The sequence below is a fragment of the Pseudomonas petroselini genome (assembly GCF_045037875.1).
Lineage (GTDB): Bacteria > Pseudomonadota > Gammaproteobacteria > Pseudomonadales > Pseudomonadaceae > Aquipseudomonas > Aquipseudomonas petroselini.
Genome location: NZ_CP173614.1, coordinates 4312112 through 4369102 on the forward strand (window position 1 = coordinate 4312112; position 56991 = coordinate 4369102).

The following is a 56991-nucleotide window of genomic DNA, read 5'->3' on the forward strand; positions in this document are numbered from 1 at the left end:
GGTACCGGCAGGTGTTCGCCAGACAATTGCGAACGCTGCTCGAGAGGCAGCCAGTCCAATTCGGCAAACGGCACGTCCGGCTGCTCCATGGCCGCCATGACCAGGGCAAGGAACTGCGCCTGAAAACGCTCGACGCTCTCGCGCCGATACAGCGCCTTGCTGTAACGCCAGCGCCCGACGAACTCGGGCAGGTCATCGATGATCACCAGGTTCAATTCGTGGGCCGCACCACGCTGCTCGCCAATCATGCGCTCGATGTAGCGCTCGAACGGCACGTCACGCTCCTTGTTCAGCGTGAACATGTGCTGGAACACCGGTGCCCGGCCCTTCTGCCGCGGCAGATCCAGACGCTTGGCCAGGCGCGCGAAGGGATAGTGACGATGGCGCAATGTCTGCCGGACAGTGGCAGCCACTTGCTTGGCCCACTCAGCGCTGGACAGGTCACGACGCAAACGGCAGCGCACCGGCAACGGGTTGACCAGATAGCCCGGCAGTTCAGCCTGCTCGCGCTTCAGGCGCCAGCCACTGGGCGTACCGAGCACGAAATCTTCCTGCCCGGACAGCACCCCGAGAAATTGCTGGAACAGTGAGAACCAATAGACGTAGGGCGTCACTCCCAGGCTTTTAGCGACCGCAAGCAGCCGCTCGCTGTTTTCCGCGCCAAAATGGAACGACAGCTCTCCGCCCTCGAAGCCCTGGGTGCTGCCATGGGCGAAGTCGGTGGGCAGCTCCAGCGTCGGCGCATTGGCCAGTTGCGCCTGCCACCAGGTCAGTTCCTCGGCCTCGATCGCCTCGCTGCGCAGGTACAACGCGCTGGACCAGTTGCGATAGGCCTCGGGATCGACATCGGCAAGCACGTCGCCATCGACCAGGGCGAACAGCTCACTGAACAGCACGTCGAAGGTGGTCAGGTCGGAGGCGATATGGTGGATGCCCAGCAGCACCGTGTGCTCGACACGGTCGCCCAACTGGTTGCTCAACAGCACCAGCCGGCTGATCTCACCGGCAGCCAGGTCGAAGGGTTTGTCGGCCAGCTCGATGACACGTTGCTGCACACTGGCCGCATCCGCGCCCTGCCAGATTTCGCATTGCAGTGAGGTGGGATGCGGGCGGCTGTCCCACTGCAGCAACTCACCATCACGCTCGACATAGGCACTGCACAGGTGCGGATAACGCTGCTGCACTACCTGCCAGGCCCGCTCCAAACGATGCGGCAGATCCGCCCAAAGGTACTGCGGCCTGATACGCCCGGCCAGGGCGATGTTGTAGGCGCAACTGCCGGGCTCCATACGCTGCAGGAACCACAGGGCCTGCTCGTTATCGTTGAGGGGGCGCGCCTGGAAGTAGTCGGGGTGGCGCGCCAACCAGGGCAGAATTTCAGCACTGCGCGCTTGCAACTCACGCTCCAGCTCGGTACTCAGGGCCTCAGGCAAGCCAGTGGAAATCATCAGGCGGCCTTCGCTCGCGGACATGCGGATACCGCGCAGCCAGCAGTCATGCATCAAGCGATCGAGCATGTGTCGTCCTTCATCGTGCGGATTCAAGGTCAGCCACCCTGGTAGTGGCTTTGAGGATTATTCAGCGTCAGACGGCCGAAGCGGGCTCGGCCATGGCCACCACCACCTTGCGTGCCCCCTGAAAGGTGGAGCGACCATGGGCTACCAGCATGTTGTCGAGCATCAGCGCATCGCCCGCCTGCCAGGAGAAGCTGATCTGGGTGCGCTGCAGGACATCGCGCACATGCTCCAGCGCCTCCAGCTCGATGGGCGAGCCATCACCGTAGAAGACGTTACGCGGCACGCCCTCCTCGCCGACAATCGACACCAGCGTTTCGCGTAGCGCTGCCGGGAGGTTGGAGATGTGGAACAGATGCGCCTGGTTGAACCAGACCCACTCCCCGGTGACCGGGTGCTGCGCGACGGCCTGGCAGACCTGGCGCGTACGCAGCTCGCCGTCGTCCTTCCACTCGAAGTCGATGTGGCTGAGCCGACAGAAGCGCTCGACCTCGCTGCGGTCCTCGGTGCTGAACGCCTGCTGCCAGGAGAGATCCAAACCATTGCCGTAGTTGCGCACGTACATCAGGCGCTTGTCGGTGAAACGCTGGCGGATGGCGGGATCGATGCGCTGATAGACCAGGCGACTGTCGGCGATGGGCGTCTCACCGCCGACCGGCGCGGCCTGGATGCAGTGAAACCAGATTTTCATTGGCCAGTTCAACGAGTAGGACTGCTCGTTGTGCAGCGGAATGACCTGGTGAGCGGGGTATTCGGTCGAGGTATAGACGCGGCTGTTGAGCTTGGTGCGTGGCGTGGAGGCGTAGTCGTAGGTCAGCAGCTCGTGACCGAAACTGCGGGCGAAATCCTCGAAGTCGTTGGCGTCACCAAAGGCAAAATCGCGAAAGAGGATGCCACCGGTGGTCTGCAGCTCGCTGTCGGCGGCACGCCGGATGAGCTCTGCGTGATCACGCCAGGAGTCGCCTGGCACAGGGGCGCGTAACACGAAGGGCAGCGGTCCCTCGACACCCGCCTGAACCTCATCGAGTGAATGGTTTGCACGGTTGAGCAAATCGGTAAGCATCTGCGTTCCTTGGTGCTACTGACGAGGCGCACAAAATTATCGCAAAACCGACTCATTATCAAACAGGAATTAATATTACTTGAGCTTGACGCTCCGGGCACTTACTGCTGCACACAAGCCGCGAAGCAGCAGAGCCCGAGGCATTATTTAGCCATCACCTGGGCGGCTGTAGCCGCTTACCCAGGCTAGCTGGCTCACTTGTCCTGCAGGTTGTAATCGCGTTCGCCGATATGCGACAGCAGCAGGTAGGCCGAGCCGATCATGCCTTGCATGGTGTCGGCAAAACGACTGCGGTTGAAATATAGGAACTGGTGGTTCTTCACCGCGAACAGGTTCTGCCACTGCGGCGAACGGCGGAAGGCCTCGGTGCCAGCCTCCGAACCGAGCATTTCCTCATAGGTATCGATGATGAAATCACTGTCGAAGTCGCCAATGCGCTCCAGGCTGTAAGGCACGTTCTGACGCGCCTCCTTGAAGGCCGACACGCGCCCCAGGCCGAAGTCGGCGATTACGTCATCCATGCCGGAACGGCCGATCAGCTGGAAACCGTCCGGATAGACCTCCAGGGTGGTTACCGTGATACGCCCTGGCTCCTTAACCCGCTTGGCGAATTCGCCGACGATCCATTCGTATTCGTTCAGCAGCTTCTGATAGCGCTGCTGCTTGCCTACCAGTTCGGCCAGCTCCTTGGCGTAAGTCTTGATGTCGGCCTCGCGCGCCGGCAGCAGCACTACCGGGGCGATGCGGCTGAGGCGCTCTTTCAGGTCTTGGTGATAGGACAGCCCGATGATCAGGTCAGGCTTGAGCGCCGCGATGGCCTCGAGATCGGGCGACTGGTGCGAACCGACATAGCGAATGCCGGAAACATCGAAGCGCTGCTGAGCGCCACGGAACAACACGTCCGAGAACAGCTTCTTGCGCCCCGTGGACCCGCAAGGGGTTATGCCCAGCTCGAGCAGTTGGGTGGTCAGGCTGAGGTCATGCAGGGATACCACGCAACGCGGTGCGACTGGCACTTCGACACGGCCGAAACGGTTCTCGAACACACGGGTGTCCGCGGCGACAGCCTGCATCGAACTCAGGCCCAGCAGTACACAGGCCAGCAGGGAAAGAGCTTTGAACTTCACCATCATCTTCGTCATGTCCTTCAGTGACGACGCGTCAACGGTTACGTTGCCGCGCCAGCAAAATCAACAGATAAGGCGCACCGATAATCGCCACCACCAGACCGGCCGGCAATTGCAACGGCGGCAGCAAGGCGCGCCCCAGAGTGTCACCCAGCAGAACCAGTACGGCCCCGAAGAGGGCCGACAGCGGCAACAACGCGCCATGCCGGTCACCGCACAACTGCCGCGCCAGGTGCGGCGCGACCAGCCCAACGAAGGTCATCACGCCGATATTGGCCACCGTTGCCGCAGTCAACGTGACGCTGCACAGCAACAGCAGGAGCATTATCACCGGTGCATTCAGGCCGCGACTGAGCGCCACGCTCTCGCCCAACTGCAGGAGATTGAGCTGGCGATGACAGAACAACAGGGGCATACCCGCCACCAGCAGCCAGATCAGCAGGCTCCGCACCTGCGGCCAACCACTGCGATGCAGGCTGCCGCCAAGCCACATCAGCGCCGATTCGACCCGATCGATATTGCCGTAGGTGATCAACAGATCGGCGACGGCACCGAGCATGGCCGTCAGCCCCACGCCCACCAGAATCAGGCGCAGCGGGGCAATGCCACCGCGCCAGGATAGCGCGACGATAAACAGCGCCACCGCCAGACCGCCGAGCAACGCTGCCAGAGGATAGAGCGGCACCGGCAAGGCCTCCGGCCACAGCACCAGGATCAGCAACATGGTGACGCTCGCGCCCGCCTCCACCCCGACCAATCCGGGCGCAGCCAGTGGGTTGCGCGTCAGTGACTGCATCAACACGCCCGCCAGAGCCATCGCCGCGCCCCCGAGTATCGCCAGCAGGATGCGCGGCAGACGCAACTCCCACAGCACGCTGGCCGCCAGCGCCGTCTCATCGGCGAACAGGCTCTGCCAGAGCTGAGCCATGCCCGTCGTGTAGCTGCCTACGCTCGCCGCGTACAGCGTCAGGCCCATCAGCAACAAGAGCAACACGGACGCCGCCAACACATCGATGGGTCGACCGACCCAGGGCAACCCGGGGCAACGCCTTGGCGTGGTCAGCCAGCGACTCACTTGAGCTTCCTCAGTACCAGCGCGACGAAGACCGGGCCGCCGATCAGCGCGGTGACGATGCCGGTGTTGAGTTCGTAAGGGCTCACCAGGGTGCGCGCCACTACATCGGCCAGCACCAGCAGCAAGCCGCCCAGCAGCGGCGCGGCCAGCAGCAGCTGTCGCAGGTCGTGGCCGACCAGCAGCCGCGCCGCATGCGGTACTACCAGCCCGACAAAGCCTATGGGGCCCGCCAACGCCACCGCGCAACCGGACAGCAGCACCACGGCCGCCAAACTCAACAGCCGCATACGCAACAGGTTGACGCCCATGCTGGAGGCCACCTGCGCGCCTAGCCGATAGGCATTCAACGCCCGCACATTGATCAGGCACAGCAACATGCCGACGATCAGGTAGGGCCATAGCCAGCTTGGCAGGTTTGCCCCGCTGATACCCAGCGAGCCGGTCAGCCAGCGACGCAGGCTGTCCAGCCCCTGCTGATCGAGCAGCAGCAGAATCGCGGTGATGGCGCCGAACAGCGCGGCCATCATCGCTCCGGAAAGCGTCAGGCGCACCGGATTGGGCGTGCGCCCGGCCAGCAGCATGACGCCGATGGCGGCCACCAGAGCGCCGCTGAAGGCAAACAGGGGAATCATGGTCATGTCATTGCCGGGTAGCACCAGCAAGCCAATGACCACGAACAAGGCCGCACCACTGTTGATGCCGAGGATGCCCGGGTCGGCCAACGGATTGTCGCCCACCGCCTGCATCACCGTGCCGGCCAGCCCCAGGCAGGCGCCCACAGTCATCGCCACCCACAGGCGCGGCAGGCGCGAACCGCGGATGACGCTGTGATCAGAATTACTCGGGTCATACGCCAGCAACGCCTGCCAGACATCGCTCCAGGGGATCGACTTGGCCCCCACTGCCAGGTGCAGCGTCGACGCCAGGCCGATGCCGATGAAGATCGATAACCAGATCGGCCAACGCCACCCAGCCGTCATCGGGCTACCTGGCTGTTGAGCGCGCGCAGGCGAGCAGGCGAAGCCGGCACGCACAGAGGATCACCGGAATGGGGGTCGATGAGAATATGCGCATCCAGATCGAACACAGCCTTAAGGTTAGCTGGAGTGAAGACCTCGGCAGGCGTGCCCTGGGCGTGCACCTTGCCCTGACGCAACATCACCAGTTGATCGGCATAGCGCGCAGCCTGGTTGAGGTCATGCAGAACCGCGACGACAGTGCGCCCCTGGTCACGCAGGTCGGCGAGCAATTCGAGCAAGGCGATCTGATGAGCGATGTCGAGAAAGGTGGTGGGCTCGTCGAGCAGGATGACCGGGGTCTCCTGCGCCAGAGTCATGGCAATCCAGCAACGCTGTAACTGCCCCCCGGACAGGCTGGTCAGGGTGCGGTCCAGCAGCATGCCGACGTCGGCCAGTGACACGGCGCGGTCGATCGCCTGCTGATCGGCGTCAGTCCACTGCTGCCACCAGCTTTGCCAGGGGTAGCGCCCCTGCATGACCAGCTCGCGCACGGTTATCCCGGCAGGCGAAGCGGTGCGTTGCGGCAACAGCGCTATTTGCCTGGCCAGATCACGTCGCGAGAGCTGAACGTGGGGCTTACCCTGCAGCAGTACGTCGCCGCTGGCCGGGCGTAGCATGCGCGCCAGCACATTCAGCAACGTGGTCTTGCCACAGCCATTGGCCCCGATCAATGCGGTAAAGCAGCCCTCGGGAATGGTCAGACTGATGTCATCCAGCACCTTCAATCCGTCGAATTGAAGCTGAAGCCCCATCGCTTTCAACATGCATACACACTCGAATTCGAACCACCGCGCCAGCGCCCTCTTGGCTCAGAGCCAGCGCAGATTGCCGGGCATGCGGGTTCACCGCGAATTTCATCCAGCCCAGGGCGGACATTGCCTATCAGGCAGCGTCCAGGCCTTGAACATTTATGCGCATTAGCTTGCAGTAATATCTTGGTGATGACAATAACGCGTGAGCTAGTACAAATATTTCTCATTTAGATGTAGAGTTCGCCCGCTATTGCTGACTGCCACGGCGCATTGGCGTGAAGGATCACAGAAAGTCCTCCGCATTGCGCACACATACCAGAAGACCAGAGGATGTTCCTTCGCCATGCGCCAGGTTACGCACCTAAGCCCCGAACGTTTCGCCCGACGCCCAGCCTTCAGCCTTACCGCACTAGCACTGGCCATGGCCAGCCTGGGCTCGGGCAGCCTGCATGCCGCTGAGACTAACCAGGCCCCCACGGCTGCGCCCTTGGAGATTGATGCCATCAACGTCACCGGGCAAAGCGTTGAACAGCCCACCGAGCATGTGGTCGGCTATGTAGCCAAACGCAATATGAGCGCTACCAAGACCGACACGCCGATCACCGAGACGCCGCAGTCGCTGTCGGTGGTGACGAGCGACGAGATCCGCGACCGCCAGGCGGAAACGTTGGCCCAGGCGCTGAGCTACACGCCAGGGTTCACCGCCAGCGCGACCTCTTTCAACCGCACTGCGGACCGTTTCCGCATCCGCGGCTTCTCCGTCGAATCCGCCACCGGCGGCTCGCTGCGAGACGGCCTGCGCCTGCAGAACAACTCCTACGACGGCATTCAGGAACCTTATGGCCTGGAGCGCGTCGAGGTCATTCGCGGCGCAGCCTCGGTGCTCTACGGCCAGCTCTCGCCCGGCGGCATGGTAAATGGCGTCAGCAAGCGCCCAACCGAAACGCCGCTTCATGAGCTGCAACTGCAGGCGGGCTCCAATGACCGCAAGCAGCTCGCCGCCGATTTCAGCGGCGCACTGCCCGGTAGCGACACCCTGAGCTATCGCCTGACCCTGCTCAGCCGCAACAGCGACACCCAGCAGGATCATCTCAACGACGACAAGATCTACATCGCCCCGGCGCTGACCTGGCGCCCTGACGAAGACACATCGCTGACCCTGCTGTCCTTCTACCAGAAGACCGATACGCGTTTCCCCGCGCCCCTGCCCTATCAGTTGGTCAAAGGTGTGGGTGACGGCGCCTTCAAGATCGGCCGCCACGACTTTATCGGCGAGCCGGGCTACGACGACATGAATGGCGAGATGTCGGCCCTGGGGTACGAATTCACCCACCACTTCAACGAGCACTTCACGCTTAATCACAAGCTGCGTTACTCCGAGTCCGATGTGAAGTGGAATTACCTGCAAGCGCAGACGTCCGCAGCGGCTATCCGCAATGCCGCCAATACCGGCATCCTTGCACGGCAATACAGTGATCGCCGTGAGCGTGCTCGAACCCTGGGCAGCGATACCAATATCGAATCGAAATGGCAGCTCGGCAGCGTCGAGCACACCGTTCTGGTCGGTTTCGACGGCTATGACACTTCCTACGACTCCCATAACTTCCGAGGCGCAGCCCCCAGCCTGGACCTGAGTCGCTACAACTATGGTCAGCCCGTAGTGGTCACCAAAAGCTCCGCACTGGAACGTGGCTCGCAGCTCGATATGCTGCAAAAAGGTGCCTATTTCCAGGATCAGATCAAGTTCAGCGACAAGTGGGTGCTGCAACTGGGTGGCCGCCACGACTGGGCTGACCAGCAGCAGACGGCGCATCGCAATGGCGCCAAGGCCAGCCAAAGCGACGAAGCCACCACCTGGCGTGCGGGCCTGGTCTACCTGGCGGACAACGGCCTGGCGCCCTACATCAGCTATAGCGAGTCGTTCTTCCCGGTTTCCGTTGCGGAAGTCACCGGCCAGACCTTCACCCCCACCGAAGGCAAACAGTACGAAGTTGGCGTGCGCTATCAGCCCAAGGACAGCAATATGCTGCTCAGCGCAGCCGTCTACGAGCTGACCCAGACCAACGTGCTCAAGCAGGATCCAGCCACCGACGAGTACCGCCAAACCGGCGAGGTACGTTCCCGCGGTCTGGAGCTGGAAGCCAAGACGGATCTAACCCCGGCACTCAGCGTGATCGCCACCTACGCCTATACCGATGCACGCACCACCAAGAGCGCTATCGCCGCTGAAGTGGGTCAACGTACCGACGAAACGCCCTACCACCAGGCAGCCCTGTGGACCCGCTACGACTTAATCAACTGGGGCATTCCGAAACTGACCGTGGGCGCCGGCGCTCGCTACATGGGTACAACACAGGCCTCGGGTATGGATTCGGCCATGCCAGCCTATACCCTGTTCGACGCCATGGCGCGCTACAAGATCGACGAACACTGGGACGTGACCGTCAACGCCAACAACCTGACCGACAAGCGCTACGCGCAGTGCTCGTTCTCCACCTGTAGCTACGGTGACGAGCGTACCCTGCTGACCTCGGTGAACTTCAACTGGTGATCTGCCGCTCCGCGCGCCGAGCAAGCACCTTGCTGCGGCGCGCGGCCTTACTTGCCTGATGGACAGAGGCAGCGGGCGAAACAAGGATCGACAGGCACCGCGGCGCCAAGACTCCCAGACTGAGAACGATGCTGGTTTCGAAGTTTGGAGAGCGATAAAAACGCAAAACCGCCAATCATCCCGGCCAAGTTATGGCTGGAGTGATTGGCGGTTAGCTTTTTCAGGACATCGAGCAGAAACAGGGTTCAGCTGAATCGACAGGCTACAGACCTTGGCGAGTGAATCGCCCCTTCTCTCATCGATTTGACACCCCGGCAATTTCAATTGCGGCGTAACAGCGTATTCGGCGCCACACCAAATGCCTTGCGAAACGCATGGCTGAAATGGGAAAAGTCAGAAAACCCGAAGTCCAGCGCCGCCTCGGACACGCTGCGTACCTGGCCGCGTTCAATCGCTTCTCGACTGGCATTCAGGCGCTCTTTCCAAATCTCTGCAACGGGGGTTTTCTGGTAGCGTGCAAAGGCCCGTGTCACGGTGCGGGTGGACACATTGTGGGCTTTGGCGATGGCTTCAATCGACAGGTCCGGCTCAGTCAAGTGCCGTTGGATGTACTTCATGATGCGGCCGTAGAGGTCCACCTCCTGATGGCTTGTTTTCAGGTCCTGGAGTTCCAGGCTGATCACAAGCAGATCAAGCAAAGCACTTGAGTAACGATTCGAGATGCGCTCGTCCTGCAGCGATGCCGGCGCGCTCGCGGCCTGATGCAGCATTTCGCGTAAGGGAACGACACCAGGACGCCGGTCGTCGAGGACCATCGCGGTGTACTCGGCAATACGCGGCAGGCGCTCGGTGAGCAACGCTCTCGGAATACGGATCAAGTGGTTTTCGGTACCACCCAGGCTGAAGCGAAACGCCTGAGTTGCGTCATAAAGAAACAAATTGCCGGTTGCCAGGTTGGCTTTTCTTGAGCCTTGTTCTATTTGCCCATGGCCATTTCGAGCGAAACCCAACCATAAATCTTCTGCCGGACCGCTGCGCAGGTGCTGCTCGGAACGCTCCCAGTAGTGCAGCGGCGAAGACAGCGAACAGATGTCCAGCTCGCCGACGGTATTGACGGTGAGCGAGCCATCAAAGCTGCTCTGGGACAAGGGTTTGCTATCGGCGGCCAGGCAATGGCGACAGACCACTTCTTTCCAATAATCAAACCGACGGGGTGCCGGAACAGCAAGGGTCGAATACTGAGTGCTTGGGTTCATGACACTGACCTCGACAACGATGCAAGAGGCGCTCGAGAAGTTGTAACGGGCGGCCAATTTTCAGGCATGAAAAGCAATTAACAGGCCAAGCGCAGTGGCAGGCCTGCTTGAGCGCGCTCCCACGTGATTTCCATCGCGACTGTCGGCGGCCTCGCAGGCTGTCGCCCGGTGCCGCGATCACCCTTTAAGGGCATGGCACGTCACCCGGTCGGCGCACGCGCACCAGCGCGGATCACGGGTAAACCTCAGCTCCTGCCTTGTCTTTTCCAACCAAATGGTTGTCTCGCCGAACAAAGCGCCCCCTCCTCGCCCAGCCTAATTTCCACCTCACAGCAGCTCATTCATCCGCTGATGAGGCACGCCATGCATCGACACAACTCACAACGATTGGCTGATTCCTCCTGGCTTCTGCAGCGGCGCGACCTTGCGCCTGAAGAGTCGGCTTATTGGTTGATTGAATGGAGTGCCATGCAGTTGCTGCACCGACGGCAGATCGCCAAGCGCGACCCGCCACCGACGCGCTGACGCCCAACCGTAGGCCTGAACGAAAATAACGAGGAGCTCAAGATGGAATCTGCAATCGACACACATCTCAAATGCCCGCGCACCCTGTCCCGCCGTGTACCGGATGAGTATCAACCGCCGTTCCCTATGTGGGTCGCACGCGCTGACGAGCAACTGGAACAAGTGGTGATGGCCTATCTGGGCGTGCAATATCGCGGCGGCGACCAGCGCGAACCTGCATTGCAGGCGATGCGTCACATCGTCGGCAGTTTCAGCCTGGCCGATGGCCCGCAGACTTATGATTTGACCCACCACACCGACAGCAGCAGCTTTGATAATTTGATTGTGGTCGGGTACTGGAAAGACCCGGCCGCCCACTGTCGCTGGTTGCGGTCACCCCAAGTGAATGACTGGTGGAGTTCGCCGGATCGGCTCGCTGAAGGCCTTGGTTATTTCCGCGAAATCACCGCGCCGCGCACCGAGCAGTTCGAGACGCTGTACGCCTTCCAGGAGAACCTGCCCGGTGTCGGCGCAGTAATGGATACGACCAGTGGAGAGATCGAAGAGCACGGTTACTGGGGTTCGATGCGCGACCGTTTCCCGATCTCCCAGACGGATTGGATGAAGCCCACGAGCGAGCTGCAAGTGATCGCGGGTGACCCGGCCCAGGGCGGACGGGTCCTGGTCCTGGGGCATGACAACCTCACACTGATTCGTTCCGGCCAGGACTGGGCGGATGCCGAGGCAGAGGAGCGCTCGCTCTACCTCGACGAAATCTTGCCGACGTTGCAGGACGGCATGGACTTCCTGCGTGACAACGGCCAGCCATTGGGGTGCTACAGCAACAGGTTTGTGCGCAATATCGACCTGGACGGCAACTTTCTCGACCTGAGCTACAACATCGGTCACTGGCGCTCGGTGGAGAAACTCGAACGCTGGGCTGAATCTCACCCGACTCACCTGCGTATTTTCGTGACGTTTTTCCGCGTGGCCGCGGGTTTGAAGAAGTTAAGGCTGTACCACGAAGTGTCCGTGTCGGACGCCAAGAGCCAGGTCTTCGAGTACATCAACTGTCACCCGCAGACCGGCATGTTGCGCGACGCGCTGCCGCCAACCACGTGAGCGCCATAGGCGTTTACCTCCCCCCTTTCTGCCGCCTTGCCACCCTCCTCGGGTGGCCGGTTTCCCTGTGCGAGGAATAAATGATGAATAAGATCCGCCTGCTGACGCTCTCTACGCTGTTGCCCGCGCTTCACGCCAACGCCGGTGAAGTAGCGCCCGGCGATTATGAGCAATACCCGGTCGGCGCTACGATCGGGGCGATTTATTACCAGCACGCCACCACGGACTCGGCTTATGCCAACGGCCACAAGGTCAGCTCTGACTTCAGGGTGAGCTCTGACATCGGCATCCTGCGGCTACTGCATGTCTACGCACTCTCCGACACCGTCACCATCGACCCGCAATTCCTTTTGCCTTTCGGACACGTCTCCAGCGCAGGTGACGCCTCAGCCCTGGGCAGCACTCGCGGCGTTGGCGACTTGATCCTCACGGCGCCGGTCAAATGGCGGTTCAACGAAGCCCGCGACACCCTCAGTATCGCCCCCTACCTGTATGTGCCGACGGGTACGTATGACAAGGACGACGCGCTCAATCTCGGCGAGAACCGCTGGAAATTCGAACTGCAGAGTGCGTACGTCAAACACTTCACAGAAAAATGGGCGATGGACCTGGTCGGCGGTGCCACCTGGTATGGCGACAACACGGACTACGGTGCAAATGCCGACCGTATGAAGCAGGACGTTTCCTACGCAGCGCAGATCATGGCGCGTTACATGCCAGACGCCAGCACCGCGTTTGGTATCGGCTTCGGGCGCACCTGGGGAGGTGAGACGAACATTGAGCACGTCAATCAGGATAACGAGCTTGGCACCACCAACTTCCGTCTCACCGCCACCAAATTCGTCACCCCCCAAGACCAGATCCAACTGCAATTGGGCAAGGACCTCTCGGTGGACAACGGCACCCAGGAAGACTTCCGCATGAACCTGCGTTATGCGCGCATTTTTTAACCCAAGGGTCTGCGACCGCGTGCCCTTTGCGCCTTTGCACAGCGGTGTCCGGCTCAGCCAAGTCGATGTCTTTCTCAACCAAGCCTGCGACTTGAGGCGCGGACTATCTTGAGCGCCAGGCCCACTGATATTGATGAGCAGCAGTGCTCTTCGGCCACTTACGATAAGGACAGCCCAACCATGCCAATTGTTCGCCCCACCCTTGAACAGCTATTGGATGTATCGAGCCGCCTGCACATGCAGATCAGTGCGGAGCAAGCCCACGAATACCTGGCGCTTATGCAGTCAAGCTTCGATGCTTATGACCTGATTGACGAGCTGCCTGACTTCATTCCGCCGGTGCGTTACGAACGCAGTTCGGGCTATCGACCCTCGGCTGCACATAACCCGCTCAACGCCTGGTACTTCCGCACGGAAGTCAGCGGTGCGCGCAAAGGCAAGTTGGCGAATAAAACCGTCGCACTCAAGGACAATATTTCACTCGCGGGCATCCCCATGATGAATGGTGCAAAGCCCCTTGAAGGCTTCGTTCCATCATTTGATGCCACCGTTGTCTCCCGCTTGCTGGATGCCGGCGCAACCATCCTTGGCAAGGCAACCTGCGAGCATTACTGCCTGTCCGGGGGGAGTCACACCTCCGATCCGGCGCCGGTGCACAACCCCTATCGCCACGGATTTTCCTCAGGTGGGTCGTCTTCCGGCAGCGCCGCACTGGTTGCCTCGGGCGAGGTTGACCTGGCAGTCGGCGGTGACCAAGGAGGGTCAATCCGGATTCCTTCCGCATTCTGCGGCACTTACGGGATGAAGCCGACCCACGGACTGGTGCCTTACACCGGGATCATGGCCATCGAGGCGACTATCGATCATGCCGGCCCCATCACGGCAAACGTACGCGACAACGCCTTGATGCTGGAGGTCATGGCGGGAGCGGATGGGCTCGATCCGCGACAAGCCGCGCCCCAGGTCGACACGTACAGCGATTACCTGGAGCGCGGTGTGAGCGGGCTGAGGATCGGAGTGCTGCGCGAAGGCTTTGAACTGGCCAACCAAGACCCGCGTGTTGCCTCGTCTGTGCGCAAGGCCATCGACGCATTTGCACGGCTGGGCGCGCAGGTCGAAGAGGTGTCAGTGCCTGAGCACAAGATTGCCGGTGCGCTGTGGCACCCCATCGGCTGTGAAGGCCTGACGATGCAGATGATGCACGGCAATGGGGCCGGCTTTAACTGGCAAGGGCTGTATGACCTCGGGTTGCTGGACAAGCAAGCCGGATGGCGCGACCAGGCGAATGATCTGTCCGCCTCTCTCAAGCTGTGCATGTTCGTCGGGCAATACGGTCTGGAGCGCTACAACGGTCGTTTCTACGCCAAGGCACAAAACCTCAGGCGCCTGGCACGCTCCGGCTATGACGCCGCATTGGCGCGCTATGACCTGCTGGTGATGCCTACCGTGCCGATCATTGCCCAGCCCCACCCGGAGCCCGGTTGCTCGGTCACCGAGTACGTGGCCCGAGCGCTGGAAATGATCGGCAATGCCTCCGCACAGGACATCACTGGCCATCCGGCCATGTCGATTCCCTGTGGCCTGGTAGACGGTTTACCTGTCGGGCTGATGCTGGTGGGCAAACACTATGCCGAAGGCACGATTTACCAGGCTGCCGCGGCATTCGAGGCATCGGTTGACTGGAAAAACAGTCAGTAGCCGGTGCGTCCCCTTGCAGCGCAAGAGAATAAGCCGCCGGGCGCTGCCTAGAAGCTCAACGATGAGGAACTAACTGATGACCACACCTGAAAATAAAACATCAACCCCGGGTGAGCGAGCACAGGCATTACTGCAAGTGCTCAAACAAAAGGACCTGATCCCCGACGGTTACATCGAGCACATGACACAGCTGATGGCACACGAATGGAGCCCGCAGAACGGTGCTCGGGTGGTGGCCAAGGCATGGGTGGACCCGCAGTTCCGCGAACTGCTGCTCAAGGACGGTACCGCTGCATGCGCCCAATTTGGCTATACCGGCCCGCAAGGTGAATACATTGTTGCGCTGGAAGACACGCCCAGTGTGAAAAACGTGATCGTGTGCAGCCTGTGCTCCTGCACCAATTGGCCCGTCCTGGGCTTGCCGCCGGAGTGGTACAAGGGCTTCGAGTTCCGCGCCCGACTGGTTCGCGAAGGGCGCACCGTGCTGCGTGAGCTGGGCACGGAGCTGCCGGATGGGGTCACCATCAAGGTGTGGGACACCAGCGCCGAAAGCCGCTACCTGGTGCTGCCTCTGCGGCCAAAGGGGAGCGAATCCATGGATGAAGAGGCACTTCGAAAATTGATTACCAAGGATGTCCTTATTGGCGTGGCGCTACCGTACGTCGCCTAATCAGGGTGCTTTGTTTCTTTCAATTTTCATTCTCTATTCATTCGCTATTAAGAGGTATCCACGATGGATGGCTTTCACGATCTCGGCGGTTTCCAAGGCTTTGGCAAAGTCCCTCACACCGTCAACAGCCTGAGCTACCAACCTGTGTTCAAGCAGGACTGGGAGCACCTGGCGTACAGCTTGATGTTTATCGGTGCCGATCACTTGAAGAAGTTCAGCGTGGACGAAGTGCGCCACGCCGTCGAACGCCTAGACGTGCGCCAGCATGTCGGCACCCAGTACTACGAACGCTATGTCATCGCCACCGCCACCCTGCTGGTCGAAACCGGCGTCATCACCCAGGCGGAGCTCGATCAGGCCCTGGGGGCTCACTTCAAGCTGGCGAACCCCGCGCATGCGCAGGGTCGTCCGGCGATCACTGGCCGACCGCCTTTTGAAGTCGGCGACCGGGTTGTCGTGCGCAACGAGTATGTGGCCGGGCATATCCGCATGCCGGCCTATGTGCGCGGCAAGGAAGGCGTGGTCCTGCACCGAACTTCAGAAAAATGGCCGTTCCCGGACGCCATAGGTCATGGCGACTTGAGCGCTGCGCATCAGCCAACCTACCACGTCGAGTTTCGCGTCAAAGACCTGTGGGGGGATGCAGCCGACGACGGTTTTGTGGTGGTCGACCTGTTCGAAAGCTACTTGGACAAGGCCGCCAGCGCGCAAGCGGTGAACCTATGATTGACGGCGCCCAGGCGGGCCGACTGCCGGTGACCGTGCTTTCTGGCTTCCTCGGCGCCGGCAAAACCACCCTGCTCAATCATATTTTGCGTAATCGCGACGGCCTGAGAGTGGCAGTCATCGTCAATGACATGAGCGACGTCAACATCGATGCCGAAGAGGTGCAGCGCGACGTGGCGCTACACCGTGGTCGAGATGAATTGATCGAGATGAGCAATGGCTGTATCTGCTGCACGCTGCGCGCCGATTTGCTCGAGCAGATCAGTGCCCTGGCACGCCAGCAACGTTTTGACTACCTGCTCATTGAGTCCACGGGCATTTCCGAGCCGATGCCGGTTGCCGAGACGTTTGCATTCCTTGACGCAGAAGGTTTCAGCCTCAGCGAACTGGCGCGGCTCGATACCTTGGTGACGGTGGTCGATGGCAGTCGTTTTCAGGCGTTGCTCGACGCGCCAGACATCGTGGCCCGCGACGACGCCCAAGCGGACGCGCCCAAACGCCATCTGGCAGATCTGCTGATTGAGCAGGTGGAGTACGCCAATGTCATTCTCGTCAACAAACTGGACCTGATCGACGAGCCCGGTTACCAGGCCGTGCACGCGATCCTCACCGGCCTTAACCCGACCGCGCGGATCATGCCGATGACACACGGCAACGTTGAGCTATCAGGCATTCTCGGTACCCATCTGTTTGATTTACCCAGCCTGGCTGCATCACCCGGCTGGATGAAAAAAATGCAGGCCGACGAGACACCGGCCTCCGAGTCGGACACCTATGGCGTGACGTCATGGGTGTACCGCGAGCGTGCCCCCTTTCACCCACAGCGATTATTCGATTTTCTGCAGCGCCCCTGGTGCAACGGGCGCCTGTTGCGCAGCAAGGGTTACTTCTGGCTCGCCAGCCGGCACCTGGAAACGGGGCTGCTGGTGCACAGCGGCAGGCAGTTCCAGTGGGACTATGTCGGGCACTGGTGGAACTTCATCGAGCCGTCGCAATGGCCGCGGGATGAATATCGGTTGCGAAGCATCATGACCAAGTGGGACAGCATTGTCGGCGATTGCCGGCAGGAGCTGGTCTTTATCGGCCAGGATCTGGATACCCACGTGTTACAGCGCGCCCTCGACGACTGCTTGCTGAGTGCCCAGGAAATCGCCGCTGGCCCATCCGCCTGGCAAACGCTGCCAGGCGCGAACGTCTTTGACGCCCAGGCCTTATCCGCCCCGATGCAATCCTTGCAGGCTGTTCCCATTTGACCGAGGTAGAGGTGCCCCATGCTCTTTTTCCGCCGCACCACACACCGGGTATTGGCGCAGCTCGCCGACCGGCTGGACCAGCCTGGGCAGGCGAGCACGCCATTGTCGTCGAACAACCGGTCAGTGCACCGCATCCTGGCAAGCGTCGAACACCTGCTGCAAGAGCGGCAAGCCGTTAAGGAGCAGGCCAGCGCACTGACGTTTCGCGTCAGCCAACTGGAGGAGCACCTGGCCTGCCGTGACAAGCTGTTGCAGCAATGGGAGGCGCGCTGGGCACTGATCATACAGGGCGCAGGTGAGCTGTTCTGGGAACTGGAGCTGGATGGAACCGCTGCACCTGGGCCGGAATGTGCGATGACGTGGACGGGGCCTGCGTCGAACCCGGCCCAGGCGATGGATCAGCTCGGCGCGTGGAGTGAACAGTTGCACCCGGATGACCGGCAAGCGCATCTGGCGGCGCTCGCCAGGCACCTTGCCGATCGTAGCGGGCGGACCGCGTTTGCACTCGAGGTGCGCATGAAGCCTGCACCCGGCGATGACTACCGCTGGTGCAGCATCAGCGGTACCTCGCGGCGCGATGCGCAAGGCGCAGCGCTCTGCATCGCGGGGACCGTGCGTGACATTCATGCACAGTACCTGCACAACGAGGCGCTCGAACTGGCGGCCACACGTTTCGATATTTCCCGGGAGATGCTGCATGACGGGCTCTGGGACATCGAGGTGGTGGCAGGCGACCCGGCGAACCCAAAAAATACCATTTGGTGGTCTTCGCAAATGCGCCGACTGCTAGGGTGCAACACGGTTGAGGAGTTCCCCAACACCCTGGAAAGCTGGACCTCGCGCTTGCATCCCGACGATAGCGAAAGGGCCATCGGCGCATTCGTCGCCCATGTGGACGACCGAAGCGGCAAGACGCCGTTCGATGTGGATTATCGACTCAAGCACAAAAACGGCACGTACCGCTGGTTTCGCGGCCGCGGGCAAACGCGCCGCGCGCAGGACGGCTCCCCGCAACGGGTGATGGGTGCCATCACCGACATACATGCCCACCATGAAGAAAGCACGATGCGCGAGGCGCAGGCGCAACAACATCGGGTGATGCAGGAAACCCTCACCAAGCTGACGCAGATTGTTGCCACCATCCAGGGCATTGCCAGCCAGACCAACCTGCTGGCGTTGAATGCCGCCATTGAGGCGGCGCGAGCAGGCGAAGCCGGTCGCGGGTTTGCCGTGGTCGCCGATGAAGTGCGCAAGCTCGCCACGCGAACCAGCCAGGCGACCCAGCAAGCGGCCGAGATGATGGACAACTAGTCACATCCCTGCGCCTGCGCGGCGTGCGTGGGCACAGGGCAAATGCCAACAATAATAATCAGGTACGTTATGCGCGATTACGACTCAGCAGTGTCAACTTTCGACTATCTACAACTGGCGGCTCAAGACTTGCACGGCGAACCGCAAGCCTTGAACGCCTGCATCGAGTGCTGCGACCGGCACGCTCATGGCAATGCCGTGGCGTTGTACTGCGAAACGCGGGATGGTCGCGCCACGCGTTACACGTTCAGCGAATTGCAGGTGCACGCTGCGCGCTTCGCAAACTTCCTGCGAGCGCAAGGGGTCCAGCCGGGAGATCGTGTCGCCGGACTGCTGCCACGCACAGTTGAACTGGTGATTACTGTCCTCGGGACCTGGCGCATCGGCGCGGTCTACCAACCGCTCTTTACCGCATTCGGGCCCAAGGCGATCGAGCAGCGATTGGCGTGCTCCGGGGCACGCTGGATCGTGACCGATTCCCACAATCGTCCCAAGCTGGATGACATCCCCGACTGCCCTCGCGTCATCGTGGCCGACGGCCCCCCACAGCACCCGAGCGATCACGGTTTCTGGGACGCCCTCGGCCGTCAACACGCCGACTGCACGCCTGAGCTGCTGGACGCCAGTGCGCCTTTCCTGCTGATGTGTACCTCGGGCACTACAGGACCTGCCAAGCCGCTTGAGGTGCCTTTGAGCGCCATTCTGGCCTTCAAACGTTATATGCGCGATTCAATCGACCTGCGCGAAGACGATCATTTCTGGAACCTCGCCGACCCCGGCTGGGCCTATGGCTTGTATTACGCAGTCACCGGACCACTGGCGTGCGGCCGGGCCACGCTGTTCCATGACGGCCCTTTCACCGTGGAAAGCACCTGCCGGATTATCGCCAAGTATGCGATCAGCAACCTGGCCGGCTCGCCCACGGCCTATCGCCTGCTGATTGCTGCCGGGGCCGAGTTCGTCGACGCCGTGCGTGGTCAACTGCGTGTCGTCAGCAGCGCCGGCGAACCGCTCAACCCGCAAGTCATCCGTTGGTTCGCCGAACAGCTCGGCGTGGTCATTCACGACCATTACGGCCAGACCGAAATCGGCATGGTGCTGTGCAATCACCATGGGCTACGCCATCCGGTACGTGAGGGTTCTGCCGGTTACGCGGTGCCGGGGTACCGGATTGTCGTGCTGGATGATGCGCACCGGGAATTACCGACGGGTCAGCCGGGCGTACTGGCGGTGGACCGCGAGCGCTCGCCCCTGTGCTGGTTCAATGGCTACTTGCATATGCCCACCAAGGCCTTTGTCGACCGTTACTACTTGAGCGGCGATATCGTGGAGCTCAATGCGGACGGCAGTATCAGCTTTGTAGGCCGTAACGACGATGTGATCACCACGTCCGGCTACCGCGTGGGGCCTTTCGATGTCGAGAGTGCGCTGATCGAACATCCGGCTGTCGTCGAAGCTGCGGTGATCGGCAAGCCCGACCCGCAACGCACCGAGCTGATCAAGGCGTTTGTGGTGCTGAACCGTCAGTACCTGCCCAGTGCGGAGTTGGCGGAAGTCTTGCGCCTGCATGTCAAACAGCGCTTGGCTGCGCATGCGTACCCCCGGGAAATCGAGTTCGTCGAACAACTGCCCAAGACCCCGAGTGGCAAGGTGCAGCGGTTCATTCTGCGCAACCAGGAAATTGCCAAACAGCAGGCACTCGACACATGACTCACGGGCGTATGGCTCCCGCGCTGAGCCGCTCGGAGTTTCAGCGCAGAGCCCTGGAGCTGTTCAAGGAACGTAGTTTCAGCCAGGTCAGCATGCGCGAATTGGCGGCGCATGTTGGCATCAGCCCGGGGGCGATTTATTACCATGTGGAGAGCAAGGAAGCCATGCTGTTTGAATGGCTGACAGAGCTGTATCAGGCACTGTTGTCGCACGTCGACCTGCTCAAGACCCGAAGATTGACGCCCGCGCAACGCCTGACAAAACTGATCGAAGGCCATCTTAAATTGCATGAACAGATGACCGGGCACTTCAAGTTAGCGGTGATGGATGCCAATTGCCTGGGCGCCCCGATGCAGGCACGCATTGAGCGATTGAGGCTAGCCTATGAGTCAGAATTCATGAAATTGGTCGGCCAACTGGGCCATCCGCCCGGCGGGACGTTGCGCGAGGGTGCGCTTACTGCGATTTTGCCCATGCTGAACAGCCTACCCACCTGGCTGAGCCCGAAGGTTGATAAGGGGCAACGTCGGCTTATTACAAAGACCATCGCCGATGCGGTCATACACGCCATAAACGCCCTGCCTTGAGTGCCCCCTACCCTGCGCTGGATGTCAAAACTGACCCAGGCCCCTTTGTTCGCGTCCATGTCACGCTCCAGCGTGGTAGCGATCAAGCCGAAACTCCCATCGTACAAAACCGGGATTAGAAAACGCCCATAAAAACTACTCTCTGACCTGAGAAAAAGTTACCACTGGGCCATATTCCTGGTCAGACACTATCGCTTGCACACTAAATTTCTTTTCTGGACATTTACTCAGCAACACCATCCTCCATGACTGGGCAACAATCCTGCACAGCTGTTCATAAACAGCTTCATCCACCCTGTCACTGCAGCCTCCAAAAACATCATACAGATGCATATGATTCAAAACTTTCTCAACCGCCACTACATCATTATTGCAAGTCTCCATCCAGCTGGAGAACGCTTCAACAGTAAACCTGCTTTCCAGAAACACCCCCGATTCATGAACAACAAAATCGGGGAATAACACCTTACAAAACATCAAGGCATCTTCAGGGTGTACAACATCACTTATATAAGAAAACACATCCAGCTCGGACTGATCCTTCCATTGGCTCTTCCAACGCTCGTATTTTGGAGAACTGACAAGATCTGTCGACTTAATTATCTTCATGGAATTTATTCTTCACTAATGTTCCGTGGAGGTCTTTTGCTCGACGGAAATTGTCCTGTGATCAATCGATCCGACAACGTGTTGCGGCCCTAGTCGATAGCATGAGGCGTGGGAATTCCTGCCTGTGCATCACCCGTCACATCGCCCCCTTGGAGAATCATACCTTTATCATCATAAACGGCATAAGTTGTTATATTCACTCTGTTATCAGAACGATTCAGTGGATTACTACTTTCTGGAACATATAAAACTGCCCAGCAGTCGCTATTGACGTCGGCGCTTGAGTGCTCGCCTCGCGCGCAGCCCTGACATGAGCGCCTCCACTAGCTGGCCGGCAGCCCCAGCAGCCGCTCAATGGCTCCGACTAATGCCACTTCCATCAGCCTGGCAGTGTCCCCGTCTTCCCACCGTTGCGTGCTAAACCATGCATGCACGATGCCCAGCAGGGACGCGATGACGCAACCGAAGGTGAGCGCCCGACTAGGCTGACGTGGGCAATCCAACAAGGCCAACAAACGCGATTCGTATTGGCCGCGCAAAGCCTCGATGCCCTGCTGCTGCTCCTCGCTCAAGCACCCGCTGTCGCGCAGGGCTATGCGAAAGTGCATGGGCAGCTGCTGATGCAATTTGACGTGAGCGCGGATGACGGCGCCCACGCTGTCGCCGCACCGGCCATCCACCCGCGCCAATGTTGCCAGCAGTTCCTCGTAGAACTCCTCCAGAATATCCAGCAAAAGGTGTCGTTTGCTCGGGTAGTGGTAATACAGCGATCCCGGCGCCAACCCCATGCACGTTGCCAACTCGCGCATACCCACCTGGGCAAACCCCTTGCGGGCGAACAGTTCTACGGCCTTGTCACGGTGGCTGGCCAAGCGCTCACCGTGCTCAACCGTAGTCATAAAAGCCACGCCCGGTTTTACGGCCCAAGTCCCCCGCCGCAACCAACTCCCTGAGCATGCTCGCCGGTCGATACTTGCTGTCGCTGAAGCCGGCGTAGAGCGACTCGAGAATCGCCAGCACCGTGTCCAGGCCAATCAGGTCGGCCAATGCCAGAGGTCCCAGGGGCTGGTTGCAGCCCAGGACCATGGCACTGTCGATGTCTTTCGCACTGGCGATGCCTTCCTGATAGACCAACACCGCCTCATTGATCATCGGTACCAGGATGCGGTTGACCACAAACCCTGGCCGGTTGGCGCTGGTGATTGCGACTTTGTCCAGCCGCGCAACCAGCGCCAATACCTGCGTGTAGGTATGATCAGATGTGCGCAAACCACGCACCACCTCAATCAACTGCATCACCGGCACCGGATTGAAAAAGTGCACGCCGACAAACCGCTCCGGGTGTGACAGTTTCGCCGCCAACTGGGTGATCGACAGCGACGACGTGTTCGTCGCAATCACACACTGCGGGCTCACGTGCTGCACCACGCGCTTGAGCACGTCGTGCTTGAGCGACAAATGCTCCGTAGCGGCCTCAATCACAATATCTGCATCCTGCAGGCACCCGTAGTCGGTGCTTAGCTCTATTCGGGCGAGCACCGCGAGCTTATGGGCAGGCTCCATTGCCCGCCGTCCAAGGTTCTTGTCGATGGTCGCTACGGCCTTGTCGAGCATTTCCCTGGAGATATCGAGCAACCTGACCGTTAAACCAGCACTTGCACACACCTGGGCGATCCCGTTGCCCATGGTGCCGGCCCCCACCACTCCAACCGTTGCAAGACTCATCTTCAATTCAACTCCGATTGCGGGGTGGGTTTAAGCAAAAAGTGCGCGAGCGCGGGCACCAGAATCAGGGCCCCGACCATATTCCAAATAAACATAAACCCGAGCAGGATGCCCATGTCCACCTGAAACTTGATCGGCGACAGCACCCAGGTCAGCACCGCTACACCGAGCGTGATCCCGGTCATCACCACAACTTTGCCGGTAGACAGCAGCGCCAGGTAGTACGCGTTGGATAAATTCGCGCCCTGGCGCAGGTTGGTCAGGGTCACGCTGAGGATATACAGCGCGTAGTCCACGCCGATCCCCACGCCCAAGGCGATCACCGGCAGCGTCGCCACCTTGACCCCGATGTTCAGGCCCACCATCAAGGCTTCGCACAGAATCGAGGTCAGCATCAGCGGCAACACCGTGCACACCACCGCACGCCACGACCTGAATGTGATGAAGCACAGCACGATGACGGCGGCGTAGACCATGAACAGCATCTGCACGTTGGAGCGCTTGACGACGATATTCGTAGCCGCTTCGATACCGGCATTGCCCGCCGCATTCAGGAACTGGATCTGATCCGTGTTGTGAGTCGCCGCGAAGTGTTCGACGGCCTGCACCACACTCGTCAAGGTGTCGGCCTTGTGATCGGTAAGGTAGACATACACCGTCAACAAGTCGCAGTTCTGGTTGAACAGCTCGCGGGGCGCGCGGGTGATGATGGCGTTCAACAGGCCCTGGTTACGCGGGATCTCGTACCAGGTCATGCTGCCTTCGTTCATGCCGGCGGCCGCCTGTTTACTCAGCGCCGCGAGCGAAGTCGTGGAGACCACTCCAGGCAACTGCTGCAACGTCGCTTCCAGTGCATCCACGGCGACCAACGTCTCGTATTTGGCACAGAAGTATTGCGGTGTCTTCACCATCACCACGTACTTGTCGCTGCTGGCGGAAAAGTTGCTGACCATAAAGCGGTTGTCGTTGTTATAGCGCGAATCGGCGCGCAACTCCGGCGCGCCAGGGTTGAGGTCGCCGATCTTCACCTGCAGGCTGACAGCAAAGCCGGCAGCGCCCAGCAGCAGCGCCACGATAATTGCGCCACGTGCCCATTTGCGCTCGGTAAAACGGTCGAGAAAGGCCCAGAAAGCATGCCGACCGTGGTGGCTGTCCAACTGTGCGAACTTGTCATTCGCCGCCTCACGCAGCGCAGCAGCCTTGCTGACCCCGGTGTACGACAACAGGATCGGCAACAGGATCAGGTTGGTGAAAATCAACGTCAGTACACCAAGGGTCGCGGCAATGGCCAGGTCCTGGATCACCGGGATCTTGATGATCATCAGCACGGCAAAACCCACAGCGTCGGCTACCAACGCCATCAGCCCGGTGAGGAACAGTCGGCGAAAGGTCAGGCGTGCGGCCACCTGCTTGTCGGCGCCGCGACCGATATCCTGCATGATCCCGTTCATCTTCTGCGCGCCATGGCTGAGCCCGATGGCAAACACCAGAAATGGCACGAGGATCGAGTAGGGATCGAGGTCAAAGCCCAATGTTGGCAAGAGGCCCAACAACCACACTACGGCAATGATCGAGCACAGCAGCACCAGCAACGTGCTGCGCACACAGCGGGTGTACCAGAACAATACGATGCCGCAAATCACCAGGGTCGCGGCGAAGAACAGCTGCATCTGACGCATGCCGTCCAGCAGGTCGCCCACCACCTTGGCGAACCCGGTGATATGGATTTTCACGGCGTTGCTTTCATACTTTGCGCGAATCTGTTCGAGCTGAGCGGACAGCGCGTTGTAATCCAACGGTTTGCCGTCATCGCTGGTGATGTCCTGCAATGGCAGCAGCACGATGCTCGACTTGAAGTTGGACGCGACCAGCTTGCCCACCTCACCGGACCGCTCCACGTTCTGCCGCACCTGTTCCAGGCTGGCAGCGGAGCCATCGTAGTTGTCCGGCACAACCGGGCCGCCGTCGAAGCCCTCTTCGGTGACGCCGATCCAGCGGGTCGCGGGGGTCCACAAAGACTTCATGTAGGAGCGATCAACACCTGGCAGCAGGAAAACCTCGTCGTTGATCTTCTTCAAGGTCTCCATATAGGCTGCATCAAAAATGCTGCCCTGAGTCGCCTCCACGGCAATACGCAAGGTGTTGCCGCCCTCCCCCAGCTGGCTACGGTTTTTCAGATAGTTCTGCACGTAGGGATGATCGGTGGGGATCATTTTCTCGAACGCGGCATTGAGCTTCAGGCTCAGCGCCTGATAACCCAACACCAGGCTGAGCAACACGCACAGGCCTAAAATAATGCTGCGGTGGTTGAACAAAACACGTTCCACCAGCGTGCCGGAAGCGGGATCAAACGCACTGGAATTCAAACTGACCTCGGGCTCTGCAGGGCGGGTAAAACTGTTCATTGCGCGTGCTCCGACAATTCGGACGAGAGCATGCCGCGTGCGCTGCTGATCACCAGGTTGCCGGCAGCGGTTTGCGCCATGCCCGTGAAGTAACTCGATTGCGGCACCTCAATGGCGACGGCCTTGTTCGTTTCGCCGGTAAAGCGCAATACGCGCCCCGATTCGTCAGCCAGCAGCACCGAACCATCGGCGAGGCTGAGGCCGCTGGTCAGCGTGATCGGCTGCAAGGTGTCGAGGCGCTGCCAGCTGTCACCCGCATCGCGCGACTCGAAAGCTTTGCCGCGCAAGCCGAACATCATGAGCACGCCGCTTTGCGTGGCCTGGAGGCCGAATGTGGTGCCCTCATACGGCGAGGCCAATGCCTCGAACGTCTGGCCCTGGTTGCGCGAGCGCAACAGCGTGCCCTGCTCTCCCGCAATGAACAGGTCTGCACCAGAGCGCGCCATGGCGTAGAGGTGCAGGCCCGAGGGGTTGTCGAGTGCAGCGCGTAACGACTGCCAGCTTTGCCCGCCGTCGTGGGTCACGAAGGCCAGGCCATAGGCGCCGACGATCCAACCGGTATTAGCATCCACGAACAGCAGGTCCAGAAACGGTTTGTCCGGGCCTTCGTCGACCAATTGTTGAGCTTGGGTGATGCGCTCTGTATCGCCGCTGCGCGTGGCGTCTTGCAGTTCGATTGCTGCCGCCTGGATGCCGTCCAGCTGTCGCGTCCAGTTCAGCCCGCCGTCGCGCGTATGCAACACCACACCGGCGTGCCCGACCGCCCAACCTTCGACGTCATCGATGAAGCGCACTTTGACCAGCGTCACGCTGACCGGCGAATTAAGTTGCTGCCAGGACTTGCCTTCGTCGTTGGAGGCAATGATGAAGCCCCGCTCGCCAACCGCGACCAAGCGCTTACCGGCGCGCGCCACGCTAAGCATGACGGATTGGGCGGCAAGGGCACTGGCGATCGCCGGCTGCACCGGCATTTGCTCCGCCGCGCACGCCACGGCGCTCATCAGCAGCGTCACGAGCAATGCTTTGAGTGTGTGTATACGCATTTTCGAGCCTCGATGATGCGGTTCCGGGGTTGCCCCCGGAACACAGTGTTGAACACGCAGGTGCGAGGCTTAGCGCACAGACCCGGAAGCCACCGAGTTGCCGGTGAAGAAATTCTCCGGCTTACGCGGGATCACGCTGTAGGTTTCACCGTTCAGGCTCTGCACAACGCTGTAGGTCTTGGCTTGCAGGTTGTAGATCACCACCGGCTTGACCACCACCGCAGGAATCGATGGCACTACAAACGGCAGCACCTGGGACACGCGCCACAGCTTGCCTTCAGCGTCATAGCCATCCACCAGGGAAACCGTCCAGCTGTCTTCGTCGATAAAGAATCTGCGCTTGGGCACCGCGTGGCGCTTGCCCGGCGCAACCGTGGCTTCCAGCTCCCAGACGCGGTGTAGTTCCCAGCGCACTTTGTCGGCATTCAAGTGGTTGGCGACGAAGGTATCGTCGCGTTTTTCGGCATTGAACTTGTTGTCGTTATAGGGGATGTACAGCTCTTTCTTGCCCACCAGTTTCCACTCATAACGGTCCGGATGGCCGATGAAACCGTGGACCTCGTCAAAGTAGTTGGCGCCCGAGGCGACAAAGTCCGGCGTGTCATACCCCACCGTAGGCGCACGCCTTACGCGGCGTTGGCCCACCAGGTATTGCCAGGCTTCACGCGGCTCCGCGGGGTTGACGCTGTCGTGGGTCACCAGCGATTCGCCGGCCTTGAACGGTGGCTCGTTGGTCAAGAAGCGCAGTAAGGCGTACTGGCCGTTCCAGGCCTGTGCGTTGCCCTCCTTGTAGTAGTAGGGATACTGCCAGTTCTCGACGCCACGGCTGGCCAGGGTCTGGGTGCCGTCGGCGTTGCCGATGATGTTGGCATAGCCCATCTGGATGGACTCGGCTTCGACCCGCAAGAGGAAATTCCAGATCACTTCGTTGCCGGTTTTCGGGATCGGGAATGGAATGCCGCCGTAGCAGCCCTCCACCGACAGGCCGTTGCTGGTGGTCTTGCACTGTGTGGCATTGGCAAAGGTGTTTTGATAAACGCTTTCGGGCGCGGCGGCAGTGCGATGTGTCGGATACACGTCCAAGTGATAGGTGTCAGGGTATTTGGCCAACAGTGCCTTGGTGCCTTCGCTTAATTTGTCCGCGTATTGCGCAGCGTTCTTCGCGGTGATTTTCAGCACAGGCTTCTCACCGGGGAACGGGTCGGCGGGCACGTCGCCGAATTTGGCGCCGGCCACCTCCTTGGTCAGCCCACCGGTCCACGCGGGAATGCTGCCATCGGCATTGCCGGCTTTCTCCGCGCCCATGGGCGTGAGCGTGGTCTTGAGTTTGGCCGCTTCGTCAGGACTGACCGCCGCAAAGGCGGAGCCGGCGCAAATCGCCAACGACAAGGTCGAGAGCAGCAGCAATTTATTTTTTGTCATTATCAGTGTCCGCCTGTTCTTTGCTTAAAAGGTTCGCTGGATCGAGAACGCCACGAAGTCCCGGTCTTTCATGTTTTGCTGGTAGGTGAATGAGTTGGCCGAGTTGATCACCGGCCCGGCCTCGCCGAAAAAGTTGGTGTAGCTCAATGACGCGTACCACTGCTTCTTGTAATCCGCCTTGAGGCCCAGGGTCAGGTCACCGCCATGCTCGGGGCCGAACGCCTGGGGCGTGACCGAAGAACGGCCGGATGGGTTGTAGCCAACCGTGATGGGCATTTGCACATCGATGCCGGGGAAAACCTGGAAGTACTGCGGCTCGAAGGTGAAGCGCAGCGCGAAGGCGTCGCGCGTGGTGTTGGGGTCCAGTTGGTCAGCGTTTTTGGTTACGCTCAGGCGACGGTTGAATGCCAGCTCGCCGACGAGTGACGCGCCATCCCACAACGCTGATCCACCGTAGACGTTGACCATCGACACCTGAGCATGCCACGACCGGCCAATGGGGTAAGCCGGATTGGAATCGTTGTCGGAATCCATGCCAGTGATGATGGTGCCGCCGACACCGGCCAATGGCGTGTCGAGCCTGATCGAGGTCTCACCGGCGATATTGGCTTCGCCCACCAGGGTGCTGAAGCTGGCGCCGAAGACCTTGATGTCCTCGGGGTAAACGTTGATGAACGTGTCATTGGCACCCGGCACCAACGCAGCCGGGCGGAAGTAAAACACTGGCGTCTTTTCGTGGTATTTGGCCGCGTACAGGCCGAACTCCCAGTCCTCGATGGCAAACTTGAGTTGGGCGCCGAACTGTCCGGAATTGCGTGCGTCCTTGTCCTTGCCGTGCAGCAACGCGCCAGTCGGAAAGAACACCCGCTCCCCGCCTTCACCCACAAAATCCGCGCCACTGAAATAGCTGCCCGCCGCCGGGAGGCGGGTCTTGTTCCATTCGAACTGATAGTAGGCACCGACGCTGACGGTATCGGTGAGTTGCCAGTTGCCCGACACCTGCTTGGTGGGCATCAGAATCTCTTTGAACTGCGAACCGGGGACCGATTGCAGCTTGACCAGGTCGACCGTGGATTGTGCATTCGCAATGCCGTTGGCGCCGAAGAACAGGCTCTCACCGTAGATCTGGGTGAACTGCCCAAGGCGCCCGGATAACGTGGTGTTGCCCACTTCCCGGGAACCGTAGACAAAGGCGTCTAGGACTTCCGTACGTTTTTCGTGAATGCGCCGGGTGTCGCTGGTGAACTGGTCGTGGTCGACGCTCACCGAGTTGGCGGTGCCGGGCGAGTCGTTATCGTTGTCGTGGCTGTAGACGTTGTCGTACCAGGATGCCGCACTGAGCCTGGCGCCGACGTCTTTGTACTTGATGTCGAATTCAGAAAGCAGGTCGAGGCGATTGGAGATCAACCCACGGTCAAAATTGCGGTCGCCATCGTCCAGGTTGATGTTGCCGTTGGAGGTACCCGGACCCGCCGCCACTTTTGAGTCCAGCTTGTTCACGCGCCAAGCGTTACTGTACTTGACGGTGTTGTCCCAGGTGGCGGTGAGGTCAGGGTTGCCGGTATCGATTGCAAAGGCGTGCACCGTGCTTGAAAGGCTTAGCAGCAGGGTTGCGCTGACGGCGCAGGCGAGGCCGGAGACCGGCAACGGGCAGGGCCGCAGGTTGGCTGTTTTCATCGTGATGTTCCTGTTTTTGTTGTTTTTGTTAACGGGCATCCACTCGCGGCGCCCTCGCACCGCATGTGCGCAATGTTATTTTTAATGCACCAAATAACACTTTGTGCACAAAAACTATTCCTGTAAAAATTCAATGTCAAGCACATTCCGGATTTGCAATGAGGCTTTGCACTAAATCTGTTTTTGCGCATAAACTGCGTTTAGTGCAAATTTCAGGACACCCACCATGACCCCCTCCGCCAACAGTCCGCTGATCGAAGTCGCGCTGACGAAGATGAAAAAGGCGATTGTTTGTTGTGAACTGGCCCCCGGCGAAAAGCTCAAGGTGGCCGAACTGTCAAAGACCTACGGGTTGAGCAGCTCCCCTATCCGCGAAGCGCTCAACCGCCTGGCCCAGGACGGCGTCGTCGAGTCCAGCGATAACAAGGGCTTTCGGGTGGCGCCGATTTCCACCGCAGACTTTCGCGATATCACGCGCATGCGCTGCCTGCTTGAGTGCGAAGCGCTGAGCGATGCGATTGAATACGGCGATGACCACTGGGAAGCCGAAGTACTCGGCGCGTTTCACCGGTTGAACCTGATGGAGAAAAAACTCGGCAGCGGTGTGCTGGTGCTTGACGATGAATGGTCGACCCGGCACAAGGCGTTCCACTTCTCACTGTTTGGTGCGTGCCCGTCGCCGCTGTTGCTGAAGATGATCGACTCGCTGTTCGACCGTGCCGAGCGTTACCGGCGCTTTTCTGCCAAGCAACGTATCCGCCAGCGTCACAAAGGCAATGAGCACCAGGAACTGATGGATGCGGCCCTGGCACGCGATACCGATAGAGCGGTGACGCTGCTGCGCAATCACATCCAGGACACGCTGGAGCGCACAATCGAGGCGATTGAACGCCAGCAGGCCACGTTGCAATAACAAGGTAGGAGCGAGCTTGCTGTGGCGAGCTCGCTCCTACAGGTTCAAGCGGCGTCCGGTCGCTTGCCACTCAAGGCCAATTCCATGCCCTCCAGCAGCTCCATGGCCCAGGCCACGGTCACTGCACCGCCATACACATAATGGTCCGGACGCACGATCACCACGTTGCAGCCACGCAGCTCCAGCCATTGCGCCAATAGACCATCGACCTCTTCGTAGTCATCCACCGTACGCGCACCAGGCTGCTGCGAAGTGACCAACCGCACCACTTCAATCGGCAAGCCATCGAGTGACTGGCTGCTGCGCAGACACCGCAGCAACGCACTGGCGTCGAACCCTGGCGCGATGATCACGCGAAAGGATTGCCCGGTGAACTCATCCAGCAACCCCTGCTTACCTTCATGATTGATTACCCGCGGCTGAGGAAACAGCTCGCCGGCCGGCGCCACATTTGCGATAAACCCATGCTTCAAGCCTGGGATCAGCGATTGACGAATGATGCCTTCCGGTTGCTCGGTCATCTGCCGGATCAAGTGCGCATCGCGCAATGCCGCGCGCTCACTGTCGCGTTCGCAAATCACCCCGCCGAACTCCTTGGCTGCCTGGGTCGTTTGACGCACGTGGGGGATACGCTCAGCCTGATAGGTATCGAGGAACGCCGGCGCCGCCAGGCCTTTCTTGACCAGGGCGAGCTTCCAGACCAGGTTCAACGCATCGCGAATTCCCTGGCACATGCCTTGCGCCAAAAACGGCGGCGTCATGTGCGCGGCATCGCCGAGGAAGAACACACGGTCGGCCTTCCACTGCTCCAGGATCAACGCATGGAAGCGATACGCCGAGGCGCGCCACAGTTGATAGTCAGCCTCCGGTAACCAGCGAGCGATGAGCTGTTTGATTACCTCGGGTTTTGAAATCTCCGAGGGTTGCTCATCCGGATTGATCATGAACTCCCAGCGTCGATGCCGCCCCGGCCCCACCACGAAGGTGCAAGGCCGCGCCAGTTCGCAGAACTGTACGTTGGTCTTGGGCAAATGCTCTCCCGCGCCCTCATTGAGGATCACATCGACCACCAGCCAGGGTTCGTCGAAGGCCAGATCCTCCATGTTCAACCCGAGCCGGGTACGAATCGGGCTAGTGCCGCCGTCGCAAGCCAGGACGTAGTCCGCCGTTACCGTGCGCTCGCTGCCATCCCTGGACTGAATCCGCACCTGGGCCTGGTCAACCGCCAGCACTTCGGCGCCAAGTTCCACGGTCACACTCTTGTGGCCGGCGATTTTACCGCGCAGCGCGTGTTCTACCGGTGGCTGAGAAAATACGTAATTGGGTGCCCAGCCCAAGGCAAACGGCGGCTTGGCTGCGTCAATGCGCTTGATCAGGTGGGAACCGGTGGTGCGATACTCCGAGGGGCGATACGGCATCACATGCGCGGCGATCTCATTGGCCAAGCCGATATTGCCGAAAACGCGCATCACCTCATGGTCGAACCCCATGGCGCGGGGGTTGGTGTAGACCGTTTCGGATTTGTCCACGACGAGGGTCTTGAGCCCCCACATACCGGCCAGGTTCGCGCATACGGCACCTACCGGCCCCATTCCAACAATGATGACATCGTAGTCCATCGTCTACTCCGCTTCTTGTGCTTATCAGGTGCAACGTGGGGCTGATGGGCAGGCACGGGGCCCCCATCAGCCGGGCTTCTCATGACGCGATCAGCCAAGCCGCACGCGTTGCTCTTCGATCTTCGCGCGTATCGAGTTCTTCCACTCGTCACGGGTCTGAAAGCCAGGACGGCGCAGGCACATGGCATGGGTCTGGGCCAGGATCACTTCGGCCGGCAGTTCCAGATCCAGCGGTTCCTTGCAGGGTTGGGCGGTGTAGAACGGCGCATCCACATACATTTCGATGGGGTTGCCCTCGGGGTCCTTGAAGTACAGGGACCAGGCGTTGCCATGGTCGACCTGGGCAATGCCTTGAATGCCGTTGCGCTTGGCAAACTGGTAGTAGGTTTTCAGGTCTTCGAGCGAATCGAGCAAGAAGGACAACTGGTTGATCGGGTTAAATGCCAGGTCGGCAGGCTTGCCGTCGAAGAGCACCACCTGGTGATGCAGCTCAGGATTTTGCGTCATGAAGAACAGTCGGTGGCCGGTCGAGGCAACCCCTTTGTCGCTGACGATGAAACCCAGGACACGGCAGTAAAAATCGACCATGCGGTCGAGGTCTGCGCAGAAAACACCGGTATGAGTGAAGTTGATAGTGGGTAGAGCGGGCATGTGAAACCTCCAGTTTTTATGATTGTGCAGAGGACAACGCTCAGGCTTCGTCGATAACGCCGTTGGACAGGGTGCCGATTTCGGTGATCACAACTTCAAACACATCACCGGGTTTTAGAAAGATCGGTGGGTTGCGTTTGAAGCCGATCCCGCTTGGCGTGCCAGTGGCCAGGATATCGCCCGGGTTCCATGCCAGTGCCTTGGAGACATAGGCGATCAAGTGCGGAATATCGAAGGCCAGCTCTGAAAGACTGCCCTCCTGCAATTGCTCGCCGTTGAGTACCCCGCGCACCACAAGCTTACGGTAATCGGGAATGTCCGCTGCGGGAATCAGCCAGGGGCCCAGCGCACCGGTTTTTCTGAAGGTTTTGCCCATGCCGTATTGATGAGTATGGAACTGCCAGTCACGCACGCTGGCATCGTTGAAGCAGGTGTAGCCGGCGACATGCGCCATCGCATCCGCCGGGTCGATGTGCGATCCACCCTTGCCGATCACAACGGCCAATTCGGCTTCAAAGTCGAATTGCTCCGACACTTGCGGCCGCACCAATGGCTCACCGTGGGGCAACAGTGTTTCGGCGAAGCGTTGGAAAATCACTGGGAATTCACCGACCTTGCGCCCGGCTTCCTCGGCATGCGCCACATAGTTGATGCCCACGCAAATCACCTTGCCTGGGTTGGGGATCACCGCTTCCAGCTCTACGCTGGAGAACGCATAGTCTGCCGGCTGGCTGCCGACGAGCCGCCGCGCTTCGTCCATTAAGGCCGGGTCGCCCAGGAACGTCGCGAGGTCGCCCACCGAGGCAAAGGCCTCGGTCAGCTCAATCACGCCATCCCCCCGCACCGCGCCGAAATGCGCTTTGCCGTCTTTGCGGTAAGAAATCAGCTTCATGTTTCTCTCCTGTTTTTTTGTGCACAAAAACTTACTTCTTGCACCATACATTATTAAATGCATAATTCGAAAGGCCAGCTTAAAAAATAATGCGCCGTTTGAGGCGCTCGTATCAGGAGGTTCGGCATGACGCTTGTGAGGGTAAGGAAGATCAAACTGGATGTGGAGGAAGTCCTCCATGAGGGCGGGCCAGTCGCGTCAGCGCCGTTGAGGATAGCGGTGGCCACTGCGGTGGTTGCCAACCCCTACGCCGGCCAATATGTTGAGGACGTGCTGCCGTTCATGCAGGCGCTGAGAAGTTTGGGGGCCGAATTGTCGGAGCGCTTGATCCACGCGCTGGGCGGCGCGGAACATGTGCAGGCGTATGGCAAGGGTGCCATCGTCGGCGAAGACGGCGAGTTGGAACACGGTGCGGTCTGGCATGAAGCCGGAGGCTGGGCGATGCGTGAGGCACTGGGCAACCCGAAAGCGATTGTGCCGGCGGCGAAAACCATTGCGGGCCCGGGCTCGCGGGTAATGATCCCGCTCGGGCACATTCAGGCCGCCTACGTGCGCAGTCATTTCGGTGTGGCGGAAATGACCGTGTGGGATGGTCCGCGTCGCGGCGAGATCGCGTTTGGCCTGGCGATGGCCACGGGCGGACGCATCCATGCGCGGCTGGGCGGCCTTAGCGCCTTCGATGTGAAGGGCGCAGACGGGCTGCGATAACAGCACAACGTAAACAGAAGCTCCAAGTGCCTTACCACTACAAAAATAAAATGTGTGTTGGAGAACATCATGACTGCAAACACTATGCGTGCCGCACGCCTGTATGAAGGCGGCAAACCAATGGTTATCGAGCAAGTGCCAACCCCCGGCATCCGCCCTACCGAGGTATTGGTCAAGGTCAAGGCCTGCGGCATCGTGCCGAACCTGCACAACATCCTCACCCATTGGGTCACATGGTTCCCTCACAGCCCCTTACCGAAGCTGCCAGCGATTTTCGGGCTGGACCCTGCCGGTGTTATCGAAGCGGTAGGTGATCAGGTCTACGACTTCAAGGTGGGTGACCGGGTGTACGTTAACCCCGGCCGCCACTGTGGTTCCTGCCGCGCCTGTCGTGCAGGCAATACGATCGCCTGCACGGCCTACACCTTCAACGGCTACTTCGGTTTCACTGCCAAGAGCCCACGGATGTTTGAGGACTACCCCTACGGAGGTCTCTGCGAGTACATCCCCGCGCCGCAATACAGCCTGGTCAAACTGCCCGAGAACCTCAGCTTCGAAACGGCTGCACGCCTCGGGTACCTGGGTACGGCCTATAAGGCTCTGCTGCGGGCCGGTGCCGGTCCTGGCAGTACCGTATTGATCAACGGCATCAGCGGCACACTCGGGCTGGGCGCCGTGGCGCTGGCATTGGCGATGGGCGTGCGCAAAATCCTCGGCACCGCGCGCAACCAGGAGCTGTTCCAGAAGGTTAAAGACCTGGCAGCCCCCAGCAGGATCGAGATTCACACCCTTGGAACAACGCCCACGCAACAATGGGCCAGCGAAGTCACCCGGGGCGAAGGCGTTGATATCGTCATCGACGCCTTGGGCCCTGGCGCCCCCCACGAGAGCTTGATCCAAGCCCTTAAATCCCTTAACAGAGGCGGTCATCTGATCAACATCGGCGCCATTGCGGGTGATGTCCCTATCGACCTGCACTGGATCATGGATAACGACGTCCAACTCAGCGGGTCGGCGTGGTTCACCACCGGGCAGGGCCAAGCCATGGCCGATATGGTGGAGTCCGGCGTGCTGGATCTGTCGTTCTTCGAGCACACCACCTTCAGCCTGGAAAACGTCAACCATGCAATTACTGGCATCGAAAATCGCCATGGCGGGTTCAGCAACTATGTGATCTGCCCTTGAGTGAACGCAGCGAGGAGCGCATCCCCTCGCTGCCCCTTTTTGCGCGCTGAGTAATCTCCATGAAAATAAGAAGACTGGTCACCGGGCACAACGAACAAGGCCACTCCGTTTTTGTGTCTGACGATTTGGCCCCCAGGGCCCAATCCTTCAGCTCCATTCCGGGGCATGGCATGGCGCAAATCTGGTCGACACCCGCCCTCCCGGTACTGCTCGCTCAGGGCAGCGACCCGACCTTGGCGCTTGCTTCGCTGATTCCTGCCCAAGGCGGCACCAGCATTGCCCTGTTTGATTTCCCTCCCGACAGTGTCATGCATAACCTTGTAGACGGCGTAAAGGCCTATGCCGAGTTGAGCGCGGCCCTGCCCGGTTTGATTGAGTGTTTTGAGCCGGACAGCCCAGGTATGCACACCACCGCCACCATCGATTATGGCGTGATCCTGGAAGGTGAAATGTGGCTTGAACTGGATAACGGTGAAAGCCGCCTAGTCAAGGCTGGCGATATCGTGATCCAGAACGGCACGCGACATGCCTGGCGCAACAAGAGTGAACACATCGCTCGAGCGCTGTTTGTGATGATCGGCGTCACCCCCTCCGCCCAACACTTGCAAGGATTACCATGACCCACATCGTCCACCGCCTTCTCGGGCTATCCGGCAGCTTGCGCGCGCAGTCCACCAACACTGCGGTGCTCAACACCCTAGCCAGCCGCTTGGGTGACCATGTGCAACTGCAGGTGTTCGCCCTCAACGATCTCCCTTTGTACAACGCTGATCTGGAGGCTGATGCGCTGCCTGATGCCGTGCACGCATTTAAAGAAGCCATACGCCAGGCAGATGGCCTGATTATCTGCTCGCCCGAATACAACTATGGGGTTTCCGGGGTGCTGAAAAACGCCTTGGATTGGGCGTCTCGCCCTGGCTTCAACTCACCGCTGAAAAACAAACCGGTATTGATCATGACGTCCTCACCTGGTGTGCTGGGTGGGGTACGGGCCCAGGCACAATTGCGCGATACGCTGAACGCCACGTTGTCACGGGTGATCAACTGCCAGCAGATTGTGATTCCGGGGGTCAATCAGAAGATCCATGACGGCCGATTTGTGGATGAGCCGACGATCGAGTTCATGTTGGCAGGGGTCGCCGATTTGACGGACGAGATCAATCTTCTGACTTGAGCTGATTCGGCTTGGCGCCCGTCACCGTCGGCGGACGCCCCGCTCGTTGATCAAGAACAAAACGCTCGACTTGCGAATGAATGCACATCAAAGCGCATTCAGTTGTACGACAACAAAACGACACATGATAGTATTTCTCATGCAGCGGACGTTCGATTCGCTGCACCGATGACACGGACGTCCGCTCGAGAAACACGCCACACCTGTGCGTGTTTAAAACCTCAAGTTAATCAAGGATCTGATTATTCATGACAACACCATCAACCTTCACCGCGTGCAAACTCGCCAGTGCCATTTTCGGCGTCCTCGTGCTTGGCAGCTTGCCGGCTCACGCTGCGGACATTTGGCTGGATTCGGCCACGACGGGCTGGGCCACTCAGAACGGTGGCACCAAGGGCGGCTCCAAGGCTGCCGCGGCTAACATCTACACGGTCAAAAACGCTGCCGAGTTGAAAACCGCACTGAGTGCTTCGGTGGGAACCAATGGACGCATCATCAAAATCACGGGCGTGATCGACGTCAGTGAAGGCAAGGCTTATACGACGACTGCGGATATGAAGAAGCGTGGCCGCCTGGATATTCCCGGCAAAACCACCATCGTCGGCACCAGCAGCACCGCCGAAATCCGCGAAGGTTTCTTCTATGCCAAAGAAAACGACGTGATCATTCGCAACCTCACCATCGAGAACCCTTGGGACCCAGAGCCGATCTGGGATGCCAATGATGGCAAGGAAGGTAACTGGAACTCCGAATACGATGGTTTGACCATCGAAGGCGCCAACAATGTGTGGGTTGACCATGTCACCTTCACCGACGGCCGCCGCACCGATGCGCAGAACGGCACCGCTAACGGTCGCCCGAAACAGCACCACGACGGCGCCCTGGACGTGAAAAACGGCGCCAACTACGTGACCATTTCGTACACCGCCTTCAAGTCCCACGAGAAGAACAACCTGATCGGTTCGAGCGACAGCCGCACCACCGATGACGGCAAGCTCAAGGTGACGATCCACAACTCCCTGTTCGAGAACATTTCGGCCCGCGCCCCGCGCGTGCGCTTCGGCCAGGTGCACCTGTACAACAACTACCACGTGGGTAGCACCAGCGATAAGGTCTACCCCTTCTCGTACGCGCATGGCGTCGGCAAGGGCTCGAAAATCTTCTCCGAGAAAAACGCGTTCGAGATCAGCGGCATCAGCGGCTGCGACAAAATCGCCGGCGACTACGGTGGCAGCGTATACCGCGACACCGGCTCGACCCTCAATGGCGGCGCGTTGACCTGCCCCTGGACCGCAAGCATCGGCTGGACCCCGCCTTACAACTACACACCGCTGGCGGCGGACAAAGTCGCTGCAGACGTCAAGGCCAAGGCCGGCGCCGGCAAGCTCTGACTGAACGGTTGTACCCAGTAAAAAGAAGCCCTCGGTGACGGGGGCTTTTTAGTGCGCGCTTGCAGCTATTGCACCAACTGGTTGATCTCGATAATCGGCAGCAGCACGGCCATTACAATCACCAGCACCACCGCGCCCATCACGACAATCATCAGTGGTTCCAGCAACGCCGTCATGCCCATGGCCCGACGCTCGATATCGCGCGATAAGGTCTGCGCCGCCCGCTCCAGCATTGGCGGCAGCGAACCGGTTTTTTCGCCACTGGCGATCAGGTGGATCAGTACCGGCGGGAACACATTTTCCACGCGCAACGCCGGCGCGAGGTTCACGCCTTCGCGCACCTTCGCCGTGGCATCTCTCACGCTGAGGCTCAAGCGGTCATTGGATAGGGTTTGCCGCGCCGCTTCCAGGGCACGCAACAACGGCACCCCGGCGGCCCCCAGAATCGCCAGGGTCGAGGCAAACCGTGCCGTGTTCAGGCCCAGCACAAAGCGCCCGATCAAGGGCAAGCGCAGCACCCGGCTGTGCCAGTTCAGGCGCGCCACCGGGTTACGCAAATACAGGCGCCATCCCCAGAAGCCGGCGGCCATGAGACCGAAACACAACACTCCCCAAGCACGAATGAAATCACTCGCATTGAGCATCGCCAGGGTCAGCCCCGGCAAGTCCTGGCGAGCCTGGGAAAACGCACTGACCACCTGCGGCACCACATAGCTGAGCAGAAAGATCACGATCGCAATCGACACCAGCCCGACCACGCCCGGGTAGATAAACGCGGTGAGGATCTTGCTGCGCAGGTTGTTGCGTTCTTCGATGTAATCGGCCAAACGCTCCATGACCTGCGCGAGGTCGCCGGACTCTTCACCGGCGGCAATCAATGCGCGATAGATCGCGGGGAAATCCCGTGGCCGTGTCGCCAGGGCCTCAGCCAGGCGCATACCGCCGCGTACATCGGCGCGCACCGCGCTCAAGGTCTGGGCGATATGCTTTTTTTCCGCCTGCTCGACCGTGGCGCTCAAGGCGGCCTCCAACGGCAGGCTGGCGCCCAGCAGGCTCGCCAGTTGCCGCGTGGCCCAGGCGAGGTCGTTGTCGGAGAACCTGGCGCTGAACACTGCACCGCCGCCGGCAGGCACAGGGGTTTCAAGCTGCACCGAGAGCGCGGTAAGACCACGGCTGCGCAACACCCCGAACGCGGCGCGCTGGCTATCGGCTTCAAGGTACCCGGACTCAAGCTTGCCGGTGGCGTCGGCGGCTTCGAAACGGTAGCGATTCATCAGGCGTCCCGTGTCACACGCAGGATTTCTTCCGGCGCCGTGGCCCCTGCGTGCACCCAACGCTCACCGTCTTCGCGCAGGCTGAACATGCCCGTTTCGCGCGCCGCAAGGCGCAGGGCCTGTTCACCCGCACCCTGGTGGATCAACGCGCGAATCTCATCGTCGATACAGAACAACTCATGGATGCCGGTGCGGCCGCTGTAGCCGGTGTGGTTACAGGCGGCACAGCCAAGCGGCCGCCACGTGCCGGGGTGGGCCGGGTCTTCCTGCTTGCAGTGGCTGCACAGGCGCCGCACCAGCCTTTGCGCCAACACGCCGAGCATCGAAGACGCCAGCAGGAACGGCTCGACGCCCATGTCAATCAGCCGGTTGACCGCCGATACCGCATCATTGGTGTGCAGCGTGGCCAGCACCAGGTGCCCGGTCAGCGAAGCCTGCACTGCAATCTGTGCGGTTTCGAGGTCGCGGATCTCGCCGATCATGATGATGTCCGGGTCCTGGCGCAGGATCGCCCGCAGGGCCAGGGCAAAGGTCATGTCGATCTTGGCATTCACCTGGATCTGGCTGATGCCCGGCAGGTCGTATTCCACCGGGTCTTCAACGGTGAGGATGTTGCTGGTGCTGGCGTCCAACCGTGCGAGCGCGGCATAGAGGCTGGTGGTCTTGCCGCTGCCGGTGGGGCCGGTGACCAACACGATGCCGTGGGGCTGGCGGATCAGGTTGTCCAGCTTGGCCAGCACCTGCACGTCCATGCCGAGGGTTTCCAGTTGCAGGCGCCCGGCCTGTTTGTCGAGCAAACGCATCACCACCCGCTCACCGTGGCCGGTGGGCACCGTGGATACGCGGATGTCGATCGGCCGACCCGCCACGCGCAACGCGATGCGGCCATCCTGAGGCAGGCGTTTTTCGGCGATGTCCAGTTGCGCCATGATCTTGATCCGCGACACCAGCGCCGCGTGCAACGCCTTACGCGGCGAGACCACGTCACGCAGGGTGCCGTCGACCCGGTAGCGCACCACCGAATGGCTTTCGTAAGGCTCGATGTGAATGTCACTGGCCTCGTCACGCGCCGCCTGGGTGAGCAACGCGTTGATCATGCGGATCACCGGCGCGCCGTCCTGGGTGTCCAGCAGGTCGGTGATTTCCGGGATGTCCTGCATCAAGCGGTCAAGATCGACTTCGTTTTCCGCCGCCCCTACCACCGCCGCCGCGCTGCCGGTGTCGGCGTAGGCTGCGGCGAGCAAGCCGTCGAGTTCCTCGTCCCGCACCTGCTCGAGCCGCGCCGCGCCGAACTGCCGGCGCACCTCGCTGATCGACCAGCCGGGCGTCGATGGGCAAACCGTCAGCACCGCGCCCTCCTCGCCATTGCGCAGCAGGATGCGTTGAGCCTTGGCCCAGGCGTAGGGCAACGCGTTCATTGGAGCGGCACTGCACGAATCGTCGCGCGGGGTTGCCCGCTTCCCGGTGCCGCCGGCACCCCCACGGCCGCGGCGGGTAATTGCGGCGCCTGCATGCCCGGCATCGCCCAACTGCGCTCCGGTTGCAGTGCGCCCTGGGCCCGGCGGATAAAGTCGTAGCGGTTCAGGGTAATCGCCCGTCCACCGGCGCTGTCACGGATGATATAGGGCCGCAGGAACACCATCAGGTTGGTCTTGGTGGTGGCCCGGCGTTCATTGCGAAACAATGCGCCGAGCCCGGGAATGCTCGACAGCCAGGGCACCGCCTCGTTGCTCTGGCTGTAGCCGTCCTGCAGCAGGCCGCCGAGCACCATGATCTGCCCGTCATCGAGCAGGATGCTGGTGTCAATTGCGCGCTTGTTGGTCACCACTCCCGCCGACGTCGCACTGCTGGAGGCGCGTTCGTCGATGCTGCTGACTTCCTGGTAGATATCGAGCTTGACCGTGCCGCCTTCGGAGATCTGTGGCCGTACATTGAGCTTGAGCCCAACCTCCTCGCGCGTCACCGTCTGGAACGGGTTGTTGCTGGTGCCACCCCCTCCGGTCACGTAGCTGCCGCTGACAAACGGAATGGTCTGGCCGACGAAAATACTCGCGGCTTCGTTGTCCAGGGTCAGCAGGTTCGGCGTTGACAGTACGTTGCTGCCGCCCTTGCTCTTGAGGGCGCGGGCCAGCACTTTGAGGTCCATGACATTGCCGACACCGGGGATGTTCACCGTGCCGCTGAGGTAACCCACGCTCAGGCCACCGGGCAGCGCGTCGATGCTGGTCAGGCCGCCGGTCTGCAGCCCGCTACCGCCCAGGTTGGTGCCGCCGATCACCCCTTTTCCCGCCAGGTCACCGCTTTGCCATTGCACGCCAAATTCGTTGGCATCGTCCTCGCCGACCTCGACGATCAGGCTCTCGATCACCACCTGTGCGCGACGCTGGTCCAGCATGTCGATGACTTCCCGCAGGTTGCGGTACAGCGGCTCGGGCGCGGAAATCAGCAAGGTGTTGGTGGTGGCGTCCGCCTGGATCGTGACACCGCCGGCGCTGAAGGCGACACTTTGGTCCGTGGCCTGGGCGCCGGCCTGGCTGCTCGAATTGCCGCCGCTCTGTCCGTAGCCCATGCCGGTGCCGTTGCTGGTACTGCTGCCGCTGCTCGACGTCTGGCTGGTGCTGCTTGGGCTGTTTTGGCCGCTCTGCCCGCCGCTGGTGTTGCCACCCATCGCGCTCAGCACCGAACGTCCGGTATCGCCGGTGCCGCTCTCGCTTTCACCGGTGAGCAAGCCGCGCAGTGCCTGGGCCAGCTTCGCCGCCTGGGCGTTACGCAGGTACACCACGTGCAGGTTGCTCGGATTGCTCTGGGCGTTGTCGAGTTTGTACACCAGGTTGCGCGCCAGCTCGGTGCGCTCCGGGCTGCCGGCACGGATGATGATCGAGTTGGAACGCGGGTCGCCCACCACCGAAATCTTCTGGGTGGCGTCGCCGCCAGGCTGTTCCAGCAGCTGCGAGACCATACCGGCGATGTCCACCGCGATGCCGTTCTGGACCTGCACGACATCGGTGTCGATCGCGCTGGGGCTGTCGATGCTGTCGATCAACTGCGCCACGCGCGTCAGGTTGTCGGCGTAGTCGGTGATGACCAGGGTGTTGTTGCCGGGGTAGGCATTGATCGGATTGTTCGGCGAGACGATCGGGCGCAGCACCGGGATCAGGTTCACCGCGTTTTCATAATGCAGGCGAAACGTGCGCGTGAGCATGCCATTCGCCGCCGGCCGGTCGGCACTGTAGACCGGCCCACCGAGCAATTTCGCATCGGCCTCCAGTACCACATGGGCCACGCCGCCGACGTCGACCACGCTGAAGCCCTGCATGCGCAATGCCGCCAGCAACATATCGTAGGCCTGATGGGCCGGTACTTCGCCTTCAGACACCAGGGTCAGGGAACCGGTCACGCGTGGGTCGACCAGAAACTGCCGGCCGGTGGCGCGGGAGAGACCGCGCACGACGGCTTGAATGTCGGCATCCACGAAATTCAGATTCACCGGCTGGCTGCCCAATGGGTTGCTCAGCGCTGTATTGCCGACACTTGCGCCGCCCCGGCGCACCGGATTGACGAGGGTACGCTGAGGCCGCGCTTGCCGCTCGATCTGCGTCTGGGCGCGCTGGCGTTCCAGGAGTACGTCGCCGCTGCGCTGGGTATTGGCCAGAGGCTGGCCGAGTTCGCTGTCGACCAGCAGCGGTGGTGCGTTGGAAGCCGTTTGCGTGCTGCACGCGCTCAGTGCCAGTAACAGGAACGGCGCGGCGTTGCGTACATAATTGGAACCTGACCACTTCATGAAGCTTCCTTAGCGCCAAGCGCCTGATCCATGCGGACAGTTCCCGACAGAGTGCCTGCCGTATCATCGGCCTTGGCTTCGCCTGCACGCTGCAAACGGGCCTCGACCACTTCCAGAGAAAATTGCCTTGGGTTGCTCACCAGCCAACCGATGACTGCGTCAGCCGGTGCAGTTTCGAACGTCAACTGCCAGCCGGTCTCCACCGGCGTCAATTGGTAATATCCGACCAGCCCGCGCGCATCCAGGCTTTGGCGCAGGGCCGGTTCGAGCGGCTGGCCGGCGGTTGGCGTCGGCACCTCGCGCAGCAACCGTTCGAGTGCCTCGGTTTGCGCACGCAGCTTTGGTGTTTCAGCCTGCCAATATTCGATTTTCTTCAAGGCCGGCTGGATCAGGACCAGCCAGCTCAGCAGCACGCCGAGCAGCAGCGCAGTGCCCGCGACCATGCGTTTTTCCCGCCGTGACAGGCCTCGCCAAACGCCCCGCGCGCGCGCGTTGAAGTGCTGCCATTGGCCACGCCAAAGGGTCAAGGAATGCTTATTCATTGTCGCTTGCAGCACCGGAGTCGGGTTCACGGGATTCGGCATCGGCCGGGCGCAGGCGCCAGCCCGTCGGCGTGGCCTGAGCCGCGACGCCGGCCTGGGCCAGGGTGGCTTGCCAGGCGTTATCTGGGGTATTTCGCCGCGCATCGGCGGTCAAACTCACGTGCAGCTCTGCCTGTTCGAAGACCAGGCCCTGCACATTGCCGACCATGAACGGCATCGCGTCGGCGGCTTGCAGCATCAGGCCGGCAAAGCGCTGGGATGCGTCGTTACTGGCCGGGTTCTGCCGCGCGCTCAATTGCTGACGGGCTTGTTGCAGTGGATTAAGGATCACCGGCAACTCGGGAAACGCCTGTTTGACCCGCTGACTCATTTGCATTTTGAGTTGCTGGCCTTCGCTGGCCTCACGCGCGGCGTACAGGTTCAGGCCCAGCAGCCACACGCCGATTGCCAGCGCGCAACAGGCCAGCGCCCTGCCCCAACCCGCTTGCGACCCTGGTGCCTTGCCGACGCCGCCGTGCAATCCCCACGTAGGTAAAGCAGCAGACCATCGTTGCTGCGCAGGTTGTGGCTCGATCACTGCAGCGGGGGTGTCGTCACCGAACCAGGTCAAGCGGCTGCCACTGGCCGCCAGCGCGTCCAGGCTCGCTTGAACCTGCGGTTCGACCACGCCTTGCTCAAGGCTATGGCGCAGCAGCAAATGCCCCTCCAGCACACAGGCACTGATGTGCCCGGCCGGTGGCACCGGCAGGCCATAGGGTGCGGGATATAGCCCCCGCAGCTTTAACCGGTGCTGGCTCAACACCTCACCGAAACGCTCCAGGACCGACGCCGGCAACCAACTGAGGAACACGTGCCCATCGGCATCGCCAGGGCTGTGCGCGATATGCATCTGTTCAATGCGACCGAGGATCAGCGCCTGTGCCGCACACATCACCGCCGCCTGGGTCTTCGCGGCCGACAGCGGTGGCAACTGCAACTGTGTGAGGACGCTGTCCATGGGGTGAAGAAAGCACTCCACGCTCTGCGATTGAGCCGTTTGCCCCAGCAACGCCAGCGTACTGACGCCGGTCTGGCTGACGCGACCGTTGCGGTCCAGGCGTGCGAACGCAAGCTCAGTGTCCGGCGTAAGGCTGTCCAGCGGCGGCAAGGCAATGCGCACACTCATACGCCCAGTCTCGACCAGATCACCTTGGGCATGTCGTTCTCCGAGCGATACAACAATGCGTCCACCCTGACCCGGCGCTTGTCACGACGGGCGTAACCGTGAAGCAGAAACCATTCGCTGGTGATACCGACGTCAAGGTCGTCGACGCTCAACTGCGGCGCACGCAAGCGATTGAGAAAGTCGCCGCGATTGATAAACCACTGGCCCCGATCACGCTCTGCGACCAAGGCCTGCGCCTGGGTCAGCGATAGCCCAGGCACTACCGCGGCCAGTACCTCAGCGCTGGCGGTGTTGCTGTTGACCCAGGTACTGACCGGGATAACGCTGACATAGGGCGCCAGGCGCGCCAACACCCGCTCATTCACGCCCTGGATACCGCGCAGATCGTCGAGGCTGCGCAGCATCGGCCGGGTTGCAGGAACGGGATTGGCGTTGGCGTCGGGCGAGGTCGCGCGGCCGCTGTTAAACCGGTTTTGCGTCGTGCTTTGCGAATGTTCCTGGCGCGGATAAGCGGCAATGACGCGCTGACTGATGCGTTGCGCAACGCCAGCCTCGATGCCGAGCATGGCGCACAGCTGCTCAAAACTGCGTAATTGCCTGGCATTGACGCGCTCGCCGGCGATCAAGTTCCGCAGGTTGAATTTGCCTTGCTGATCCTCCAGGCGCCCATCAAAACCTGCACCTGGGAGGGCGCTTTTGATCGGTTGCGCCCATGCCTGGTCACGCCGCGTTGGTGCTTCCTTGCGACGCGCATCCCACAGCAGTTGCCGGCTGGTTTCCAGGCCGCCGAGCAGCACCGCACTGCCTTGCAGGCGTGACTGTTCAGCTTCCAGCGAGCGGGTAAACACGCTCTGCCGGGTGAGCATGCCAGCGGCGATAACCGCCACCACGGCGGCGATCAGCAAGGCGCTGATGATCGCCATGCCGCGCTGCTTCGCGCTATTGAGCAAAGGGTTTTTCATGGCAGCGCTTAGAGCTGCCAGGAGCCGATATCGGCGTTCACGCCGTCGCCGTCAGGTTGCCCGTCTGCACCGAGGGAGAAGATGTCGACTTCGCCGTTCGCGCCAGGGTTCAGGTAATGGTAAGGACGCCCCCACGGGTCATTGGGCAAACGCTCCAGGTAGGAACGCCAGTTGCTGTTCTTGGCGTCCGCCGGGCGCTCCACCAGCACTTTGAGCCCCTGGTTCATGCTGGGGTAAGTGCCGTGGTCGAGGCGATAGAGCTTGAGTGCCTGCATCAGGCCGGAGACGTCCTGCTTGGCCGCCGTGGCCCTGGCTTGATCCGGACGGTCGAGCACCTTGGGTACGACCATGGCCGCGAGGATGCCGAGAATCACCACCACCACCATGATCTCGATCAGGGTGAACCCCTGCTGGCCTCGGCCACCTGCAGACTGAAATTTGACGCGAGCGACATCCATATTCACCATCCTTGGCTTGTTTGCAATTCGGCGCGCAGTGTAACAAATGAACTAAATGGTGTATTGAAAAAACTCAGCCGCACGCTGAGTCATCTGCCTGTTTTCGAGTGTTATCCTGCATGCCGGTTTTCGGTAAAGAGTCACCCATGGAGCTGTCGCGCAAGGAGCAAGGTTTTACGTTGATCGAGGTGCTGGTGGCGTTGGCGATTATTGCCGTGGCCATGTCGGCAGCCGTGCGCGTTGCGGGCCTGATGACCCAGAGCAATGGCCTGCTGCGTGACCGATCACTGGCACTGCTGGCGGCGCAGAGCCGACTGGCCGAACTGCGCCTGGAAGGCCGGCTGGCACCGGGGCACAAAGCCTTCGAATGTGATCAAGGGCACCTGCAACTGCGCTGCGGGCAAGTGATCGCGCCGAGTGCAGACCCCCGGCTGATGCGCGTCACGCTGCAGGTCTCGGACCGCGAACGCGAGGCGCCGCCGTTGGCGCGGCTCGAGACGCTGCTCGCCCAGCCCGTGGAAAAACGCGAATGAGCGGGCTCAGGGCCGGGTCAATCGTGGCATCGACTGAGCGTCGGGCAGCGTGCTGACCTTGAATCGAGTCCGTTCGCTGCCGCGCTCAATCACCACGGTGTCGCGCTCAATCGCCACCAGGCGCACCCCCTGGGTCAAGCGCTCCCCCACCAGAAACCCACGGGGTGGCATGCCGTTGAGACTGAGGATCGCGACTGCGCCATGCGCACCGGTCATCATCCCTGAAACCTGGATATCCAGCACTGCAAGCCGATTGGAAAACCACTGCAATGCCGGGCTGTCGACCGCCAATGCGGCGTCTTCGCGCTCGGCCGGCGGTGCGCTGGATTGGACCGGGGTCAGCAGCAGTGATGACCAGACCAACACGCCCGCCAACGTCGCGAGCAACGCCGCCGACTGCACACATTGCGCGGGCGATAAACGAAAAGTGTGTGCCAAGACGAAACCTCCTTGTTGTCCTGTCAGGCAGTCTACAGGACAACTCTCGGTATGTTCTCCACGACGACGGAGCGTTGCGCGATGACAGCAGCCAGGCAACACGGCTTTACCCTGATCGAACTGATGGTGGTGCTCATCATCATTGGCATTGCCAGTGCGGCGGTCGGCCTGAGTATCAAGCCCGACCCGTTGCACCTGCTGCGCCAGGACGCCAATCGCCTGGTGCAACTGCTGCAGGTCGCCCAGGCCGAAGCCTTGGCCGACGGGCGCCCGATCACCTGGCTGGCAGATACCAAAGGGTTTCACTTCAGCCGCCGCAATGAACACGCTACGGGCTTCGATCAGTTCAACAGCGACCCGCAACTGCGTCCTCGTGCGTGGGACACACCGGCGGTTCAGGTACGCGTCATCCCCAAACAACGGGTCGTACTCAACGCCGAGTGGTTCGATACGCCGTTGCAACTGCAACTGTCGGACGGGCAGAACAGCCTTTCGGTACGGCGCACCGCGGCCGGACAATTTCGCGTGGAGGCTACGCCATGAATACTCGGCAGCACGGCTTTACGCTGATTGAAGTGATGGTGGCGATCATGCTGATGGCGATCGTCAGCCTGATTGCCTGGCGCGGCCTCGACAGCGTCAGCCGTGCCGACCAGCATCTGCAGGCGAGCACCGAACACACCGAAGCCCTACTGCGCGCCCTGAACCAGCTGGAACGCGACCTGGCCCTGCGCGCCAGCACCGAATTGCGCGTGCCGAACCTTACCGAGCACGAGACCGAACCTGCGCAAGCGCCGCCGGCGATCAGCGTACGCAGCGCAGACAATCAGCGCTTTCGCCTAGACGTGATCCGCAGCGCAGCCGCGTCGGAAGACGGTCTGCAACGGGTACGCTGGTGGCTGCAGGACCAAACCCTATACCGCGCAGCAGCACCCGCGCGCAGCCGCTACCCGCTTCCCGCACCGGGCGAAGGCGTGGCCGTATTGGACAAAGTGAGTGACCTGCAGGTACGTGTCTGGGAGCCTGGCCAGGGTTGGCGTCAACTGAGCGGCAATCGCAAGGACGAACCCCAAGGCCTGGAGATCAAGCTGACTCGCCAGACGTTGCAGGGAGCAGAACATTATCGGCAGGTCGTGGGACCATTGAATTAGGTGTGAACGTATTTAAGGGCTAGACATTAATTTAACAGGCTATTTATCTTTATGTACTTAAACGCTACAGCCCACAGATCTCATTAGCAAAAGCACCGCCCCATCAAATTCTTAATCAGTCATACCCCTTATTGACTTCGCACTCTTCCACTCCCCTATAACAGGAAGAATGACGATTTTAATCTTCTCAACATTAGTAAATCCATTTTTCTGAGTGAAAAAGGGGACAAAGAAAATAAATCCATGCCCTTTTCTCAGATGCAGCACCTGTTATTAATGAACATACACTTCAATTTAAATGCTCGAGGCTGTTGGCCGGAAATATATCTGGCCGAGCATTAAGTCCCCGAAGGGAAGGCAGTTACTTTTCTGATGCCCTTCCTTCGCGAATCAAATTGCAATACGCAACAACTTAATATCTTGCGTCACGGGATCCATACATATTACGCACGCCACAAGTAAAATTTTCGCAAGCGCAGATTCAATCTTAACTGAAAATTGAACAGTGTCTGGAGAGCACTTCAAACTAGCGATCAACGCGGAGAACCACGATTTAGAGTATTGTAAATGCGGACCAAGCGATGCAGCATCCAGCTGTAAAGCACCTTCACTGTCCAATAATTTTAAACCCAAAAACAAGGTGACGTTCCCATCAGCCTCGCTAATCGCGAGTTGATCATTGTTGTAGTCGCCGCCGTATCGACCAGAAATCAATGTTGCGTTGTAGCGACCCACAAGAGATTCAAACAGCTGACTTCGCACCTGGGCATCTTTCGAAAGATTGTTCATATTTCATCAACCCTGCTATTTCAGAAAGTCATAATGAACATCATAGCAATCCAGCGGTTTCACGGGTAGCCACTCCGCTGGAATATAGGGTGTATCTATAGCTACTTGATAACCGTGCCGCCAGGCAATTTTTGCGTAAATAACACCAACCGTAGAAATCAGCCCCTCGGAATAACCACTTTCACTACTAAGCCTTCTCTTTATTGCGGCGGGTGTTGTTAGTTCGCGCAAGACGGATTCCATTTTTGACGTATCACCCTCGGCCAGCGCAATGAAGAACTCATTATCCAGCATGAATCTCTTCTTGGGTCCCGAAGGTGGATGCGCAATCATTCTGGCACACCGCTCGAGCAACTGAGTAAAGTCACCTTTAACCGCCAACCTAATTTGATACGCTACAAAGTCCGCCGTAGTGGTCGCCTGAACTCTTTTAGCATCAAAGATATCGTCGTTATTGCAGAACCAACTGATCAAGGATTCATTATCAGAAACCAAGCCAGCTAAAAAATCAAACGTCTTCGTCATGAAGTTCATTTTGTCGGTTTTCAGTGAATACCGGTGCCGACGCAGACTGTCCGCTATAAAAAACCAGGTTTTCATCTTTTCCAATGACGAATTGCTAAACCATTCCTCTATAGCTTGCGCATATGCATGCGACGCTAAACTATCCATGCACGCAATTGGATCACCTTTGCCGGTTTCTATATTTACTACACATCTTTCGATATTAAAGCCGCCGTCCAAGTGGCTTTTTACATGCTCGATTCTTGATACGGCTTGCGCCTTGTATTTTCCATATTTTTCAAAGGCCTCCATTTATTCACCTCACTTTAACTTAGCAATTATTAGCTGACCTGATTTTCGATCAACACCCGCGACGCCTTTTACCAAACCTCAATAAGAGCGTCGGCAGCGGTACGAATGATGGTGATGGTTCCATCCTCATTGGCAGTAATACGGTTCTCACTGGTCTTAGTGCCAGATCCGCCGCCCTCAACCCTGAAGTAGGTGACAGTTTCTGGAGAACCTCCTTTTGCACCGCTTTCGCTTGTTGATCCTACTCCCCCGACCGCTTCGGAGCAGCGGCACCTCCCAGCAGGGCTACGTCGATAATTTCCGCTAGCGCCACGCGCGCGCGCAACTCCAGGGACCCCAGGCAAAACCGTTTACCCGAGGACGGCAAAATAGTGCTAAAAGGCCACTACTGGTTATCGCTTTTTGGCGGAATAACACTATGCCTAATCATCACTCGTTTCCCAGGACATCGTTTATCCGTTGGTTTGTGCAAGACAATGAAAAACTCGACCGGGACATTCGTTTAAAGCTACTCAAAGGCCCCCTCTCCTCTCGAGCGGCGCTGGCGGCAGCGGGGCTGAACACGCTGCTCGTCTGCAGTGTCGCCGTGATACTCCATCCCACCGTGTTTTTCATCTGTTGGTGGGTAGCCGACATTGTGATCTGGATCATCCGCTGGCTTTTACTGCAACGGTTTTTAACCCGTGAAGCGTCCAAATTACCCTACGCGGCGGACCTGTCGCTGCTCTTCGGTTTGATTTGGGCTGCCGAAATCGGCGTCGGTACGGCGGCGTGCGTCATCAGCATGGACCCAGTGCTGCAAGTGCTGGCCTGTACGTCGGCGGTCAGCATGAACGGCGCTATTGCCATGCGGAATCAAGGCATCCCCCGATACGCCTTCACCCAGATCCTGCTCACGGATATACCGCTGAAACTGGCCACGCTGTTTCAACCGGAACCGATGTTACGGGTATTGATCCTACAGGCCCCAATGTACCTCACCGGCTTGTGGGTACTGCTGAACAACCTCAATGCCAACCTTACGAAAGCCTACATTGCAGAAGCACAGAGCACACATTCAGCCACCCACGACAAACTGACGGGCGTACTGAACCGCTTAGGCATCCTGAATATGTTGACCGCCTCGCTCAGCTCGAACGCCAAAGAGGATGCGGGTTTTTTCGTCCTTTACCTGGACTTGGACGGGTTCAAAAAAATCAATGACGCGAACGGGCATGCGACCGGCGACGGCGTACTCGTGTCCTTCTCTGCCATGATCACCGAGGTGGTGCGCAAGAGTGACGTAGTGGCACGCATAGGCGGGGACGAATTCATTGTGTTAATGCCGGGTACCGATAAGGCATCCGCCGCACTCGTTGCCGAGCGCATTATCAAGACCCTTGGCGATTACACCGATACACATGCTGACTATGACGGTCTCGGTGTCAGCATCGGCATTACCGAGAGCGCGGCTGCAGGACCGGAGAGTGTTGATCAGGTTTTATTCAGGGCGGATATAGCGATGTATGAAGCAAAATCCGCCGGTAAGAACTGTTATCGGTTTGGATAGGTCCTGGTTCAGGCTTCATAAATAACGGTGAATGTCCCGATCACGATTGAACTGAGGGATGCGACCGTTGAGGGAGCGCAAATACCCCCACTGGCAAGGACGAACCGATGAGGTTGGCTGTCGATGCAACCATGCCAAAATCGCCTCAGCGGCGATAGTCAATGCCAGTTGCTGACCTGGACATTCATGTCGTCCTGAGCCGAAGCTGAAGGTTCGTCGTTGCGTCCGTTTTAGCAAGAGGCTATCGGGGTGTGGGTTTGCGTAGGGATCCCTGTTGGCTGAAGCGAGTAACACTAGAACGGTATCACCCGCCTCCAGGACGCTATCCCCGATAATGCATCGCTTTGCAACGAATCGCCGGGTATTTTGCACCGGGGAGTCGTAGCGCGCTACCTCTGCCACCAAGTCTGCAACGAGCATCGGCTCAGGTTGCATGCCTTCAGTCAGATCAGGGTGACGATGGAGCGCTACAAGAGTATTGCCGATCAGGCCTGCGGTGGCTTCGCAAGTCTGTGACAACAAGCCGATCAGGTTGGCGATCAATGCATCATGCTCGCTCCAGGCGTTGGCCGCACAGGCGCTCCGGATATGACTCATGAAGCGGCTGCTCTCCTCCTGGTCACTCAATAGCGCGCTGAATAATTGATTTAACCGAGTGGCCCCGGAATGAGCTTCGCCGAGTTGAATTTCGTCGCTTAACGGCGACAGGCAGGCGACAAAATCCCGTGTCAGCTTCGCGACTTCGTGTAGCCGCCCGGATGGGAGGCCTATCAAGGCTGCGATGACGGAAACCGGTAACGTGAACATCAACTCATCCAGGTCTTCAACGGGGTCATCGAGGGTCTCGACCACGCGTGACACGATCTCTGAGAGGCTTTCTTTCCCGACAGAAGCCAAGGCAGGCTCGATAGCCATCCTGGGGCACAGATGCTGCGGGCCCTCGTTCATGCGCATCAAACGACCAAAAATCACTCCTGCGGCGCCACGCGCAATGGCAGGAGGAATCGGCTCGCTTAGCGGGCGCACCCGACAGTCGGGATGCCCCAAAATGGCTTCGACGGTGTTGGCACTGCTCGCAATCCATAAACCCAGCTCTGCATCGAATAACAAGCCACTTTGTCGCCTGAGGTTTGAGTAATAACCGTAGGGATCAGCATGGGTAGCGGCTTCAAAAGGCGTCATTGCGCAAGTCCTGTTCACAAAGAACGGCTACTATCGAACACCCCTCATGCCAACGATTCGCTCAGGAACGAAATATGGACGCTCAACGCAATGACACCGCGATTTCTCGGGTAGCCGGCGCCATTGCCGAGCCTGCGAGGACGAAAATGCTGTGTTCGTTGATGGATGGCCACGCCCGTACCAGTACCGAAATGGCCGCCATCGCCGACGTCGGTGCATCCACGGCGAGCGCGCACCTGGCACGACTAAAAGAGGACGGGTTGGTAAGGCTGCACACGCAGGGCAGGCATCGCTATTACAGCCTGGCGGACGCGCAAGTGGCCCAGGCTATTGAGGCCCTGATGGTGATCGGCCAAAACACTGGTCCACAGTATGTGTCCACAACCCCGACCCGATTGCAGTTCGCACGTACCTGTTATGACCACATGGCTGGAACACTCGCTGTGCAACTGCACGACCATTTCATCGCGTCAGGCTGGTTAACCGCGTCGGTCGCTGGGGACAGCATGTATCAGCTTACGATGAACGGCGAACAAGCGATGACCGAGCTCGGTATCGAGATAGAACAGGTAAGAGCACAACGACGTCAGTTCGCGTGCTCATGCCTGGATTGGAGCATGCGCCGCCCTCATCTTGCCGGAGCACTCGGAGCAGCGCTCCTACAGACAGCCATAAACCGCAAATGGGTTATCCAAGACCTTGACAGTCGGGCACTTGCATTAACATCCAAGGGGCGAAAGGAGCTGTCTGGCCGATTCGGGATCACTTTTGAAAACACAGAGATAAAACCATCAGTCGTAGCAAATGTAACACCACCCGCCGAGCCAGCTTTACCTGCACGATAACGACCAATCCCTTTGGCTGGGCATCTGTTCGGCCACACGCGGATGCCTGGCGCCCAGCAAAAACATCTCAACTGCCCGACCGACCGTCGGGTGCGCCGGGGGGCCACAAAGATAAACCGTGCGTACCCTATACCGCTGCACGACGATGGGTTTCCTAGCGATAGCCCCGCGCCTGCACGTCAAACAGGTCGGCATTACGTCCACTGGCAGCCATCAGCTGGCTATGACTGCCCTCCTCCAGAATCTGCCCGCGTTCCAACACGATAATGTGATCCGCACTGCGCACACTGGAAAAACGGTGGGAAATCAACAAGGTCATGCGGTCCTTGGCATGCTCACGGAAGTGCTCGAACACTGCCGCTTCAGCCCCGGCATCCAGCGCGGAGGTCGGCTCATCGAGGATCAGCAAGTCGGCGTCCTGACGCATGTAGGCCCGCGACAAGGCAACTTTCTGCCACTGCCCACCGGACAGTTCCTGGCCGCCGAACCAGCGTCCCAGCTGGGTTGAATAGGTTTGGCTCAAGCGCTCGATAAATTCGGCCGCGACCCCTTGAGTGGCCGCACTGCGCCAGCGTGCCTGGTCGTGCAGCGCATCGACGTCGCCGACGCCGAGGTTTTCACCCACGGTCATCTGATAGCGGATGTAGTCCTGGAAAATCACCCCGATGCGCTGGCGCAGGGTGTGTTCATCCCACTCCTGCAGGTCGCTGCCATCCAGCAGGATGCGGCCTTCATCCGGGGTATACAGACGGGTCAGCAGTTTGATCAGGCTGGTCTTGCCGGAGCCGTTTTCACCCACCAGCGCCAGACTTTTGCCGGGTGCCAAGTGCAGGCTGATATCGCGCAGCGCTGCAGAGGCGGCGCCTGGGTAGGTAAACCCCACGTGCTCGCAGCGCAGGCCATCGCCAGGGCGCACGCCCTGGGTGAGCCGGCCGCGCGAGGTGATCACGGGGGTTTCAAGGTATTCATACAGGTCCGAGAGGAACAAGCTGTCATCGTACAGCCCGGCAATAGCGCTGAGGCTGGCGGTGATTGCGCTTTGCCCCTGCTTGAAGAGCACGATGTACATGGTCATCTGGCCCAGGCTCGTCTGGCCACGCACGGTGTCGAGTACCACCCAAGCGTAGGCCAGGTAAAACGCTGCGGTACCCAGCAGGCCCAATGCAAAACCCCACGCGTCACGGCGCACCGTTAATTGGCGGTCTTCCGTATACAAACGCTGGGCGTTGTCGCGATAGCGCTGCAGGAACAGCGGTGCCAGGCCGAACAGCTTGACCTCCTTGGCATGGGCCTCGTGGGAGAGCAAAGACTCAAGGTAGTTCTGCTGACGCGTCTCCGGTGCCCGTCGGTGAAACAGGCGGAACGCATTGCCCGAAAAATGTGTCTCGGCGAAGAACACGGGTAAAGCGCCGACCACCAGGATCAACAAGGCCCAGGGAGAGAAATGCACCAGCAGCACGGCAAAGCTGACCAGCGAGATGAGGTTCTGCACCAACCCCAGTCCTTTAGTCACCAGGCTCAGCGGCCGCGTCGAAGCACCCTGGCGCACACGCACCAGCTTGTCGTAGAACTCGGCGTCTTCAAATTGCAGCAGCGAAAGGGTCTGGGCTTTCTCCAGGACCATCAGGTTGACCTTTACGCCTAACCTCACCCGCAGCAGCGACTGCTGCATCGACAACGCCCGTTGTGCGGCCGCCAACAACGCCAGCACGCCGGCCTCAGCCAACACGTAGCGCATCACTGGCCACACCGGCGCCTGGCTGCCGGCCGCGTGAACCTGCATGGCGTCGACCACGCCGTCAACAATGCGCTGTCCTATCCAGGCGGCCAAGGCGGGCAGCAGCCCGGCGACGATCGTCGCCAGCAACAGCCCCAAGAACAGTGGCCGTGAGGTTTCCCACACCAGTCCCAGTGCTCTGCGCGCCTGGATAGAAAACGCGCCCAATCGATTGAACAGCACCATGAATGGCATGGACTCCATGAGGGGGGTGAAATCAGGCCGGATGGCCGAGTGTGACAGGTGCCTGCGGATCACTGCTGCATTCGCTGCAAGGTCCAGGGTACAGGCGCGCCTGCATTACGCGCAGATTATGACAGGCCGCGACACCAGAACGACGAGCCTTCATGCTCGAGGTCCATGTTTTGGTTACCGAACAGATCACTCCTGAGGCGACTCATAGGACCGGGTTCTGTGCACTGTCTGAAAGCGCCGTCAAAACCTGCTCGAGGGATTTGGGCGCCCGACCGGACAATTGCTCCACGTGACCGGTCACGACGTCGAATACGCCTTGCGCAAAGTCTTCCTGGATACTGATCACCACGTTGACGACGTCCTCCGGCAGACTGGCCTGGTTCAGACTGGCACGTAATTGCTCCTGACTGAGGACGACGAACGCGAACGGCTTTCCCCGGGTTGATTACGAGCTGACTGCCCTTGGCCACTCGCTCAAACCTCACCTGGAGCTGCTTGCCGAGTGGGCGCAGGTCAATCAGGCGACTATCGAACAAGCACGCATCACCTTCGACCAGCGAAGCTCACCGGCCTCTTGATGACGACCGCTGTCCTCAACCGGCAAGACGCGTGGAGAGAAAGTCCAGCAACGTCTTGAGGGCGTTCGGCATACGCTGGCGTGACAGGTAAACGGCATGGATGCCGATGGGTTTGATGCGATATTCAGGAAACAGTCGAATCAGGCGCCCCTCCTTGATGGCCTGCTCGGCAGCGAAATGCGGCAGCATCGACACGCCTGTTCCGCTCAGCGCAGCACGCACGATGATCGACGCCTCGTTAGTGCTGAAGCTGCCAGTGACCGGCACCGAGACGTTCTCACCGTCAACGATGAAATGCCAAAGGCTGCGTCCGTAATACGCGTAGGTCAGGCAATTGTGGACGGCCAGGTCTCTCACGTCGCCCGGGACGCCATGGCGCTGGAGATAGGCCGGGCTGGCACAGATGAACGAATTCACCTCGCCGAGCTTCTTCGCGATCACCCCCGGATCAAGGTTGTCAGTGACCCTGATCGCCAGGTCAATGCCCTCTTGCGCAAGATTGGTCATGCCATCGGCAATCTGCAAGTCGATGGCGACAGCCGGGTACAGCTGGAGAAACTCCATCAGCAGATCCGTCAGGCAATACTCGGCAAAAATCGACGGTGCAGTGACCCTGAGCAGTCCCTTAGGCGCGCTCTCGGCTTGCGAGCCCAG

The 56991-nt window shown here is 60.0% G+C and carries 53 protein-coding genes and 2 pseudogenes (2 of these 55 only partly in view); 24 read left to right on the forward strand and 31 right to left on the reverse strand.

All coding sequences use genetic code 11. The features are described 5' to 3' along the window. From ACI512_RS19765 to ACI512_RS19790, 6 genes are all read right to left on the reverse strand, one after another. A protein-coding gene (locus ACI512_RS19765) for a non-ribosomal peptide synthetase (RefSeq protein WP_236381480.1) crosses the window boundary here: on the reverse strand, positions 1-1517 show its 5' end (the start). Its footprint begins 3289 nt before the window's first position; the window shows 1517 of its 4806 coding nt (coding positions 1-1517); its start codon is at positions 1515-1517; its stop codon lies beyond the left edge, outside the window. 67 nt (positions 1518-1584) lie between these two features. Next, a complete protein-coding gene (locus ACI512_RS19770) occupies positions 1585-2577 on the reverse strand; it encodes a TauD/TfdA family dioxygenase (protein WP_231807576.1) in 993 nt (330 codons plus the stop codon). A 194-nt stretch (positions 2578-2771) separates the two neighbouring features. Then, a complete protein-coding gene (locus ACI512_RS19775; protein ID WP_236381471.1) occupies positions 2772-3710 on the reverse strand; it encodes an ABC transporter substrate-binding protein in 939 nt (312 codons plus the stop codon). A 28-nt stretch (positions 3711-3738) separates the two neighbouring features. Next, a complete protein-coding gene (locus ACI512_RS19780; RefSeq protein ID WP_236381469.1) occupies positions 3739-4779 on the reverse strand; it encodes an iron ABC transporter permease in 1041 nt (346 codons plus the stop codon). After that, a complete protein-coding gene (locus ACI512_RS19785) occupies positions 4776-5759 on the reverse strand; it encodes an iron ABC transporter permease (RefSeq protein ID WP_064053590.1) in 984 nt (327 codons plus the stop codon). Before ACI512_RS19785 ends, ACI512_RS19780 begins: the two co-directional genes overlap by 4 nt. Continuing rightward, positions 5756-6562, reverse strand: coding sequence for an ABC transporter ATP-binding protein (locus tag ACI512_RS19790; RefSeq protein ID WP_231807579.1), 807 nt, complete (start codon positions 6560-6562; stop codon positions 5756-5758). Before ACI512_RS19790 ends, ACI512_RS19785 begins: the two co-directional genes overlap by 4 nt. Before the next feature lie 409 nt (positions 6563-6971). Between ACI512_RS19790 and ACI512_RS19795 the strand changes: the two genes are divergently transcribed. Further along, positions 6972-9101 carry a TonB-dependent siderophore receptor gene (locus ACI512_RS19795; RefSeq protein WP_405121899.1) on the forward strand — a complete coding sequence of 710 codons (2130 nt, stop codon included), beginning with the start codon at positions 6972-6974 and terminating at the stop codon, positions 9099-9101. Positions 9102-9421: 320 nt separating this feature from the next. On the opposite strand, the gene ACI512_RS19800 is transcribed toward ACI512_RS19795, so the two are convergent. Continuing rightward, the gene (locus ACI512_RS19800; RefSeq protein ID WP_236380598.1) at positions 9422-10357 is read right to left on the reverse strand and encodes a helix-turn-helix domain-containing protein; all 936 of its coding nucleotides are present in this window, start codon (positions 10355-10357) and stop codon (positions 9422-9424) included. Between the two features lie 363 nt (positions 10358-10720). On the opposite strand from ACI512_RS19800, the gene ACI512_RS19805 reads away from it, so the two are divergent. The 11 genes and pseudogenes from ACI512_RS19805 to ACI512_RS19855 all read left to right on the forward strand — a co-directional run bounded on the left by ACI512_RS19805 (position 10721) and on the right by ACI512_RS19855 (position 20888). Next, the gene (locus ACI512_RS19805) at positions 10721-10882 is read left to right on the forward strand and encodes a hypothetical protein (RefSeq protein WP_231807582.1); all 162 of its coding nucleotides are present in this window, start codon (positions 10721-10723) and stop codon (positions 10880-10882) included. 42 nt (positions 10883-10924) lie between these two features. Next, a complete protein-coding gene (locus ACI512_RS19810; RefSeq protein WP_236380602.1) occupies positions 10925-11983 on the forward strand; it encodes a phenylacetaldoxime dehydratase family protein in 1059 nt (352 codons plus the stop codon). Positions 11984-12066: 83 nt separating this feature from the next. Further along, the gene (locus ACI512_RS19815) at positions 12067-12933 is read left to right on the forward strand and encodes a transporter (RefSeq protein WP_236380606.1); all 867 of its coding nucleotides are present in this window, start codon (positions 12067-12069) and stop codon (positions 12931-12933) included. Between the two features lie 180 nt (positions 12934-13113). Further along, complete coding sequence (locus tag ACI512_RS19820) at positions 13114-14631, forward strand: amidase (protein WP_405121281.1); 1518 nt, start codon at positions 13114-13116, stop codon at positions 14629-14631. Between the two features lie 76 nt (positions 14632-14707). Continuing rightward, the gene (gene nthA / locus ACI512_RS19825; protein ID WP_236380612.1) at positions 14708-15301 is read left to right on the forward strand and encodes a nitrile hydratase subunit alpha; all 594 of its coding nucleotides are present in this window, start codon (positions 14708-14710) and stop codon (positions 15299-15301) included. 63 nt (positions 15302-15364) lie between these two features. Beyond that, positions 15365-16027 carry a nitrile hydratase subunit beta gene (gene nthB, locus ACI512_RS19830; protein WP_236380613.1) on the forward strand — a complete coding sequence of 221 codons (663 nt, stop codon included), beginning with the start codon at positions 15365-15367 and terminating at the stop codon, positions 16025-16027. Further along, entirely contained in the window at positions 16024-17280 is a 1257-nt protein-coding gene (locus ACI512_RS19835; RefSeq protein ID WP_236380614.1) for a GTP-binding protein, read from the forward strand. The genes nthB and ACI512_RS19835 overlap by 4 nt, the downstream gene beginning before the upstream one ends. Before the next feature lie 393 nt (positions 17281-17673). After that, positions 17674-18297, forward strand: a pseudogene (locus ACI512_RS19840) (PAS domain-containing protein); the annotation flags it as partial. Positions 18298-18324: 27 nt separating this feature from the next. Beyond that, positions 18325-18582: pseudogene (locus ACI512_RS19845) on the forward strand (methyl-accepting chemotaxis protein); the annotation flags it as partial. Positions 18583-18660: 78 nt separating this feature from the next. Further along, positions 18661-20301: an AMP-binding protein gene (locus tag ACI512_RS19850; RefSeq protein ID WP_405121282.1), complete on the forward strand. Its 1641-nt coding sequence runs from the start codon at positions 18661-18663 to the stop codon at positions 20299-20301. An 11-nt stretch (positions 20302-20312) separates the two neighbouring features. Continuing rightward, a complete protein-coding gene (locus ACI512_RS19855) occupies positions 20313-20888 on the forward strand; it encodes a TetR/AcrR family transcriptional regulator (RefSeq protein WP_236380620.1) in 576 nt (191 codons plus the stop codon). A 135-nt stretch (positions 20889-21023) separates the two neighbouring features. Here ACI512_RS19855 and ACI512_RS19860 read toward each other — a convergent pair whose 3' ends face one another. From ACI512_RS19860 to ACI512_RS19890, 7 genes are all read right to left on the reverse strand, one after another. Next, positions 21024-21497, reverse strand: a complete 474-nt coding sequence (locus tag ACI512_RS19860; protein ID WP_236380621.1) for a hypothetical protein — start codon at positions 21495-21497, stop codon at positions 21024-21026. Positions 21498-21820: 323 nt separating this feature from the next. Next, positions 21821-22396 carry a TetR/AcrR family transcriptional regulator gene (locus ACI512_RS19865; RefSeq protein WP_236380625.1) on the reverse strand — a complete coding sequence of 192 codons (576 nt, stop codon included), beginning with the start codon at positions 22394-22396 and terminating at the stop codon, positions 21821-21823. Then, positions 22383-23222 (reverse strand): 3-hydroxyacyl-CoA dehydrogenase NAD-binding domain-containing protein, encoded by an 840-nt coding sequence (locus tag ACI512_RS19870; RefSeq protein WP_064053576.1) that lies wholly within the window; start codon positions 23220-23222, stop codon positions 22383-22385. The genes ACI512_RS19865 and ACI512_RS19870 overlap by 14 nt, the downstream gene beginning before the upstream one ends. Before the next feature lie 2 nt (positions 23223-23224). After that, complete coding sequence (locus ACI512_RS19875; RefSeq protein WP_236380628.1) at positions 23225-25627, reverse strand: RND family transporter; 2403 nt, start codon at positions 25625-25627, stop codon at positions 23225-23227. After that, on the reverse strand, positions 25624-26670 hold the full coding sequence (locus ACI512_RS19880; protein ID WP_064053574.1) for a YCF48-related protein: 1047 nt from the start codon (positions 26668-26670) through the stop codon (positions 25624-25626). The genes ACI512_RS19875 and ACI512_RS19880 overlap by 4 nt, the downstream gene beginning before the upstream one ends. 69 nt (positions 26671-26739) lie before the next feature. Further along, positions 26740-28092: a DUF1329 domain-containing protein gene (locus ACI512_RS19885; protein WP_236380631.1), complete on the reverse strand. Its 1353-nt coding sequence runs from the start codon at positions 28090-28092 to the stop codon at positions 26740-26742. Between the two features lie 24 nt (positions 28093-28116). Next, entirely contained in the window at positions 28117-29769 is a 1653-nt protein-coding gene (locus ACI512_RS19890) for a DUF1302 domain-containing protein (protein ID WP_064053572.1), read from the reverse strand. A 226-nt stretch (positions 29770-29995) separates the two neighbouring features. Between ACI512_RS19890 and ACI512_RS19895 the strand changes: the two genes are divergently transcribed. Continuing rightward, positions 29996-30682, forward strand: a complete 687-nt coding sequence (locus ACI512_RS19895) for a GntR family transcriptional regulator (protein WP_064053571.1) — start codon at positions 29996-29998, stop codon at positions 30680-30682. A gap of 44 nt (positions 30683-30726) precedes the next feature. Here ACI512_RS19895 and ACI512_RS19900 read toward each other — a convergent pair whose 3' ends face one another. The 3 genes from ACI512_RS19900 to ACI512_RS19910 form a co-directional block, all read right to left on the reverse strand. Continuing rightward, the gene (locus ACI512_RS19900) at positions 30727-32301 is read right to left on the reverse strand and encodes a bifunctional 3-(3-hydroxy-phenyl)propionate/3-hydroxycinnamic acid hydroxylase (RefSeq protein WP_064053570.1); all 1575 of its coding nucleotides are present in this window, start codon (positions 32299-32301) and stop codon (positions 30727-30729) included. A 90-nt stretch (positions 32302-32391) separates the two neighbouring features. Next, on the reverse strand, positions 32392-32952 hold the full coding sequence (locus ACI512_RS19905; protein WP_064053569.1) for a VOC family protein: 561 nt from the start codon (positions 32950-32952) through the stop codon (positions 32392-32394). Between the two features lie 40 nt (positions 32953-32992). Then, complete coding sequence (locus ACI512_RS19910) at positions 32993-33844, reverse strand: fumarylacetoacetate hydrolase family protein (RefSeq protein ID WP_064053568.1); 852 nt, start codon at positions 33842-33844, stop codon at positions 32993-32995. Between the two features lie 126 nt (positions 33845-33970). Between ACI512_RS19910 and ACI512_RS19915 the strand changes: the two genes are divergently transcribed. From ACI512_RS19915 to ACI512_RS19935, 5 genes are all read left to right on the forward strand, one after another. Then, positions 33971-34552, forward strand: a complete 582-nt coding sequence (locus ACI512_RS19915; protein ID WP_064053567.1) for an amino acid synthesis family protein — start codon at positions 33971-33973, stop codon at positions 34550-34552. A 69-nt stretch (positions 34553-34621) separates the two neighbouring features. Continuing rightward, on the forward strand, positions 34622-35737 hold the full coding sequence (locus ACI512_RS19920; protein ID WP_405121283.1) for an alcohol dehydrogenase catalytic domain-containing protein: 1116 nt from the start codon (positions 34622-34624) through the stop codon (positions 35735-35737). A gap of 59 nt (positions 35738-35796) precedes the next feature. After that, positions 35797-36357, forward strand: a complete 561-nt coding sequence (locus ACI512_RS19925) for a cupin domain-containing protein (protein WP_236383590.1) — start codon at positions 35797-35799, stop codon at positions 36355-36357. Beyond that, positions 36354-36911: an NADPH-dependent FMN reductase gene (locus tag ACI512_RS19930; RefSeq protein ID WP_064053564.1), complete on the forward strand. Its 558-nt coding sequence runs from the start codon at positions 36354-36356 to the stop codon at positions 36909-36911. The genes ACI512_RS19925 and ACI512_RS19930 overlap by 4 nt, the downstream gene beginning before the upstream one ends. 248 nt (positions 36912-37159) lie before the next feature. Continuing rightward, on the forward strand, positions 37160-38302 hold the full coding sequence (locus tag ACI512_RS19935; RefSeq protein ID WP_236383588.1) for a polysaccharide lyase family 1 protein: 1143 nt from the start codon (positions 37160-37162) through the stop codon (positions 38300-38302). A gap of 65 nt (positions 38303-38367) precedes the next feature. On the opposite strand, the gene gspF is transcribed toward ACI512_RS19935, so the two are convergent. Genes gspF through gspG form a run of 7 tightly spaced genes read right to left on the reverse strand, consistent with a single transcriptional unit; the run spans position 38368 to position 46484 of the window. Next, on the reverse strand, positions 38368-39576 hold the full coding sequence (gspF, locus tag ACI512_RS19940; protein WP_236383585.1) for a type II secretion system inner membrane protein GspF: 1209 nt from the start codon (positions 39574-39576) through the stop codon (positions 38368-38370). Further along, positions 39576-40994, reverse strand: a complete 1419-nt coding sequence (gene gspE / locus ACI512_RS19945) for a type II secretion system ATPase GspE (RefSeq protein WP_236383584.1) — start codon at positions 40992-40994, stop codon at positions 39576-39578. The genes gspF and gspE overlap by 1 nt, the downstream gene beginning before the upstream one ends. Further along, positions 40991-43357 carry a type II secretion system secretin GspD gene (gene gspD / locus ACI512_RS19950; RefSeq protein WP_405121284.1) on the reverse strand — a complete coding sequence of 789 codons (2367 nt, stop codon included), beginning with the start codon at positions 43355-43357 and terminating at the stop codon, positions 40991-40993. The genes gspE and gspD overlap by 4 nt, the downstream gene beginning before the upstream one ends. After that, a complete protein-coding gene (gene gspM, locus ACI512_RS19955) occupies positions 43354-43899 on the reverse strand; it encodes a type II secretion system protein GspM (RefSeq protein WP_236383656.1) in 546 nt (181 codons plus the stop codon). The genes gspD and gspM overlap by 4 nt, the downstream gene beginning before the upstream one ends. Beyond that, positions 43892-45064, reverse strand: a complete 1173-nt coding sequence (gene gspL, locus ACI512_RS19960) for a type II secretion system protein GspL (RefSeq protein ID WP_236383654.1) — start codon at positions 45062-45064, stop codon at positions 43892-43894. The genes gspM and gspL overlap by 8 nt, the downstream gene beginning before the upstream one ends. Then, positions 45061-46026, reverse strand: coding sequence for a type II secretion system minor pseudopilin GspK (gene gspK / locus ACI512_RS19965; RefSeq protein ID WP_236383652.1), 966 nt, complete (start codon positions 46024-46026; stop codon positions 45061-45063). The genes gspL and gspK overlap by 4 nt, the downstream gene beginning before the upstream one ends. An 8-nt stretch (positions 46027-46034) precedes the next feature. Continuing rightward, positions 46035-46484: a type II secretion system major pseudopilin GspG gene (gene gspG, locus ACI512_RS19970; protein ID WP_046036790.1), complete on the reverse strand. Its 450-nt coding sequence runs from the start codon at positions 46482-46484 to the stop codon at positions 46035-46037. 146 nt (positions 46485-46630) lie between these two features. Between gspG and gspI the strand changes: the two genes are divergently transcribed. Then, positions 46631-47017 carry a type II secretion system minor pseudopilin GspI gene (gene gspI, locus ACI512_RS19975; protein WP_236383650.1) on the forward strand — a complete coding sequence of 129 codons (387 nt, stop codon included), beginning with the start codon at positions 46631-46633 and terminating at the stop codon, positions 47015-47017. 6 nt (positions 47018-47023) lie between these two features. Here the strand turns inward: gspI and ACI512_RS19980 are convergent, their stop codons facing one another. Next, the gene (locus ACI512_RS19980) at positions 47024-47455 is read right to left on the reverse strand and encodes a general secretion pathway protein GspC (RefSeq protein WP_236383648.1); all 432 of its coding nucleotides are present in this window, start codon (positions 47453-47455) and stop codon (positions 47024-47026) included. Between the two features lie 81 nt (positions 47456-47536). On the opposite strand from ACI512_RS19980, the gene ACI512_RS19985 reads away from it, so the two are divergent. Together ACI512_RS19985 and ACI512_RS19990 are read left to right on the forward strand one after the other, a co-directional pair. Next, on the forward strand, positions 47537-47998 hold the full coding sequence (locus tag ACI512_RS19985; protein WP_012724402.1) for a GspH/FimT family pseudopilin: 462 nt from the start codon (positions 47537-47539) through the stop codon (positions 47996-47998). Then, complete coding sequence (locus ACI512_RS19990; RefSeq protein WP_046036787.1) at positions 47995-48606, forward strand: prepilin-type N-terminal cleavage/methylation domain-containing protein; 612 nt, start codon at positions 47995-47997, stop codon at positions 48604-48606. Before ACI512_RS19985 ends, ACI512_RS19990 begins: the two co-directional genes overlap by 4 nt. Before the next feature lie 390 nt (positions 48607-48996). Here ACI512_RS19990 and ACI512_RS19995 read toward each other — a convergent pair whose 3' ends face one another. Both ACI512_RS19995 and ACI512_RS20000 read right to left on the reverse strand, forming a co-directional pair. Next, positions 48997-49395, reverse strand: coding sequence for a hypothetical protein (locus ACI512_RS19995; RefSeq protein WP_064053553.1), 399 nt, complete (start codon positions 49393-49395; stop codon positions 48997-48999). Positions 49396-49410: 15 nt separating this feature from the next. Next, positions 49411-50211, reverse strand: a complete 801-nt coding sequence (locus ACI512_RS20000) for an Imm49 family immunity protein (protein WP_231807597.1) — start codon at positions 50209-50211, stop codon at positions 49411-49413. A 418-nt stretch (positions 50212-50629) separates the two neighbouring features. Between ACI512_RS20000 and ACI512_RS20005 the strand changes: the two genes are divergently transcribed. After that, on the forward strand, positions 50630-51760 hold the full coding sequence (locus tag ACI512_RS20005) for a GGDEF domain-containing protein (RefSeq protein WP_236381162.1): 1131 nt from the start codon (positions 50630-50632) through the stop codon (positions 51758-51760). A gap of 15 nt (positions 51761-51775) precedes the next feature. Here the strand turns inward: ACI512_RS20005 and ACI512_RS20010 are convergent, their stop codons facing one another. Next, positions 51776-52942 (reverse strand): cytochrome P450, encoded by a 1167-nt coding sequence (locus ACI512_RS20010; protein WP_236381164.1) that lies wholly within the window; start codon positions 52940-52942, stop codon positions 51776-51778. A 74-nt stretch (positions 52943-53016) separates the two neighbouring features. Here ACI512_RS20010 and ACI512_RS20015 point away from each other — a divergent pair, with 74 nt between their 5' ends. Continuing rightward, positions 53017-53787, forward strand: a complete 771-nt coding sequence (locus tag ACI512_RS20015; protein WP_236381166.1) for a helix-turn-helix transcriptional regulator — start codon at positions 53017-53019, stop codon at positions 53785-53787. A gap of 154 nt (positions 53788-53941) precedes the next feature. On the opposite strand, the gene ACI512_RS20020 is transcribed toward ACI512_RS20015, so the two are convergent. Together ACI512_RS20020 and ACI512_RS20025 are read right to left on the reverse strand one after the other, a co-directional pair. Beyond that, positions 53942-55750: an ABC transporter ATP-binding protein gene (locus ACI512_RS20020; RefSeq protein WP_405121900.1), complete on the reverse strand. Its 1809-nt coding sequence runs from the start codon at positions 55748-55750 to the stop codon at positions 53942-53944. A gap of 211 nt (positions 55751-55961) precedes the next feature. Beyond that, positions 55962-56108 (reverse strand): hypothetical protein, encoded by a 147-nt coding sequence (locus ACI512_RS20025; protein ID WP_236381168.1) that lies wholly within the window; start codon positions 56106-56108, stop codon positions 55962-55964. Positions 56109-56166: 58 nt separating this feature from the next. Here ACI512_RS20025 and ACI512_RS20030 point away from each other — a divergent pair, with 58 nt between their 5' ends. Continuing rightward, positions 56167-56337 (forward strand): helix-turn-helix domain-containing protein, encoded by a 171-nt coding sequence (locus ACI512_RS20030; protein ID WP_268947359.1) that lies wholly within the window; start codon positions 56167-56169, stop codon positions 56335-56337. Positions 56338-56352: 15 nt separating this feature from the next. Here the strand turns inward: ACI512_RS20030 and ACI512_RS20035 are convergent, their stop codons facing one another. After that, positions 56353-56991: the 3' portion of a LysR family transcriptional regulator gene (locus ACI512_RS20035; protein ID WP_236381170.1), read on the reverse strand. The gene runs 243 nt beyond the window's last position; the window shows 639 of its 882 coding nt (coding positions 244-882); the start codon falls outside the window, past its right edge; its stop codon occupies positions 56353-56355.

Excerpts from the sequence above, each read along its gene's own strand:
- ACI512_RS19770 (WP_231807576.1), bottom strand. The coding sequence starts at position 2,577 with ATGCTTACCGATTTGCTCAACCGTGCAAACCATTCACTCGATGAGGTT.
- ACI512_RS19775 (WP_236381471.1), bottom strand. The coding sequence starts at position 3,710 with ATGATGGTGAAGTTCAAAGCTCTTTCCCTGCTGGCCTGTGTACTGCTG.
- ACI512_RS19785 (WP_064053590.1), bottom strand. The coding sequence starts at position 5,759 with ATGACGGCTGGGTGGCGTTGGCCGATCTGGTTATCGATCTTCATCGGC.
- ACI512_RS19790 (WP_231807579.1), bottom strand. The coding sequence starts at position 6,562 with ATGTTGAAAGCGATGGGGCTTCAGCTTCAATTCGACGGATTGAAGGTG.
- ACI512_RS19795 (WP_405121899.1), top strand. The coding sequence starts at position 6,972 with ATGGCCAGCCTGGGCTCGGGCAGCCTGCATGCCGCTGAGACTAACCAG.
- ACI512_RS19800 (WP_236380598.1), bottom strand. The coding sequence starts at position 10,357 with ATGAACCCAAGCACTCAGTATTCGACCCTTGCTGTTCCGGCACCCCGT.
- ACI512_RS19805 (WP_231807582.1), top strand. The coding sequence starts at position 10,721 with ATGCATCGACACAACTCACAACGATTGGCTGATTCCTCCTGGCTTCTG.
- ACI512_RS19810 (WP_236380602.1), top strand. The coding sequence starts at position 10,925 with ATGGAATCTGCAATCGACACACATCTCAAATGCCCGCGCACCCTGTCC.
- ACI512_RS19815 (WP_236380606.1), top strand. The coding sequence starts at position 12,067 with ATGAATAAGATCCGCCTGCTGACGCTCTCTACGCTGTTGCCCGCGCTT.
- ACI512_RS19820 (WP_405121281.1), top strand. The coding sequence starts at position 13,114 with ATGCCAATTGTTCGCCCCACCCTTGAACAGCTATTGGATGTATCGAGC.
- nthA (WP_236380612.1), top strand. The coding sequence starts at position 14,708 with ATGACCACACCTGAAAATAAAACATCAACCCCGGGTGAGCGAGCACAG.
- nthB (WP_236380613.1), top strand. The coding sequence starts at position 15,365 with ATGGATGGCTTTCACGATCTCGGCGGTTTCCAAGGCTTTGGCAAAGTC.
- ACI512_RS19835 (WP_236380614.1), top strand. The coding sequence starts at position 16,024 with ATGATTGACGGCGCCCAGGCGGGCCGACTGCCGGTGACCGTGCTTTCT.
- ACI512_RS19850 (WP_405121282.1), top strand. The coding sequence starts at position 18,661 with ATGCGCGATTACGACTCAGCAGTGTCAACTTTCGACTATCTACAACTG.
- ACI512_RS19855 (WP_236380620.1), top strand. The coding sequence starts at position 20,313 with ATGGCTCCCGCGCTGAGCCGCTCGGAGTTTCAGCGCAGAGCCCTGGAG.
- ACI512_RS19860 (WP_236380621.1), bottom strand. The coding sequence starts at position 21,497 with ATGAAGATAATTAAGTCGACAGATCTTGTCAGTTCTCCAAAATACGAG.
- ACI512_RS19865 (WP_236380625.1), bottom strand. The coding sequence starts at position 22,396 with ATGACTACGGTTGAGCACGGTGAGCGCTTGGCCAGCCACCGTGACAAG.
- ACI512_RS19870 (WP_064053576.1), bottom strand. The coding sequence starts at position 23,222 with ATGAGTCTTGCAACGGTTGGAGTGGTGGGGGCCGGCACCATGGGCAAC.
- ACI512_RS19875 (WP_236380628.1), bottom strand. The coding sequence starts at position 25,627 with ATGAACAGTTTTACCCGCCCTGCAGAGCCCGAGGTCAGTTTGAATTCC.
- ACI512_RS19880 (WP_064053574.1), bottom strand. The coding sequence starts at position 26,670 with ATGCGTATACACACACTCAAAGCATTGCTCGTGACGCTGCTGATGAGC.
- ACI512_RS19885 (WP_236380631.1), bottom strand. The coding sequence starts at position 28,092 with ATGACAAAAAATAAATTGCTGCTGCTCTCGACCTTGTCGTTGGCGATT.
- ACI512_RS19890 (WP_064053572.1), bottom strand. The coding sequence starts at position 29,769 with ATGAAAACAGCCAACCTGCGGCCCTGCCCGTTGCCGGTCTCCGGCCTC.
- ACI512_RS19895 (WP_064053571.1), top strand. The coding sequence starts at position 29,996 with ATGACCCCCTCCGCCAACAGTCCGCTGATCGAAGTCGCGCTGACGAAG.
- ACI512_RS19900 (WP_064053570.1), bottom strand. The coding sequence starts at position 32,301 with ATGGACTACGATGTCATCATTGTTGGAATGGGGCCGGTAGGTGCCGTA.
- ACI512_RS19905 (WP_064053569.1), bottom strand. The coding sequence starts at position 32,952 with ATGCCCGCTCTACCCACTATCAACTTCACTCATACCGGTGTTTTCTGC.
- ACI512_RS19910 (WP_064053568.1), bottom strand. The coding sequence starts at position 33,844 with ATGAAGCTGATTTCTTACCGCAAAGACGGCAAAGCGCATTTCGGCGCG.
- ACI512_RS19915 (WP_064053567.1), top strand. The coding sequence starts at position 33,971 with ATGACGCTTGTGAGGGTAAGGAAGATCAAACTGGATGTGGAGGAAGTC.
- ACI512_RS19920 (WP_405121283.1), top strand. The coding sequence starts at position 34,622 with ATGACTGCAAACACTATGCGTGCCGCACGCCTGTATGAAGGCGGCAAA.
- ACI512_RS19925 (WP_236383590.1), top strand. The coding sequence starts at position 35,797 with ATGAAAATAAGAAGACTGGTCACCGGGCACAACGAACAAGGCCACTCC.
- ACI512_RS19930 (WP_064053564.1), top strand. The coding sequence starts at position 36,354 with ATGACCCACATCGTCCACCGCCTTCTCGGGCTATCCGGCAGCTTGCGC.
- ACI512_RS19935 (WP_236383588.1), top strand. The coding sequence starts at position 37,160 with ATGACAACACCATCAACCTTCACCGCGTGCAAACTCGCCAGTGCCATT.
- gspF (WP_236383585.1), bottom strand. The coding sequence starts at position 39,576 with ATGAATCGCTACCGTTTCGAAGCCGCCGACGCCACCGGCAAGCTTGAG.
- gspE (WP_236383584.1), bottom strand. The coding sequence starts at position 40,994 with ATGAACGCGTTGCCCTACGCCTGGGCCAAGGCTCAACGCATCCTGCTG.
- gspD (WP_405121284.1), bottom strand. The coding sequence starts at position 43,357 with ATGAAGTGGTCAGGTTCCAATTATGTACGCAACGCCGCGCCGTTCCTG.
- gspM (WP_236383656.1), bottom strand. The coding sequence starts at position 43,899 with ATGAATAAGCATTCCTTGACCCTTTGGCGTGGCCAATGGCAGCACTTC.
- gspL (WP_236383654.1), bottom strand. The coding sequence starts at position 45,064 with ATGAGTGTGCGCATTGCCTTGCCGCCGCTGGACAGCCTTACGCCGGAC.
- gspK (WP_236383652.1), bottom strand. The coding sequence starts at position 46,026 with ATGAAAAACCCTTTGCTCAATAGCGCGAAGCAGCGCGGCATGGCGATC.
- gspG (WP_046036790.1), bottom strand. The coding sequence starts at position 46,484 with ATGGATGTCGCTCGCGTCAAATTTCAGTCTGCAGGTGGCCGAGGCCAG.
- gspI (WP_236383650.1), top strand. The coding sequence starts at position 46,631 with ATGGAGCTGTCGCGCAAGGAGCAAGGTTTTACGTTGATCGAGGTGCTG.
- ACI512_RS19985 (WP_012724402.1), top strand. The coding sequence starts at position 47,537 with ATGACAGCAGCCAGGCAACACGGCTTTACCCTGATCGAACTGATGGTG.
- ACI512_RS19990 (WP_046036787.1), top strand. The coding sequence starts at position 47,995 with ATGAATACTCGGCAGCACGGCTTTACGCTGATTGAAGTGATGGTGGCG.
- ACI512_RS19995 (WP_064053553.1), bottom strand. The coding sequence starts at position 49,395 with ATGAACAATCTTTCGAAAGATGCCCAGGTGCGAAGTCAGCTGTTTGAA.
- ACI512_RS20000 (WP_231807597.1), bottom strand. The coding sequence starts at position 50,211 with ATGGAGGCCTTTGAAAAATATGGAAAATACAAGGCGCAAGCCGTATCA.
- ACI512_RS20005 (WP_236381162.1), top strand. The coding sequence starts at position 50,630 with ATGCCTAATCATCACTCGTTTCCCAGGACATCGTTTATCCGTTGGTTT.
- ACI512_RS20010 (WP_236381164.1), bottom strand. The coding sequence starts at position 52,942 with ATGACGCCTTTTGAAGCCGCTACCCATGCTGATCCCTACGGTTATTAC.
- ACI512_RS20015 (WP_236381166.1), top strand. The coding sequence starts at position 53,017 with ATGGACGCTCAACGCAATGACACCGCGATTTCTCGGGTAGCCGGCGCC.
- ACI512_RS20020 (WP_405121900.1), bottom strand. The coding sequence starts at position 55,750 with ATGGTGCTGTTCAATCGATTGGGCGCGTTTTCTATCCAGGCGCGCAGA.